The organism is Palleronia pontilimi (genome assembly GCF_016412875.1).
GTDB classification, from domain to species: Bacteria; Pseudomonadota; Alphaproteobacteria; order Rhodobacterales; family Rhodobacteraceae; genus Palleronia; species Palleronia pontilimi.
The window spans coordinates 501,528-554,563 of the sequence record NZ_JAEKPD010000001.1 but is presented as its reverse complement, the minus strand read 5'-3'; the positions used below and the strand labels follow the sequence as shown (position 1 = coordinate 554,563).

The window sequence follows — 53,036 nt, the reverse complement described above, 5'->3', positions numbered from 1 at the left end:
GGTCTCGAACGGCTCGAGATTGATCTCTTGCGGGACCAGTCCGATCAGCTTGCGCGCCTCGCGATAGGCGTCGACGGTGTCGTGGCCACCCACCGTGACCCGCCCCGAACTTGCCGTGGCGATGCCGCAGATGATCGAGATCAGCGTGGTCTTGCCCGCGCCGTTGGGCCCCAGAAGCGCCAGCACCTCGCCTTCGTCGATGTCGAGCGACACGGACTTGAGCGCCTCGAAGCCGCCGTCGTAGGTCTTGTTGACGTCCTTGACGGACACGATGGCGGACATGGGATGCTCCCTTGATTTCCCGGTGTCATCTAGCGTCGGCGGTCACCGCGTCCAAGGGATGGGCGCGCACAGCGGGGGCTGCAGGGGCGCACGGAACTGGTGCAGGGGCGCACGGTATGGCAGATGCGGGGGCATGGAGACACGCGCGCTGATTATCGGGGGCGGCCCGGCCGGGCTGATGGCGGCGGACGCGCTGTGCCAGGCGGACCACGCGCCGCTGGTGGTGGACGCCATGCCGACGCTGGGGCGCAAGTTCCTGATGGCCGGGAAGTCCGGCCTGAACCTGACCCGCTTCGGCGACAGGGATTTCGGCGCGGCCTATGGTGCGGGCGCGGGACCGGTCCCCGGACTTGTCGATGCGTTCGGACCCGCCGAAGTCGCCGCCTGGGCCGAGGATCTGGGCATCGCTTTATTCACCGGGTCGACCGGTCGGGTGTTTCCCAAGGGCATGAAGGCGTCGCCGCTGCTGCGCGCTTGGATCCGGTCGCTCGAAGCGCGGGGCGCGCAGTTCCGCACGCGCTGGCGCTGGACGGGGCTGCAGGACGGCTTTCGCTTCGACACGCCCGACGGCCCGTGCATCCTGACACCCGAGATCTGCATCCTGGCGCTGGGCGGCGCGTCGTGGCGGCGGCTGGGATCGGACGGCGCCTGGGTCCCATGGCTGCGCGAGGCGGGCGTGACCGTCCGGGACTTCGCCCCGGCCAATGCGGGGCTGCGGGTGGCGTGGTCCGACCACATGGACCGCGTGCTGGGCCATCCGGTGAAGGGCACCGCGTTGACCGCGGGCGGACAGACGCACCGGGGGGAATTCGTCATATCGCAGCGGGGGTTGGAAGGCGGCGGCATCTACGTCGTCAGCCGGGCGGTGCGCGAGGGCGCGGAGCTGCACCTGGACCTGATGCCCGATTGGGACCTCAGCAAGATCGGGCAACGGCTGAAGAAGGCCAAGGGATCGCTGCCCAACCGGCTGCGCAAGGGCTTGGGACTGGATCCCGCGCGCACGGCCCTTCTGATGGAGTTCGGCCAGCCCCTGCCCGACGATCTTGCGCCCCTGATCAAGCATCTGCCGGTGCGCCACGACGGTCTGCGCCCGCTGGACGAAGCCATTTCGAGCGCCGGGGGCATCGCCTGGGACGCGCTGGACGATCGCCTGCAACTGCGCGCCCTGCCCGGCACCTTCGCCTGCGGCGAGATGCTGGATTGGGAAGCGCCCACGGGCGGCTACTTGCTGACGGCCTGCCTGGCCACCGGGCGCCATGCGGGCCGGGCGGCCGCGCGGCGACTGGGCGGCTAGCGGCGCACCGGCGCGCCGTGTTGCGCAAGGGGCGGGGGCATCACCCGACGGAAATTAGACGATTTTCCCCGCCCGGCTCACGCGCTATCTCTGGGCGCATGAAGGAACACGACCCCGACCGGATGCGCGCCCGCTTTGTGCCGCCGCTGCAAGCCGAACTGGCCGCGCTGCTCGATGCGTCGGACCGCAGCCGCGAATCTCGGGCCCCCGTCACGCTGGACCAGCAAGGCGTGGGCCGCCTGTCGCGCATGGACGCCTTGCAGAACCAGGCGATGGCGGCCGGGACCGATGCACGCCGCGCCCAGCGCGCCCGGGCGATCCGGGGCGCGCTGCTTCGGCTCGAGGCAGGCGAATTCGGCCATTGCGACGCCTGCGGCGACCCGATCCCGATGAAGCGGCTGGACCTCGATCCCTGCGTGATCTGCTGCGTCGGGTGCGCGCGCTGATGCGGCAAAGCTTCGAAGACATCTACGCCCGCGCCATCGAACGGGGCGGCCTGGAACGCGATCCGGCGCAGGAAGGCGTGCTGGGGGAATTCACCCGCATCGCGAAAGGCCTGTCCGCGCAGACGCCCGCGAAACGCGGCTGGTTCTCGCGCGGGAAAGAGCCCGAGGCGCTGGAGGGGCTGTATCTGTGGGGCGGCGTCGGCCGCGGCAAGTCCATGCTGATGGACCTGTTCTTCGACAACATCGACATCGAGGGCAAGCGCCGCGTCCACTTTCACGCCTTCATGCAGGACGTCCACCGCGGCATCGCCGAGGCGCGCAAGACCGGCGTGGACGACGCGATCAAGCCGGTCGCCGACGATATCGCGGACGGTCTGCGGCTTTTGTGTTTCGACGAGATCCAGATCGGCGACATCACCGACGCGATGATCGTGGGCCGCCTGTTCGAGCGGCTGTTCGCGGGCGGCGTGACCATCGTGGCGACGTCGAACCGGGTGCCGGACGATCTGTACAAGGACGGGCTGAACCGCAAGCTGTTCCTGCCTTTCATCGCGTTGCTGAAAGACCGGATGCGGGTGGTCGAGCTGGCGTCGCCACGCGACTGGCGGCAGGACCGGATCGCCGGGTCGGACCTGTATTTTCATCCCGCGAACGCCGAGGCGCGCGCGGCCATGGATGCGCTGTGGGAGCGGCTGTCGGGCGGCGACGGCGCGCCGCTGGAGCTGGAGGTTTCGGGTCATGGCGTCACCCTGCCCCGCTACAGCGCCGGGGTCGGGCGCGCGGGTTTCTGGGAGCTCTGCGGCAAGGCGCTGGGGGCCGCCGATTACCTGGCCATCGCCGAGCACGTGCGCGTGCTGATGCTGGAAGACATCCCCCGGCTCGGGTCCGAGAACTACAACGAGGCCAAGCGCTTCGTCACCCTGATCGACGCGCTTTACGAGGCGAAGACGCGGCTGATCGCGTCGGCCGCGGACTTGCCCGAGCGGCTTTACATCGAGGGCAGCGGATCGTTCGAATTCGAGCGCACGGCGTCGCGGCTGCGCGAGATGCAAAGCGCGGACTGGGCCGCCTAGGGCGGCAAGCTCGCTCCCGTTTACGACGGTTGCGCGGAGGTATTTCAGGACCAGTGATGCAGGGGCCGGACGCCCCGGGGGCAGGGTCGGTGTCCGGTTGCGCCGGGCGCCGATTTAGCCGTGATCGCGAAGGACCCGCCCGGCCAGATAGAGCGAGCCGCAGATCAGGATGCGGGCGTGGGGCGTATCGGCCGCGATCTTGCGCACGGCGTCCAGAACGGTGTCGCTGGTCGACGCTTTCAGGCCCACCGCTTCGGCCACCGCCGCGGTGCGCGCGGCGGGCAGCGTGTTCGGCTCGCCCTCGATCGACACCGCGAACAGGCTTTCGGCCCGGCCCGCCAATGGCGCCAGGTAGCCCGCGATATCCTTGGTGTTCAGCATCCCGCAGACCATGTGGGTGGGCCGCGCGGGCATCTGGGCCAGCGTAACCGCGACCGCCTGGCCCGCCGCGGGGTTGTGGCCGCCGTCGAGCAGGATCTCGGCATGGGGGGCGGCGTCGATGCAGGGTCCGCTGCGCAGCCGCTGCATCCGTGCGGGCCAGTGGGCGTCGCGGATCGCCGCGGCGCAGGCGCCGGGGGCTGCGCCCAGCGCCCGCAGCGCGGCGATGGCGGTTCCCGCGTTGTCGATCTGGTGCGGCCCGGCAAGCCCGGGCTTCGGCAGGTCCAGCAGGCCGTTGTCGTCCTGGAAGATCATGCCGTCGCGTTCGGGGGCCGCGTGCCAGTGCTGCCCGTGCACCTGGCAGGGCACGCTAAGCCGGGCCGCGCGCGCTTCGATCACGTCGAGCGCCGCTTCCTTCTGCCGCGCAACGATGGCGGGCACGCCGGGCTTCAGGATGCCCGCCTTTTCGCCCGCGATCAGGGCAAGCGTGTCGCCCAAGTAGGATTGGTGATCCAGGTCAACGGGGGTGATGATCGTCAGCGCGGGCCGCGCGATCACGTTGGTCGCATCCAGCCTGCCGCCCAGCCCCACTTCCAGCAGCGTGTAGTCGGCGGGGGTGCGCGCGAAGGCGAGGAATGCGGCGCAGGTCGTGATCTCGAAGAAGGTGATGGGCGCGCCCGCGTTGGCGTCTTCGCATTCGTCCAGAAGCGCGGTCAGCGCGGGCTCGGAAATCAGGTCGCCCGCCAGGCGGATCCGTTCGTGGAAGCGCGCCAGGTGCGGCGAGGTATAAGCGTGGACCGCGTGGCCCCCCGCTTCCAGCCCGGCCCGGATCATCGCCTGGGTCGAGCCCTTGCCGTTGGTCCCGGCGATATGGATGACGGGCGGCAGATTGTCCTGCGGGTTGCCCAGCGCGTCCAGCAGTCGCCACATCCGGTCCAGCGTCAGGTCGATGACCTTGGGATGCAGCGCCATCAGCCGGTCGAGCACGGCGTCGGAGCCGCCGGTTGGGGACGGCGCGTGGTCGGCGCGGGGCGGGCTCAGCTTGTCGCCTGCGTCTGGCGTTCGGGCTGGGGCAGTCCTTCGGGCATGGGGCCGTCGCCGGGCGCGGGCAGGTCGCCCTGCACCGCCGCGGGCATGTGGCGCAGCATCCGCAGGATCGAGATCAGCTCGTCGCGCATCTTGCGGCGGTCGGTGACGCGGTCGAGCATGCCGTGGTCCAGCAGGTACTCGGCGCGCTGGAAGCCTTCGGGCAGCTTTTCGCGGATCGTCTGCTCGATGACGCGCGGGCCCGCGAAGCAGATCAGCGCGCCTGGCTCGGCGATCTGGATATCGCCCAGCATGGCATAGGACGCGGTGACGCCGCCCGTGGTGGGGTTGGTGAGCACGACGATATAGGGCAGGCCTTCGTCGCGCAGCATGTCGACGGCGACGGTGGTGCGCGGCATCTGCATGAGCGACAGGATGCCTTCCTGCATCCGCGCGCCGCCGGCCGCCGCGAACAGCACCAACGGACGCTGCAGGTCGATCGCGCGCTCGGCGGCGGCCAGGATCGCGTTGCCCACATACATGCCCATGGAGCCCGCCATGAAGTTGAAGTCCTGCGCGGCGGCGACGATGGGGACCAGCCCGATCTCGCCCTCGGCCACCAGCATGGCTTCACGCTCGCCGGTTTCACGCTGGGCCTGTTTCAGCCGGTCGGGGTATTTCTTCTGGTCGCGGAAATGCAGCGGATCCTGGGGCGGCGCGGGCACCGACACATCCTTGAACGCGCCGCCGTCGAAGAGCGTGCGAAACCGCTCGCGCGGCGACAGGTACATGTGGTGGTCGCAATTGGTGCAGACGTTCAGATTGTCCGTCAGCTCGCGGTGGAACAGCATCGTGCCGCATTCGTCGCACTTGGTCCACAGGTTCTCGGGCACCTCACGGCGCGAGAAGAGCGAGTTGATCTTCGGGCGGACGTAGTTGGAAATCCAGTTCACGTGTCGGGCTCCGTCTGGGGTCCGGGTCGGGACGCTCGGCCTTGCCCCTCAGATAGAACGGCCCACGCCGAATGGCAATCAGCGGCGGAAAACCCAGCGCAGACAGGCCCAGACCGCGATGATCAGCGCAAGGTCGGCCATCAGAAGCGGGCCGGTGATCGTCACTTCGCTGGCGGTATAGGGCGTCGTGTAGAGGGCAAGCCCGGTGATCGTGTCCTTGGTCGAGATCAGCAGGATCGCCACGACATTGTTGGCGAAATGCAGCCCCCAGGCCGCCCCGATGGACCCGGTGGCGACGGTCAGATCGGCGGCGATCAGGCCGAAGAACGCGGTCGAGCCGACCACGGCCCAGGCATTCGAGCCCATGGTGCCGGGATCGTAATGCAGGATGCCGAACAAGAAGGCGGGCACCAGCATGTGCACCAGCGGCGACGCGAACCGGGCGGCAAGCTGCTGCATCAGGTAGCCGCGGAACAGCACTTCTTCCGCGCCGGTCTGGATCACCACGGCCAGCAGCGACAAGGGCAGCAGCGCCAGCCACATGCCCAGCGACAGGTTCTGCACGCCGTCGAAATTCACCGACCAGATCGCCAGCGTCAGCCCGTAGATCACGGCGGCGATGCCCACCGAGATCGCGAAATGGCGCACCACCACCGGCGCCGATCCGAACAGCGTCCCGGCGCGGCGCTTCTGCAACAGCCTTGCCGCGACGATGGGCGCCACGAACATGCCCGCGAAGGTTGACAGCAACAGCAACGTGCCACGTGGGTTGGTCGGATCGCTCAACTCGGCCAGCATCCGCGCGGCGGGATCGAAGCCCATCGCCGCCACCAGGACGCCGAAGGTCGCTCCGATCCAGAGCGCCATGACGGCGACACAGACCACCAGGCCCAGCAGCAACCGCCACAGCTGCGGCCGCGCCCGTGCAGGGGCCACGAAGGCGTCGAAAGAGGGGGATTGCGCCATCGGCGGACAGGTCCTTGATCAAGGTCGCGACAACCTAGCGATGCCGGGCAGGCAGCGCAATTGCGGGGATCGGCACGGTTGATCGAGGGCGCATGTCCCTTGTGAAAAGACGTCCCGCGCCCTATGCCACCCCCAAGAAAATCACGCCAAGGGGTCCCGCCATGCTGAAGGGCAAATTCGACAAGTCCAACCTTCCCAGCCGCCATGTGACCGAAGGGCCCGCGCGCGCGCCGCACCGGTCCTATTACTACGCGATGGGGCTGACGCAGGAAGACATCGAACAGCCCTTCGTCGGCGTCGCCACCTGCTGGAACGAAGCCGCGCCCTGCAACATCGCGCTGAACTGGCAGGCCCAGACCGTGAAGCTTGGCGTGAAGGCGGCGGGCGGCACCCCGCGCGAATTCACCACCATCACCGTCACCGACGGCATCGCCATGGGGCATGAAGGCATGCGGTCGTCGCTGGCCAGCCGCGAGGCCATCGCCGACACGGTCGAGCTGACCATGCGCGGCCACGGCTACGACGCGCTGGTGGGGCTGGCGGGCTGCGACAAGTCGCTGCCGGGCATGATGATGGCGATGATCCGGCTGAACGTGCCATCGGTCTTCATGTATGGCGGCTCGATCTTGCCGGGCAAGGTGCCCGCCGGGGCCGACGTGCCGGAAGACTTCGCCACCCGCGACCTGACCGTGCAGGATATGTTCGAAGCCGTCGGTCGCTACCAATCGGGCGAGATGACGGACGCCCAGCTTGCCGTGCTGGAACGGGTGGCCTGCCCGTCGGCGGGGGCCTGCGGCGGCCAGTTCACCGCCAACACCATGGCCTGCGTGTCCGAGGCGATCGGCCTCGCGCTGTTCAACAGCTCCGGCATGCCCGCGCCCTTCGAGAGCCGCGGACAGTATGGCGAGGCGTCCGGCCATGCCGTGATGAGCCTGATCGAGCGCAACATCCGCGCCCGCGACATCGTCACGCGCAAGTCGCTGGAAAACGCCGCGCGGGTGGTGGCCTGCACCGGCGGGTCGACCAATGCGGGTCTGCACATGCCCGCCATGGCGCACGAGGCCGGGATCGATTTCGACCTGTTCGACGTCTGCGACATCTTCCGCGAAACGCCCTATTTCGTGGATCTCAAGCCCGGCGGGCAATACGTGGCCAAGGATCTCTACGACGCGGGCGGCATCCCCGTGGTGATGAAGGAACTGCGCAAGGCGGGCCTGATCCACGAGGATTGCATGACCGCCTCGGGCCGCTCCATCGGCGAGGAAATCGACCTGGTCGAGCGTGAAGCCGAAGGCAAGGTGATCTACGCCATCGACACGCCCATCACCAAGACCGGCGGCGTCGTGGGCCTGAAGGGCAACCTGGCCCCCGAAGGCGCCATCGTGAAGGTCGCGGGCATGTCTGAGGCCGAGCAGGTCTTCACCGGCCCCGCCCGCGTCTTCGAAAACGAGGAAGAGGCCTTCGAGGCCGTGAAGGCGCGTACCTACAAGGAAGGCGAGGTGCTGGTCATCCGCAACGAAGGCCCCGCGGGCGGCCCCGGCATGCGCGAGATGCTGGCCACCACCGCCGCCTTGTCGGGCCAAGGCATGGGCAAGAAGGTCGCGCTGATCACCGATGGCCGCTTTTCCGGCGCGACGCGGGGCTTCTGCGTGGGCCATGTGGGGCCCGAAGCCGCCCATGGCGGCCCCATCGCGTTGCTGAAGGACGGTGACGTCATCACCATCGACGCCGTGAAGGGCGAGATCAGCGTCGATCTGGACGACGACACGCTGGCCGCCCGCAAGGCCGAGTGGTCCGGCCCGCGCGACACCATCTATGCCTCGGGCGCGCTGTGGAAATACGCACAGCTCGTCGGCGATACGCGGCGCGGCGCCGTAACGCATCCGGGCGGCAAGGCCGAAAAGCATATCTACATGGATCTGTGATAGGGCTTGTTCCGACATGCTGGGAATGAGCCGATGAAACTGACCGGGGGGCTGGACGAACTGGCCCACAGACGCGCGCTGAAGCGCTGGTCGCGGATCGCGGACGCCGCGCCGTCGCTCGACGCGTTCTCGCTGCGGGTGCTGCGCGGACAGGCGCGATTGCTGCGCGACCGGCTTGACCGGGTGATCGCCGCCGCCGATACGGTCGAGATGGACGAGCCCCCGCGCCTGCCCTGGCCCGGCGGCGATTGGGCGTGGCGTCCCGCTCTGTGGAAGACGGCGCAGCGCCCGGCCGCGCTGGTCGCCCCCGACAGCGGTGCCGCGCTGGGTCAGGATCTGAAGCTGTTCCACGATTGCGCGGCGCCCACGATCACGCTGCGCCAGCACGCCCCGGCCCGCCAGGCGCCCCATGTCGCGCTGGATATCCTGGATTTCGACGGCTCGTTCCTGAGCCTCGTGCTCGACCTGCCCGACGACGCGGTCGCCACGCTTGCCCGGCGGCACATCCTGCGCGTGGCCCTGCTGACGCGCGCGGAAAGGCCGGTCGAGATCCTTGCCCGCCTGAACCTGCGCCAAGGGCCCAACACCGTGCAGATGGTGGTCGAGGCCGAGCGCAGCGGCGAGACGACGACGCTGGAATTCGACCTGGCCTATAGCGATGCAACCGACAAGCAGGTGGACGGGGCCTGGATCGACCTGATCTTCGACCGCCCGGCCATGAACCGGATCGAGCTTTGCGACCTGGTCGTCAGCCGCGGCACCCGCCACGAGATGTGAAGGATGCCATGAAGGACACCCACGCCTCCGCAATCCGGCACGGCATCGTCGACAAGGGCCTGAAGGACGGCATCTGGTCGGTCTGCGTGACCACGCCCGGGCGGCCCGACCTGGTCGCCAGTCATCGGGGCACGGCGTTGCCCGACCTGACCTGGACGCAGAACGCGGACGGCTGGCAAGCGGAGATCCCCGTGCCGGTGGCGATGCTGGGTGAAGGCGTGCAGACGCTGGTGCTGACCACGGCGGATGACGGCACCCCAGTGGCCAGCATCTCGGTCGCGGCGGGCACGGCCCTGTCGCAGGATATGGCCGCCGAAGTGGCGCTGCTGCGCGCCGAGCTGGACCTGCTAAAACGCGCGTTCCGCACCCACTGCGCCGACAGCGAATCCTGACGCCGCGTCCGGCGTGACAGACCGGGCGCGGCGCTTCAGAGTGGCCCGGTTCACCGTCGAAGGAAGTGTCCCATGTCCGCCTACCCCAAATTGCTGGCCCCGCTCGATCTGGGCTTCACGACGCTGAAGAACCGGGTGTTGATGGGATCCATGCATACCGGGCTGGAAGAGACCGGCGACTGGAACCGCGTGGCCGAATTCTACGCCACCCGCGCGCGCGGCGGCGTGGCGCTGATGGTCACGGGCGGCATGTCCCCCAACCGCGAGGGCGGCGTGTTTCCCGGCGCGGCGGGCCTGTTCTCGGACCAGGACATCGCCAACCACAGAAGCGTCACTGACCGGGTCCACGACGCGGACGGCAAGATCGCGATGCAGATCCTGCATGCGGGCCGCTATGCCTACAGCCCCGAATGCGTGGCGCCGTCGGCGATCAAGTCCCCGATCTCGCCCTTCCCGCCGCGCGAGCTGGACGAGGAGGGCATCGAAAAGCAGATCGCCGATATCGTGACGGCGGCCACCCGCGCCCAGCAGGCAGGCTATGACGGGGTCGAGGTGATGGGCAGCGAAGGCTATTTCATCAACCAGTTCCTGGTCACCCACACCAACAAGCGCACCGACCGCTGGGGCGGCAGCCTGGACAACCGCCAGCGCCTGCCCGTCGAGATCGTGCGCCGGGTGCGCGAAGCGGTGGGCGACGATTTCATCGTGATCTACCGGCTGTCGATGATCGACCTGATCCCCGACGGGCAGACCTGGGACGAGGTCGTGACGCTGGCCCGCAAGATCGAGGCCGCGGGCGCCACGATCATCAACACCGGCATCGGCTGGCACGAGGCGCGCGTGCCCACCATCGCCACGTCGGTGCCGCGCCGCGCCTTCACCTGGGTCACGAAGAAGCTGATGGGCGAGGTGCAGGTCCCGATCATCACGTCGAACCGCATCAACATGCCGGACGTGGCGGAAAGCGTGCTGGCCGATGGCTGCGCCGACATGGTGTCGATGGCGCGACCGTTCCTGGCCGATCCGGATTTCGTGGCCAAGGCCGCGGCGGATCGCGCCCATGCCATCACGCCCTGCATCGCCTGCAACCAGGCCTGCCTCGACCACACATTCGGCGGCAAGCTGTCGTCCTGCCTGCTGAACCCCCGCGCCTGTCACGAGACCGAGCTGGTCGTCGAACGGGCCGACCAGCCCAAGCGCGTCGCCATCGTCGGCGCGGGCCCCGCCGGGCTGGCGACCGCGCTGACCTGCCGCGAGCGTGGCCACGACGTGACGCTGTTCGACCGGGCCGACCGCATCGGCGGGCAGCTGAACATGGCCAAGGTGATCCCCGGCAAGGAAGAATTCATCGGCATGGTCGACTATTACACCCGCGCGGTGGACGAGGCGGGCGTGACCGTGAAACTGGGCACGAACGTCACCGCCGACATGCTCGAGGACTTCGACGAGGTGGTGGTCGCCACCGGCGTCGCGCCGCGTGACCCCGGGATCCGCGGACAGGACCACCCCAGCGTTCTGGGCTATATCGACGTTCTGCGGAACGGGGCGGCGGTCGGCGACAAGGTCGTGGTGATCGGCGCGGGCGGCATCGGGTTCGACACGTCCGAGTTCCTGGTGACCCAGGACAGCCCAACCGAACACCTGCAGGAATGGCTGGAAGAATGGGGCATCGAGGATCCCGAGGACGCCCGCGGCGGGCTGGACCCCGAAGGCCCGCAACCCGGCAAGCCCGCCCGGCAAGTCTGGCTGTTGCAGCGCAAGGCCGAACGCCCCGGCAAGCGGCTGGGCAAGACGACCGGCTGGATCCACCGCGCGGGTCTGCAGATGCGCGACGTGAAGATGATCGGCGGCGTCAGCTACGACCGGATCGACGACGATGGCCTGCACGTCACCATCGACGACAAATCGCAGGTGCTGAAGGTGGACAACGTGATCCTGTGCGCGGGCCAGGTGCCGCTGCGCGAGCTCGCGGACGCGCTTGCGGCGAAGGGCATGCCCTGCCACGTCATCGGTGGCGCCGACGTGGCCGCCGAGCTGGACGCCAAGCGCGCCATCGACCAAGGCACGCGATTGGCGGCGACCCTGTAAACAAAGGTGCCGTTATCGCTATCTTCGCGTTTCGCGTGTGGACACGATCACCCTATCACCCCGGTATTGTCCGACGCCGACCCCATTCCTGCCCGATTGTTCCGGCAGATTGTTTCCGACACGAAACGCCGTGAACCGTGAACGATGTGAGGCCGAATGGACAGACTGACCGAAATGGAAGCTTTCGCCACCGTGGTGGATCAAGGCGGCTTCACGGACGCGGCCAAGAAGATGGGGATTTCGAAATCCGCCGTCTCGAAGCATGTCTCGTCGCTGGAAGCCCGCCTTGGCGCGCGGCTTCTGAACCGCACCACGCGCCGCGTCAGCCCGACCGAAATCGGCCTGGCCTATTACGACCGCGCCCGCCGTGTGCTGAACGACGCGGGCGAGGCCGATTCGCTGGTCACGTCCATGCAATCCGCGCCCTCGGGGCTGCTCAGGATCAGCGTCGCCACCGATTTCGGCGTCAATCATCTGAGCCCGATCCTGGGCGGGTTCCTGACCGAGTTTCCCGACATCACCGTGAACATGGTGCTGAACAACCGCTACGTTGAGCTGATTTCCGAAGGCTTCGACATGGCCGTGCGCATCGGCGAGCTGGAAGACAGCACGCTGCGCGCCCGCAAGCTGACCGAGACCAGCAAGCGGATGATCGCGGCGCCCGCCTATTTCGAGAAATACGGCCGACCCCAGAAGATCGACGATCTGAACGAGCACAAGCTGCTGCACTATACCAGCCAATCCAACGGCGCGGTGTGGAAGCTGACCGCGCCTTCGGGCGAGCGTCGGCAGGTGCGCACCGCCGGGTGGCTGTCCGTCAATGACGGGCAATCCTTGCTGAACGCGGCGATCTCGGGGCTTGGCATCGCCTACCTGCCGTCGTTCCTTTACGCCGACGCCAAGGCCGCGGGCCTGGTGGAAGAGGCGATTCCGGATCTTCCGCACGAAACCCAGGGCATCTATGCGGTCTATCCGCCGGGCCGATTCACCCAGCCCAAGGTGCGCGCCTTCATCGACTTCCTGGTGGAAAGCTTCGCCGAGAAGGGCCCGGACACGTGGTAGCCGCCTAGTTGGTGACGACGAGTTCCACGCGGCGGTTCGCCAGTCGGCCCGCCGCCGTGTCGTTGTTGCCGAGCGGCGCCAGGTATCCCACGCCTTGCGCGGCCACTTGCGCGGGCGGCACCCCGTAGCGATCCAGAAGAACCTGGCGCACCGCTTGCGCCCGCGCGCGCGACAGCGCGATGTTGGCGTCCAGGCTGCCTTCGATATCCGTATGGCCCACGATGGCAAAGGTGCGCGACGGGTTGTCGGCCAAGTAGGCCGCCACGTCGCCCAAGGTCGTCGCGTCGCCATCCTGTAATTGCGACGATCCGCTGGCGAAGAGCAGGTCGTCCAGCACCACGCGGCCGGTCTGGTCCAGGCGGTCCGACAGGGGCCCGGGCGCGACCGCCGTCGACTTTGTCGAGGTCACGACATTCGGGGCCGCTGCGTCCGTCGGCGCGACCTCGGTCATCTGCACCCAGGCCGCGTCGCGCGCCCGGCTGATCATCAGCGACATCGCGGCGCCATCGGGCCCGCGCGCCAGGATGTATCGGAAATTGCCCAGGTCCACATACATGCCCGGCGCGGGCAGCGTGTTCGACGCGAAGCGGAAATCATAGCCGCCACAGGCCGAATCGGCGCAGGTGAAGTCGATGGTCCAACCTTCTTCCCGGAGTTGCCCGGCCAGCGCGTCCGCGATCTGCGCGGGGGTGCTCAGCTGGCCGCGCAGCTTCCACGCGGTCCGGCTGACGCGACCATCGACCTGATCGAGCGGCACCCGTTCCCCGTCGAACGCGCCCACGGGCAGACCGATCGTCGTGGCACCGTCGTCCTGGCGCATGGATTGCACCGCCTTGCCGGGCAGCGCGATCGACAGCGCCAGTGCGGGCTGGGCCAACAGGCCCACAACCAGAAGGGGAAGCGCCCGGATCATCTGGCCTGCGCGTGGTAGTCGTCGTTCGGTTTCATCTCGGTCGCGCTTGCCACCCTGTTGGTCATGTTGAAGAACGCCGCGACGGACGCGATGTCCCATATGTCCCGGTCCGAGAACCCAACGTCGCGCAGGGCTTTTCGATCCGCCTCGGACATTGTGTGGCAAGATTCTGTCAACTTTGTGGCGAACTCCAACATGGCGGTTTGCCGCGCATCCAGGTCGGCCACGCGCCAGTTCATCACCATCTGCTCGCCCAGCTCGGGCTTGCCCGACAGTTGCCGCACCGCCGCGCCGTGGGCGACAAGGCAGTAATAGCACTTGTTCACCGACGACACCGCGACCGCGATCATCTCGCGTTCGAGCTTGGTCAGGCCCGACGCGCCCAGCATCAGATCGTTGTAGAGCCCGGTGAACGCGTTCAGCTTGTCGATATCGAAGGCATAGGCGCGCAGCACGTTGGGCACCATGCCCAGCTTTTCGCGGCAGATGTCGAAATATTTCTGCGTCTCGGGCGGCAGCGGATCGACCATGGGCAGGTCGAGCGCTGTGGGTTGGTCATCGATCATCTGGGCCTCATGGTCGGATCCGGTAGTGATAGCAGTCTTCGCCCCGCAGACCCAAATCACGGTAAAGCGCGTTCGCCGGAGCGTTCGCGCGCGTGACCAGCAGCGCCAGCGTGTCCGCGCCCTGCCCGGCCGCCCAGGCCGCGACATGGGCCATCATCGCCCGCCCCGCGCCCTGCCGCCGGTGGGCCTTGGCGACTTCCAGCGCATGGAGCATCGCGACGCGCCCGTGAACCGCGACGAAGGCGGTGCAGCAGGCCGTGCCATCGTGGCTGAGATGAAGCGTGGTCTTCGGCGACTGCGCGCGTTCCATGACCGCCAACCGCGCCGCGCCGATTCCGCCCGCGCGCCAGATTTCTTCCTGCGCCTCGGTCGGGGGCCAGGCGGTGTCGACTGGGCCGTCCGGTGCGGGCAGATCCGCGACGGGACCCGCGTAAAGCACGGTGGGATCGAGCGTCAGGTAGGCGCGGTCGCCCAGCCGCCGGTCCAGGTCGTCCTGACCGGCGAAAACCGCGAACAGCGCCTGTCGCCCGGCATCGTCCATCGCCCGCTCGGCATCGTCGATGTCGCGCTCGCCCACCGCCCCGGCGGTCGAGGCCGCTTCAACCCGCTTGCCGCCCCCGGCCCCGTCCCGCAGAATCCACGGCCCCAGCCGCCGCACCGACGCGGGCGGCCAGGTGGCGGCCAGCAGCGCGTCGATCTGGGCACGAATCACTCGACCGCCTCGGGGAAATGTTCCCGCAGCTTCGCCATGGCGCCGTCGAGCGCATCCGGGTCGCTGCCGCGCACCACGATGTTCACGCCGAATTGCCCGTTCTGGACGAAGGGATAGGATCCGACGCTGAGTTCGGGATGGGCTTGGGCCACGTCGCTCAGCGGCTGGGCGATGTCGCCTTCGCCGCGCTCGACCCGCAGCGTCCGGCTTTGCATCGGCGCGCCGCCGGTCAGGCGTGGCAGCAGCCCTTCCACCATCGCTTCGAAGATCTGCGGCACACCGGCCATGACGTGGATGTTGTCCAGCGTGAAGCCCGGCGCAGCCGAAACCGGGTTTTCGATCAGCACCGCGCCGTCGGGAATGCGCGCCATGCGCAGCCGCGCGTCGTTCAGGTCCGATCCCTGCCGGTCGTAATGCGCCTGCAGGATCGCGCGCGCATCGTCGCGCACGTCGATCTTGGCACCCTTGGCCGCCGCGATGCAATCGGCGGTGATGTCGTCATGGGTCGGCCCGATTCCGCCCGAGGTAAAGACGTGGTCGTAGCTGTCCGAAAGCGCCCGCGCCGCCGCTTCGATCGCGGCGGCATCGTCGGCCACCACGCGCACTTCGCGCAGGTCGATCCCCCGCTCGGTCAGCTTGCCCGCCAGGTGGTGCATGTTGCTGTCGCGCGTGCGGCCGGACAGGATTTCGTCACCGATGACCAGCATCGCGGCGGTGGGATTTGGCATGGGGGTGTCCTTGGCTAAAGCGCCCATCAGTTGTAGGCCCGCACCATGCGCTTTCAAACCCCCCTGGTCCGCGCCCACCTGGTGCGCCGCTGGAACCGCTTCCTGTCCGAAGCCACGCTCGAGGACGGCACGCTGGTGCGCGCCCATTGTCCCAACCCCGGCACGATGATGGGGCTGAACGCGCCCGGCACGCCGATCTGGCTGGAGCCCAACGACGACCCCAAGCGCAAGCTGAACTACGGCTGGCGGCTGGTGGAACTGGGCGGCGGCGACTGGTCCGGGATCGACACCGCCGTGCCCAATCGCGTGGTGGGCGAGGCCCTGCGCGACCGCGCCATCCCCGAGCTGGGCGGCTATGACGGCGTGCGGCCCGAGGTGAAATACGGCCGGAAAAGCCGCGTCGACTTCCTGCTGACCCAGCCCGGCCTGCCCGATGCCTATGTCGAGGTGAAGAATGTCCACCTGCGCCGCGATGGAAACCTGGCCGAATTCCCCGATTGCGTCACCGCGCGCGGCGCGCGGCACCTGGACGAGCTTGCGGACATGGTGCGCGCGGGCCATCGCGCGGTGATGCTCTACCTGGTGCAGCGCACCGATTGCGCTGCTTTCGCCTTGGCCCGCGACCTGGACCCGGCCTATGGCGTGGCCTTCGACCGGGCGCGGGCCGCGGGGGTCGAGGCGATCTGCTACGACACCGCCATATCGACGGAAGAGATCACGATCAGAAATCCACTTCCCCTTCGGGCCTGAGCTGGCCTAGCCTTCCCGGACCGCGACGCCTATATCCCGCACCTGCGCATCAAGGAGCCTGCCCCCGTGGACGATACCAACCGTGGCCGCCTGACCAAGGACGGCATCCGCATACACCATCCCGACGATTTCGCGGGCATGGCGAAGGCGGGTGCGCTGGCCGCGCGGATCCTCGACGACATCATCCCGCATGTGCAGCCCGGCGTGACCACCGGCGCGCTGGACAAGCTGATCGAGGATTGGGTGACCGAGGCGGGCGCCACATCGGCCACCATCGGCTACAAGGGCTACCAGCACGCCAGCTGCATCAGCGTGAACCACGTGGTCTGTCACGGCATTCCCGGCGACAAGCTGCTGAAGGAAGGCGATATCCTGAACATCGACGTGACGGTGATCGTCGACGGCTGGTTCGGCGACACGTCGCGGATGTACGTGGCGGGCAAGCTCAGCCGCAAGTCCGAGCGCCTGCTGCAGGTCACCCACGACGCCCTGATGAAGGGGATCGAGGCCGCGAAACCCGGCAACACCTTCGGCGATATCGGCCACGCGATCCAGAGCTTCGTGGAAGCCGAGCGCATGTCCGTGGTGCGCGACTTCTGCGGCCACGGGCTGGGCCGGGTGTTCCACGCGCCGCCCAACGTGCTGCATTACGGCCGTCCCGGAACGGGCCCCGAGCTGGAAGAGGGCATGTTCTTCACCATCGAGCCGATGGTGAACCTGGGCCGCCCGGAAACCAAGGTGCTGGCCGACGACTGGACGGCCGTGACGCGCGACAAGACGCTGTCGGCGCAATACGAGCACTCGATCGGCATCACCGCCGACGGGGCGCAGATCTTCACGCCGTCGCCCGCCGGCAAGTTTCACCCCACATATGAATGAAAGCGTCGATCACCGCACGGTGATCTGGACACTCTCGGCATCGAATTTCGTGATCGGCATGGGCGCGTTCGTCCTGATCGGGCTGGTCACGCCCATCGCCGACGACCTGTCGCTGACGCCGTCGCGCGTGGGCGCGACGATGACGACCTATGCCATCGCCTACGCGATCCTGTCGCCGCTGCTCGTCTCGCTGACCGGCGCGTTGGGGCGCCGCCGGGTGCTGACACTGGCGATGACGATGTTCGCGCTGGGCTCGCTGGCTTCTGCCACCGCGCCGAACGAACTGTTCCTGCATGTCAGCCGGGTGATCGCGGCGGCGGGCGCAGGCATGTTCACGCCGGTCACGGCCTCGGTCGCGTCGGCGCTGGCCCCGCCCGACAAGCGCGGCAAGGCGTTGGCCGACGTCATCATCGGACTGACCGTGGCGCAGGTGTTGGGCGTGCCCGTGGGTAGCTTCATCGGGTACACTTTCGGCTGGCGCATGGGCTTTTTCATCGTGGTTCTGCTGGCGCTGCCCTGCCTGTGGCTGATCTGGACCCGCGTACCCAAGGGTCTGGAGGTCGCGCCCGCATCGCTGCGCCAGTTGGGCCGGACGCTGCTGAACGGCCCGGTGGTGCTGGCGGTCCTGTTCACCGCCAGTTTCCTGGGCGCGATCTACGTCCTTTATACCTATCTTGCGCCCTTGCTTGAGCAGACCATGGGCTTCAGCCGCAACGGCGTGACGGCGGCCTTGGTGGTGTTCGGGATCGGCGCGGTGCTGGGCAATGTGCTTGGCGGGCGCATGTCGGACCGGCTGGGCCCGGTGCGGACCTTGGTGATCCTTTGCGCGGCGCAAGCGGTCATCACGCCCGCGTTTTCCTTTCTGCCCCTGCCCGCCGTGGCGGTCTTCGTCCTGCTGGGGATCTGGTCGGTCTTCGGCTGGTCGTTCATGGCGGGCCAGCAGGTGCGGATCATCGGCCTGGATCCCGATGCGGCCAGCGTGATCCTGTCGCTGAACGCGGCGGCGATCTACGTGGGCGCGGCCGTCGGCTCGGCCATCGGTGCGTGGGTGCTGGGGGCGTTCGGTATCGGCGCGCTGGGCTTCGCCACCGGGATCGGAGCGCTGGTGGCGCTGGGCCACGTCCTGCTGTCGCGCTGGATCAGCGGTCGTTAGGGCCTTTCGGCCACGTGAGCGCCAGCAAGGTCGTACCTGCCAGCGGTGTCACCGCGTCGCCGATGAAGACGGGTCCGCCGGGGCGGCCCGCAGTGGGCGCGGTCCTTGTGTCGGGCGCAAGCGAGATGGGCGTGGCGGTCGTGGTGCTCATGTCCCAAGCCTAGCACAGGCTGGACCCGATCGCAGGGATATTTGGAAAAAGGTGAAGATGGGAGGTTGTGCAGTGCGGCCCGGTTCGGGACGGCTCAGTCCGTGTCGGGACGGCTTCTGCGCGCGAAGGTAAGCAGGCTGTCGCCGTATCGCCGCTGGTCCAGTTGGACAAGCTGGGGCGGCAGGACGGGGGCGTCGCGCTCTTCCCAGACGATCAGCGCATCCGGTGCGATCCATCCCAGGTCCAGCGCCGCGCGCATGGATCGTTCGCCCAGGCCCCGGCCGTAGGGCGGGTCCAGGAACACGAGGTCGAACGCGCCGGGGGCGTCGCCCAGCCGGGTGGCATCGCGGGGCAGGATGGCGGCATGGCAGCCCAGAAGCTTCAGGTTCGCCCGCAGGATCGCCTGCGCCTTGCGCCCGCTTTCGACGAAGGTGGCCGACGCCGCGCCGCGCGACAGCGCCTCGAGCCCCAGCGCGCCGGTACCCGCGAACAGATCCAGCACCCGCGTGCCCGTCACCGGATCGCCGAAACGCCCCCCCATCAGCACGTTGAACAGGCTTTCGCGCACCCGGTCGGTAGTGGGGCGTAGATGTGCCGCAGGATCGCCCTTGCCCACGGGCGTCAGGGCACGGCCGCGATGGGTGCCGCCGATGATCCTCACGCGGTCAGCAGGGTCTTGAGATCGGTGTCGGCATCGCCCACCAGCTTGGACGGCGGGGATTTCCCGGCCTCGATCAGCCGCTTGCCGATCATGTAGGCGCGCGCGTCGTTCATCGCGTCGACGGCCAGCAGCGTATCGCCGCCGTAATACCAATGCGACACCTCGCCGTCGGACCTGCCCGGCCGCACGACGATCCGGTCGTAGCCGACATTCAGGCCCGCGATCTGCAATTTCACGTCGTACTGATCGGACCAGAACCAGGGCTTGGGCACGTAAGGGGTGTCGGCCCCGAGCATGTTGCGCGCCACGGCTTCGCCCATGTCGATGGCGTTGCCCACCGATTCGATGCGCAAGCGCTGGCCGCGGTGCTCGAGCGCTGCGCAATCGCCCGCGGCCCAGACATGCGGGTCGGACGTCCGGCCGAACCTGTCCACGGCGATGCCGCTTTCGGTCCTCAGCCCGGCCGTCTCGGCCAATGCGGCGCGCGGCAGCAAGCCGATCCCCACGATGGCCATGTCGCAGGCGAGTCGGCTGCCATCCTTCAGCTCGGCCCCCGTCACCGCGCCGTTTCCAACCAGCCGTTCCAGGGCGACCGCTTCGCGGATGTCGACGCCGTGGTGCCGGTGCAATGCGCGGAAGTAGTCCGCCGTTTCGCTGGCCGCGACCCGGCCCAGGATGCGCGGCGCGGCTTCCAGAAGCGTGACCTTCACGCCCAGCTTGCGGGCCACCGCCGCGGCTTCGAGCCCGATATAGCCGCCGCCGATGACCAGCAGCCGCTCGGCCGCCCTGAGCGGCGCCGCCATCTGGTCGACATCGGCCAAGGTCCGCACGGTGAAGACGCCGTCTAGGTCGCCGCCGATCTCGGGCGGCAGCGCGCGGGGGGACAGCCCCGTGCAGAGCGCAAGCTGGTCGTAATGCAGCCGGGTGTCGCCGACCTGCAGCGTCCGGGCCGACAGGTCGATATCCGACGCGGCCGTGCCCAGCATCAGGGCTACGTCGTTATCCGCGTAGAACGACGCCGGACGCAGGAACAGCCGCTCGCGCGCGATATCGCCAAGCAGGTAGCCCTTTGACAGCGGCGGGCGCTGGTAGGGCAGTTCGGGCTCGGCACCCACAAGCGTGATGTCGCCGTCGAACCCGTCGCTGCGCAATGTGCCGATCAGGACGCTTGCGGCCTGTCCGGCACCGATGACGACGATATGGGGCATCTGGCACTTCCGGGATGCTGGGAAAGAACACGCGGGACCCTATATCCCGGCGCAAGGCGAACGCAATCAACACCAGGACAAGGTCAGACCCATGAGCATTTCCGAAGGCGACACGATCCCCGATGCAACCCTTGTCCGGATGGGCGACGACGGCCCCGAGCAGGTGGCGATGGCCGAGCTGACGAAAGGCCGCAAGGTCGTGATCTTCGGTCTGCCCGGCGCCTTCACCGGCACCTGCACCACCGCGCATGTTCCCAGCTTCATGCGGGTCCGCGACCAGTTGTCCGACAAGGGCATCGACGATGTGATCTGCGTGGCGGTGAACGATCCGTTCGTGATGAAGGCGTGGTCCGACGCGACCGGCGCCGACGTGGCGGGCATCAAGATGCTAGGCGATCCCGGCGCCGAATTCACCAAGGGCGTCGGCATGGATTTCACCGCGCCGCCGGTAGGCTTCTACGACCGCTCGCAGCGCTACGCGATGGTGGTCGAGGACGGCAAGGTCACGCTCCTGCACGCCGAGGAAAACCCGGGCGTCTGCGAAACCTCGGGCGGCGAAGCGATACTCGCGGCGCTCTGACGCGGCTCAGGTCAGGCCCTCTTCGGCGCGCACCCGCCCTTCGTGGCTGCGGTCGGTGTCGCCATGGTCCGGCGCGTCGTCGTCGCCCTTTTCGATGACGATGGTGCGCGTCGGGAAGGGGATCGGCACGCCCGCGTCGTCCAGCGCCTCTTTCACGCGGCGCTTCATGTCGGCCTGGTAGGCGAAGTAGTCGGCCGCGTTGACCCAGACGCGCACCAGGAAATCCACCGAGCTGGCGTTGAGGTTGTTGACCTGGATGAACGGCTCGGGATCCGATAGGCTGCGTTCGTCGGCCATGATCGTGTCGCGGATAACCCGCTCGGCATCGGCGAGGTTCGCGCCGTAGCCCACGCCGAATTCCCATTCCGCCCGGCGCTTGTCGTAGCCCGAGTAGTTGACGATGGTGTTCCCCCAGACTTCCGAATTGGGGATGATGATCTGCACGTTGCCCACGCTGGCCAGTTCCGTGAAGTTCAGCGAGATGTCCTTGACCGTGCCCATCTGGCCGTTCACCTCGACGAAATCGCCGTTCTTGATGGGCCGGAAGAAGATGATCATCACGCCCGCGGCCACGTTCGACAAGGTGCCCTGCAACGCCAGGCCGATGGCAAGGCCCGCGGCACCGACGACGGCGACGACGCTGGTGGTCTGCACGCCGAAGGTGTTGAGGATGAACAGGCACGCGAAGCCGATGATGACGTAGCGCAGGATGTTGCCCAGGAAGTTGAACAGCGTCTCGTCGAGATGCGAGTTGCGCTGCCCCACGCCGCGCACCCGGCGCCCCGCCCATCCCGCGACGGCGAAGCCGATGATCAGGATCACGATCGCGGCCAGGACGTCGCCCAGGATCGCGATCAGGAATTCCAGCGACAGAAGGTCGCCCAGCGACGTGTCGTTCATCAGCGGCGTGTTCAGGATCGTGTCGATCATTTGAAAAGGTCGTCCATCTTGTTGGCAAGGTCGATATCGAGCGGGGTGAGACCACCCGCGTCATGAGTTGTCAACGTGACGGTTACTTTATTGTAAACGTTCGACCATTCGGGGTGATGGTTGGCCTTTTCGGCGAGAATGGCGGCGCGCGTCATCCAGCCGAACGCATCCACGAAGGTCTTGAACTGGAAGGTCTTGGTGATACGGTCGCCATCCCCGCCCAGCTCCCAGCGGTTGTCGATCAGCGGCTTGAGCGCCTGGTCGCGCTCGGCGTCGGTCAATTTCTCGGTCATTCGGAGTCTCCTTGGGCTTTGCGGAACGGTCCGTAACTGGTCAGCACCTCGATTTCCTCGTCCACGGCGGCGCGCTCGGCGGTCAGGTAGTCCTGTACCGCGCGGCTGAAGCCTTCGTCGGCGATCCAGTGCAGCGAGTGGGTCGGCACCGGCAAGTAGCCGCGCGCCAGCTTGTGTTCGCCCTGCGCGCCGGCCTCGACCCGGGTCAGGCCGTGCGCCAGCGCCCAGTCGATGGCCTGGTAGTAGCACAGCTCGAAATGCAGGGCGTTGTGATCCTCGGTGCAGCCCCAGTAGCGGCCATAAAGCGTGTCGCGCCCGATCATGTTCAGCGCGCCCGCCACGGGGCGGCCGTCGCGCAGCGCCAGGATCAGCAGGATGTCGTCGCGCAGCGTTTCCTGCGCGCGGTCGAAGAAGTCGCGGGTCAGGTAGGGCGTGCCCCACTTGCGCGCGCCGGTGTCCTGATAGAAGCGCCAGAACGCGTCCCAGTGTTCGGGCCGGATCGCATCGCCGGTCAGGTGCACGATCTCGCCGCCGAAGGCCTGCGCGGTGGCCCGTTCCTTGCGGATGTTCTTGCGCTTGCGCGACGACAGCGCGGCCAGGAACCCGTCGAAATCCCCGTAATCTTCGTCAAGCCAGTGATATTGTTGCCCGATGCGGTGCAGCAGCCCCATGTCTTCGCCCGCCTCGGCCTCGGACCCGGTGCAGAAGGTGATGTGGAGCGACGACAGCTGGTTGTCGGTGGCGATCCGGAGCGCGCCCTGCAGCAGCGCGGCCCGTCCCGCATCCTCGAACCCCGGCCGGACCAGCAGCCGCCGCCCCGTGGCCGGCGTGAACGGCACGGCGATCTGCAGCTTCGGGTAATAGCGCCCGCCCGCCCGCTCGAAGGCGTGGGCCCAGTTGTGATCGAAGATGTATTCGCCCTGGCTGTGGCCCTTCGCATAAAGCGGCGCGCAGGCGATCAGGTCGCCCCCCTGCCGCGCGGCCAGGTATTGCGGCTGCCAGCCCGTCCCCGGCCCCACCGAGCCGGATTCGTCCAGGGCCAGCAGGAAGCGGTGGGTGGTGAACGGGTCGATGGGACGGCCTTGGGCCGCTTCGGGGCAGGCACAGGCATCCCAGTCCGAAGGGTCGATTTCGGACAGGCTGGCATGGGCGCGCAGCTCGAAGGTCTCGTTGGTCATTGGGTCTGCACTTGGCGCGCGGACCCTGAACTTCAAGCGGGGGTGAAGCCCTCGAAGGTGATATTTTCGGCCACGCGCAGGGCGGCGTCGGCTTCGGCCTGGGACCGGATCGTCCAGCACAGGACGTGGGCGCCTGCCGATTTCAGCGCGCGGACCCGCGTGTTCTGCAGGTCGGTGTGGTTGTGGCTCAGAAAGTTGGCGCCCGAGCGTTCGAACATCTCGAGCCGCGCCAGCGACCGCCGGGTCGCGTCCGGCAAGTCGGACGGATAGTCGTCCGCACTGCCCGAGGTGATGCCGCGCGGCACGTCCCGAAGCCAGTCGAGCGCGGCGATATAGGCGGGATTGAACGACATCACCGCCACCAGGACCCCGGCATCCCGCAGAACATGACCCACCGCCTGGTCCAGCGCGGGCCCGTCGCCACGCCCGGTCTGGTCCTTGATCTCGACCAGGACAGGCACCCGCCCCGCGACGTGATCCAGCACGTCGCGCAGGGGCAGGATCCTGTCGTCGCTTCCCGCCAGCGCGATGGATCGCAGATCCCGGGCGGTGCGGGCATTGACCGGGCCGGTCGCGGCCGTCACCCGGTCGAGCGTGGCGTCGTGAAACACCACCGGGACGCCATCGGCGCTGATCTGCACGTCCAGCTCGATGCCGTAGCCCCCGGCGATGGCCGCGTCGAAGGCCGAAAGGCTGTTCTCGATCACGCCTCCGGCGCGGTCGTGCAGGCCGCGATGGGCCAGCGGACGGCGCAGGAAAGCGTCGGGCAGCCTCATCGGATCTGGAAGATGCCTTCGATCTCGACCGTGACGCCCAGCGGCAGGGACGCCGCGCTGACCGCCGACCGCGCGTGGCGCCCCGCCTCGCCCAGCGCGTCGACCAGGAAATCCGACGCGCCGTTGATGACCTTCGGCTGGTCGGTGAAATCCGCGGTCGAGCTCACGAATCCGGTCAGCTTCACGACCCGGACCAACCGGTCCAGATCGCCGCCGCAAGCCGCCTTCAGCTGCGCCAGAAGTCCGATGGCGCAGGTCCTGGCGGCCTTTGCGCCGTCTTCGATCGAGACTCCGTCGCCCAGCTTGCCGGTCAGCAGCGCGCCGTCTTTCTGGCTGATCTGGCCCGAAATGTGGACCAGGTCGCCCACGACGACGAAAGGCACGTAGTTGGCGGCGGGCGCGGGGGCGTCGGGAAGGGTTACGCCAAGCTCGGCCAGGCGCTTTTCGAAATTGCTCATAAGGGGGGGATCCTTTCGCGGCGCGTCAGCTTTCGCGGAACGCCTTGTTGAAATAGTCGGCCAGGGGTTTCACCAGGTAAGCAATGGGCGTGCGGTCCTCGGTGCGCAGGAAGGCTTCGACCGGCATGCCGGGGATCAGCACCAGGTTCGGCGGCAGGCGGTCGATTTCACCCGGCTTCAGCGCGATTTCCGCCCGGTAGAAATCGGTGCGGCTGGCTTCGTCCTGGAAGCTGTCGGCCGAGATCTGGATCACCTCGCCCGTCAGCTCGGGCGTGGTGCGGGCATCGAACGTGGTGAAGCGCAACAGCACTTCCTGCCCGACATCGACCTGGTCCACGTGGATGGGCTCGACCTGCGCCGCGATGATCAGGGGGCGATCCTGCGGCACGATGTAGAGCACCGGTTCGGCCGACCGGATCACGGCGCGTTCGGCGAAGACGGTCAGCCCGTACACGATGCCCGCGACGGGCGCCGTGATGCGCGCGCGGGCCAGCTGCTCGGTCAGGCTGTTCAGCTCTTCGCGGGTCTCGACCTCTTGCACGCCCAGATCGCGCAGCTCGGTGATCGCTTCCTCGCGACGCTGGACGCGCATGGTGAGCATCTGCACCTCAAGCTCAGAAATCCGCTCGGCGGCTTCCGCGGCCGCGGCTTCGAGCTCGCCGACCTGGCCCTGCAGGCGGGCCGCCTCGCGGCGGAGCGACAGCACCCGGCTGGCCTGCGCCAGCCCCTGGTCCAGCAGGCTTTGCTGATCGGCCAGTTCTTCTTCGATCAGCTCGACCTGGGTCGTCAGCGCGGCCTGCTGCGAGGTGATGCCATCGACCTGCCGCGCGACCTGCAGGCCGCGCCCGTCGATCTGCGCCTGGAATTGATCGAAGGTGTCGCGGCGCGCCAGGAACAGCCTGCGCTGGCCTTCCATCAGGCGCGCGGCCTCGGGCGACTCCTTGGCGGCGACCAGGACTTCGGGAAAGGTGATGTCGTCGGCCTGGTCACGCTCGGCTTCCAGCCGGGCGGTGCGCGCCAGGATCTCGAAAAGCTGGTTGCGCACGGTGCCCAGGCGGTTGTTCAGAAGCACGGTGTCCAGCAGGATCAGGGTATCGCCGACTTCGACCCGGTCGCCTTCGTCCACCAGGATGTCGGTCACGACGCCGCCATCGGGGTGCTGGACGACCTGCCGGTTTCGCTCGACCTCGATCCGGCCGGACGCGATGATCGCGCCCGAAATCTCGGTCATCATCGCCCAGCCTCCGAAGCCCGCGACAAGGGCGACCAGCGTGACGATCCCCAACGCAAGCGGACCCTTCGCGCTCCAGCTTCGGAACGCAGTTTCCGTATCGCTGCCCGGGGCGCGCGTCGGCAGCTTCGCGGGATCGATCTTCGAGAGGGGTTGCGCATTGCTCATGTCACGCCCCCCTGCCCTGCCGCTTGTCGGATCTCGTTGTGGTTCTTCACCATTTCCCGCAAGACCTCGTCCTTAGGCCCAAAAGCACGGCGCGTGCCATTTTCGAGTACCAGCAACCGTTCGCAATTCTGGATCGCCGATGGACGATGCGCCATGATGATGACCGCCCCACCCTGCTGTTTCATCGCCGCCATCGCCGCGTTCATCGCGGCCGATCCTTCGTTATCGAGGTTCGAATTCGGCTCGTCCAGCACCAGTAGGACCGGCGCGCCGAACATGGCACGCGCCAGCCCCACACGCTGGATCTGGCCGCCCGACAACTTGCCGCCCGAGCCGCTCACATGGGTGTCGTATCCGTCGGGCAGCTTCAGGATCATGTCGTGGACCGCGGCCTTCTTCGCGGCCGTCACGATATCCGCATCGTCCGCATCGTCGCGCATGCGGGCGATATTCTGGGCGATGGTGCCGTCGAACAGCTGCACCCTTTGCGGCAAATAGCCGATATGCTGGCCCAGCACGTCGGGCTCGAACTGGTCGAGCGCTGCGCCGTCCAGCCGGATCTTGCCGCCCGCGGCGCGCCAGACACCGACGATGGCCCGCGCGAGGGTCGACTTGCCCGACCCCGAGGGGCCGATGATACCCACGGATTCGCCCGGATTCACGTCGAATGACACCATTCGGATCGACGCCTGGGTCTGTCCCGGCGGGATGATCGTGACCTGATCGACCGTCAGCCGCGCGGCGGGCCGGGGCAAGGCCGTGCGCGGCGGCTCTTCGGGGATGAGGCTGAGCAGCTGCGTCAGGCTGCGCCAGCCCTGTTGCGCCCGCTGCCAGATCTGCCACTGGCCCAGCGCGACATCGACCGGCGCCAGGGCACGGCCCAGCAGGATCGAGCCCGCGATCATGCCGCCGGGGGTCATCTGTCCCTGCAGCACGAGATAGGCCCCGAGCCCAAGCATCCCCGATTGCAGGAACAGCCTGAACGTGCGGGTCAGGGTAGTGAAGCGCCCGCCCATGTCGCTGGCGTTGATGGTTTCGACCAGCGAACGGTCGCGCAAAGTCTGCCAGCGCCCGAAGGTCGATTGCTGCATTCCGAGCGAGCGCACCATCTCGGCCTCTTGCCGGATCTGCTCGGACATCCGCTCGGCCCGGACCGACGCCGCGTTGGCCTGCTTGACGGGCTGGCTGGTCAGTTTCTGGTTGAGCACCGCGACGCCGATCAGCGCCAGCGCGCCGAAGATCGCGAGCAGACCCAGCCAGGGATGCAGGATCCAGATCACGGCCAGGAAGATGGGCGTCCACGGAATGTCGAAAAAGGCGCTTAAAAGGGGCGACGACAGCAGCCGCTGGACGGATTCGAGGTCGCGCAGATTATTCGTTTCGGCATCCGCATCCGGTGCGACGGCGGCCTTGCGCACCATCGCGGCGAAGACCCGGCGGTCGAGCGTGGCCTGGAACCGTGCGCCCACGCGCGCCAGGATGCGCCCGCGCGCGTAATCGAGCAGACCCATCATCAGGAACAGGAAAGCCAGAAGCACGGTCAGCGCGACCAGCGTCGCTTCCGAGCGCGAGCCCAGGACGCGGTCATAGACCTGCAGCATGTAAAGCGGGCCTGCCAGCATCAGCAGGTTGACGAAAAGGCTGAATATCCCCGCGGCCCAGAACAGCCCCCGGCTGTCACGATTGACCGCGCGCAGCTCGGCCTGTCCCCGGCTCAGATCGACGGTTGGTTTCAAAATCGGCCCCTCAATCAGCGCGCGTTTAGACCGCCGCCCATAATCTTGTTCTGTTTAGGCGTGATTAAGCACTACATTGCTAATGTCGCAATAACGGGGGGGGGAAACATGCGCATTTTATTGGGATCGTCGGCAATCATGCTCCTGGTTCCCGCGATAGCGCTTGCTGGGGCCTTCGACGGGTTGTGGCGGTCGAACCCGACGGCCGAATGCGTTTACGTGGACGGGGACGCGGGGGCCCTGAAGATCGAGGACGACGTATTGTTCGGCGCGGAAAGCCGGTGCCGGATGACACAGCCCGTCAACGTGCGGGACATGGACGCGGTTCTTTACGACATGGCCTGCGATGGCGAAGGGTCCAGCTGGACCGATCGCGCCATGTTCCTGTCGGCCGCCGATGGCGGGCTTTACCTGATCTGGAACGGCTACGCCTTCAAGTACGAGCAATGCGCGGAAGATGCCGCCCTTGGCACCGTGGCCACGGCGGGCGAGCTTGGGATCTCGGACGACCTGGGGGTGTCGGGCGATGCCGCGCCGACCGAGCCCGCAGAGGATGCGGCGGAAAACTAGCGCCCCTTCAGAAGCTGCGTGAAGTTCAGCGCCGCGGTCTGGTCGCCCAGCCGGGCGCGATAGACCGGGATCGATTCCGCCACGCGCATGGCGTAATTCCGGGTCTCGTCGAAGGGGATCATCTCGATCCAGTCGATCACGTCCACGTCGCGGTCGCGCGGATCGCCGTTGGCCTTGATCCATTGCGCGGGCCGACCCGGGCCGGCGTTGTAGCCGGACGACACCAGGACCGGGTTGTCGCCGAAGCGGTCGATCAGACCGGCCAGGTACGCGGTGCCGAGGGTCGCGTTGTAGCTAGGATCGGAAAACAGGCGCTGCGCCGAATAGGGCAGGTTCAACGCACCCGCGACTTCGCGCGCCGTGCCGGGCATCAGCTGCATAAGACCACGCGCGCCGACACCGCTTGAGACACCGGGATCGAATTCGGATTCGCGGCGCGCGATGGACAGGGCAAGGGCGGCTTCGACCGGGTTGTTCTGCACGCCCACCTCGACCACCGGGTAATAGGAACGCGGCAGCGTCAGACCCTTGCGCGCCGCCTGCTTGGCGATCAGCAGGGCGATATGCGGCTCGCCCAAATCGAGCACGAGCTGCGTCAGCGTCCCGATCGACGGACGATCGAGGCTGTCCGCCAGGTGAACGAAAAAACGCTCGGAAAGGTCGCGTTGGCCGGCGGCCTGCAAAAGCAGCGCGGCTTCCAGCACCGAGCTGCCCCGGAACGGGGCTTCGTGGAAGGGCGGGAAGCTTTCGCGCCCGGCCAGCGACGGGTCGAGCGGCAGGCCAAGCGCTTCGGCCGCAAGCAGACCGTAGAAGCTGGTCTGGTAGCGCGCCCCGAAGGCATAGGCCTTGCGCGCGTAGTCGTCGTGGCCCAGCGCCGCGTGCGCACGGCCCAGCCAATAGCCCGCGCGGCCCAGCGAGATCGGCGTCTCGACGGAGGAGGTGAACTTGCGGAAATGCGCCAGCGCCTGCTCGGGCTGGTCCAGGAAGCGCAGCGCCAAAAAGCCCGACAGCCATTCCAGGTCGGAATAGTCGTAGCCGGTATCGGGGCTCAGCCAATGGGTCGACGCCATGGCGTAGGCGCGCTCGTGATCCCCCGCCTGCATCGCGCGCCGCACAAGGTCGCGTCGCTCGCGCGCCCAGGCGGACGGGCGGCCCAGCGCTTCGGCCGAGACGCTTTGGCGCAGCAGGATATCGGCCGCGTCGTCGCGGCGCTTGCCCTTGATCGCGCGGCGGAACTGCTCGTGCGCGATGCCGGGATCGTCCCGCAGTTCTTTCGGCAGATCCTTGGGCACGCTGCCCGCGCGCGCGGCGCGGCGGGCCTTGATCCGCTCTTGCAACTCGCCGGGCAACCCGCGCCGCATGGCCCGGCTCAGAGCCTGGTCGGACTCGTCCCAGTACATCTGCTCGGCGCGGGTGGCGTTCAGCGCGACCAGGTCTTCGGGGAACAGCGCCAGTAGCGTATCCTCGGCCGCGGGGGTCAGCGACCGCTCGACCCATGCCAGCGCGGCAAGGGCGTGGGCGTCGCCGTCGCGCCCGAGCTTGCGATAGGCCCGAACCAGCGCGACCGTGCCTTGCCCGCTGGTGGGTGTCTCGGCGCCGAAGAAATCCACCACGTCCTGCGCCCGCTCATCCGACGTGAAGGCGGTCGGCAAATCGGCTTCCATCCGGCGGCGCAAAAGATCCAGGCCGGGCCATTCGGGATTGCGGCGCAGGAAGTCCAGCGCATCGTCGAAGCGTCCCTGTCCTTCGCGCAGCCGAAGCCACGCGATGATGTCGCGCGCGACCGGCCCCGATCGCTCGGCCGCGTCGAGCGCGCCCAGGAAACTGCCCTGTTCCAGCGCCCCGAAGGCGGCCGCGATCCCGGTGCTCGGGTCGCCATGAATCGGCGCAAGCTCGTCCGCGCGCAGCGGTTGGGCGAGAATCAGCGCAAGAAGGAAAAGTCTCGATCGCATCCGTTTCGGATACTGCACCTTGGTTAACGAACCAATACACGAACTTGGCAACGTCGGGGCGGGACTATAGGGTCCGCGCGCGGGCGCCGCCCGCCATGCCACCCCCGCTTCAGGAGCCACCGGATGTTCAAGGGATCTTTCGTCGCCATGGTCACGCCGTTCAAGGACGGCACGCTGGACCTCGACGCCCTGAAACACCTGGTCGAGTGGCATGTCGAGCAGGGCACCCACGGCCTTGTTCCCGTCGGCACGACCGGCGAGACCCCGACGCTCAGCCACGACGAGCACGAGCTGGCCGTCGCCACGGTCGTCGAAGCCTCGGCCGGGCGCCTGCCGGTGATCGCGGGTTGCGGGTCCAACAACACCGCAGAAGGGATCGGGCTGATCCAGCACGCCGCCGCGGCCGGCGCCGATGCCGCCCTGGTGGTCACGCCCTATTACAACAAGCCCACGCAGGAAGGGCTGTACCAGCATTTCAAGGCCATGCACGACGCGGCCGATCTGCCGATCATCATCTACAACATCCCGGGCCGCTCGGTCGTGGACATGCGCGTGGACACCATGGCGCGGCTGGCCGAATTGCCGCGCATCGTGGGGGTGAAGGACAGCACGGGCGACATCGTGCGCGTGAGCGAGCAGCGCGCGGCCTGCGGCACCGATTTCTGCCAGCTGTCGGGCGAAGACGCGTCGGCGCTGGGCTTCAACGTCCATGGCGGCGTCGGCGCGATCAGCGTCACCGCCAACGTGGCGCCCAAGCTCTGCGCCGAGTTCCAGAACGCCATGTTGGCGGGCGAATGGGCCCGCGCGCTCGAGCTTCAGGACGACCTTCTGCCGCTGCACAAGGCGGTGTTCACCGAGCCGGGCCTGGTCGCCGCGAAATACGGGCTGTCGCTGCTGGGCAAGTGCCGCGCCGACGTGCGGCTGCCGCTGGTGGGTCTGTCGGAGGGCACGAAGCTGCTGATGAAGACCCAGATGGAGCGGCTGGGCCTGATCGGCTGACACGGGCGCGCGCCGGTCAATCGTCAGGGCGGTTCAACCCGCCCCGCGCCACCCTGAGCGCGTCGACCAGGATCGCGGCCGTAAGGCCGAACAGCAGAAATCCGTTGGCCGCTGCGAAGCCGCCAAGCAGTCGCCATTCGTAGGGCAGTGCCAGGTCGCTCAGACCGAGCGTCGTGAACGCCACGAGCGAGAAGAAGATCGCGGATTCGAGGTCCGGGAAGATCCCCAGCGTCCGGAACGACACGCCCCAGGACCAGACGGCGAAGGTCATCAGCGCGATGGTCCACAAGACGCTGATCGTGAACAGCGCCAGCCCCGCCGCCGGGGTCTGCGGTTTGCGCAGCCACCGCATGCGGCGCATCACGAAGCCGTCGGCGAACCACAGCAGGATGGCCCCGAGCAGGACCGTCCACAGGATCAGGCCCGTACCGATGGCAAGCTGCACGATCATGGCGATCTGTGTCGTCGCTCGGTCCGCGAAGATCAAGCCCGGTGGACTTGGGGGTCGCGATTTCCTATCTGGTGACTCATGGTCAAGCCCAAGGACAATCCGAACTACAAGGTGATCGCCGAGAATCGGCGCGCGCGCTACGATTACGCGATCGAGGACGACCTGGAATGCGGGATCGTGCTCGACGGGTCCGAGGTGAAATCCTTGCGCAAGAACTCGGCCAATATCGCCGAAAGCTATGCGGCGGTCGAAGACGGCGAGCTGTGGCTCGTGAATTCCTATATCGCGCCCTACAACCCGGCGATGTTCGGCCACGAAGACCGCCGCCGCCGCAAGCTGCTGGTCAACCGGCGCGAGCTGGCGCGGCTCTGGTCCGACACCCAGCGCAAGGGCATGACGCTGGTGCCGCTGGTGCTCTATTTCAACCATCGCGGCATCGCCAAGCTGAAGATCGGAATCGCCAAGGGCAAGAAGGCGCCCGACAAGCGGGACACCGCCGCCAAGCGCGACTGGCAGCGTCAGAAAGCACGTCTGTTGAAAGAGAACGGCTGACACCATGGGCGCGCTGGCGGTCATCCTGCTGGCAGGAGCGATCGGCGGTCTTTCCGTCTGCATCATCGGGCGCAAGCTGCGTTTGGGGCTGTTGGCGGGCGCGGTCCTGGGCGCGACCGGGGGCGGGTTGGCGGCGCAGATCGCCAGCGCGCTGGCACCGCGCTTCGCTGTGGCCGGCGACCAGGCCATGCACGCCACGAGCACGGAAATCGTGTGGGCCATTCTGGGCGGCGGTGCCTTCGCACTGCTGATTGCCGTCTTGCGCAATCTCATGGCACGTTAGGACACCGCCCATTGCGCCCCGCTGCGCGCTTCTTTAGCTAGGGCGCGTCCAGACCCGCAGCCCGGAAGAGGCCCCATGCGCGACGATCCGAAAACCCTGGTTTCCACCGATTGGCTGCAAGACCACCTGGCCAATCCCGACCTGCGCGTGATCGACGCCAGCTGGTACATGCCCGACGCCGGGCGCGACGCCCGCGCCGAATACGAAGCGGCCCATATTCCGGGCGCGCGGTTCTTCGATCTGGACGAGATCGCGGACCAACGGTCCGAGCTGCCACACATGGCGCCCCCGGTCGAGAAATTCGTCAGCCGCATGCGGGCGATGGGGATCGGCGACGGGCACCAGGCCGTAGTCTATGACGGTGCGGGGCTGTTTTCGGCGGCGCGGGTCTGGTGGCTGTTCAAGCTGATGGGCAAGACGGACATCGCCGTGCTGGACGGCGGCTTTCCGAAATGGCGCGCAGAGGGCCGCGAGATCGAGGATCTGGCCCCGGTCATCCGCGACCGCCACATGACCGCGACCCTGCAGAACCACCTGGTGCGCGACGTGACGCAAGTGGCGTCGGCCGCGAAGCTGGCCGCACCGCAGATCGTCGACGCCCGCGACACCGCGCGGTTCCGGGGCGAGGCGCCCGAGCCGCGCGAAGGTCTGCGCGCGGGCCACATCCCCGGCTCGAAGAACCTGCCTTTCGGCGCGGTGCTGAACGAGGACGGCACCATGAAGGACGCCGATGGGCTGCGGGCGGCCTTCGCCGATGCCGGGGTCGATCTGGACCGTCCCATCATCACCACATGCGGATCCGGCGTGACGGCGGCGATCCTGGCCCTGGGACTTGCGCGGATCGGCCATGACGACTGGTCGGTTTACGATGGTTCGTGGTCCGAATGGGGCGCCTATGACGGGCTTCCCGTCGCGACCGGCGACGGCTGACGGCGCTGCAATCCCCACCTGACCCCAATGATTACGGGCGCCCCCATTGCTGGGAGCGCCCGTTTTTCTTGGCGCGTTCAATAGAAGGCCCCCGACGCGGGGAGGCGCGCCGGGGGCCAGCATCACGATTGGGCCTCAGGGAGGAGGATCAGCCCTTCGCGAATTCAGGATAGGCTTCCATGCCAAGCTCGGACTGGTCGAGGCCATTGACCTCGGCCTCTTCGCTGACACGGATGCCGACGACCGCCTTCAGGATCAGCCAGACGACCAGGCTGACGACGAAGACGAAGATACCGATCGAGGCGAAGCCGATGATCTGGGTGATGAAGCTGGTGCCGTCGGTGTAGAACGGAACCGCCAGCGTGCCCCAGAAGCCCGCGATCAGGTGGACCGGGATGGCACCGACCACGTCGTCGATCTTCATCTTGTCCAGCATGGGCACGGTGAAGACCACGATCACGCCACCGATGGCACCGATCCAGAGCGCACCGAACAGCGTCGGGTCGAGCGGACCCGCGGTGATCGAGACAAGCCCGGCCAGCGCGCCGTTCAGCACCATCGTCAGGTCGACCTTGCCGTAGGTCAGCTGCGTCAGGATCAACGCGGCCACCGCACCGGCCGACGCGGCCATGTTGGTGTTGGCGAAGATCCGGCCCACGTCGGTGATGTCACCCACGGTGCCCGCGGCCAGTTGGCTGCCGCCGTTGAAGCCGAACCAGCCCAGCCACAGGATGAACGTGCCCAGCGTGGCAAGGGCCAGGTTCGAGCCGGGCATCGGGTGGATGCGACCGTCCTTGCCGAACTTGCCCAGCCGCGGACCCAGCACGATGGCACCGGCCAGCGCGGCGAAGCCACCCGCGGCATGGACCAGCGTCGAGCCTGCGAAGTCGCTGAAGCCCATTTCCGACAGCCAGCCGCCGCCCCACTGCCAGGACGCCTCGATCGGGTAGATGAAGCCGGTCAGCACGACGACGAAGATCAGGAACGGCCACAGCTTGATGCGCTCGGCGAGGGTGCCCGACACGATCGACGCCGTGGTGGCGCAGAACATCAGCTGGAAGAAGAAGTCCGACGCGACCGACGCGTAATCCAGGGCGGCGGCATCGGCGGCCAGGCCCACGGGTTCAAGCGATGTGGGCGAGAACAGCGTGCCGACATAGCCCGCGACGGTCCAGCCGTCGCCCGGATACATCAGGTTGAAGCCCACGAACCAGTACATGATCGACGCGATGGAAAAGAGCGCGATGTTCTTGGTCAGCTGCGTGGTCACGTTCTTCGAACGCACCAGGCCCGCTTCGAGCATGGCGAAACCGGCCGCCATCCAGAACACCAGGAAGCCGCCCACGAGGAACAGCAGCGTGGTCATGATATAGGGGCCGATCTGGTCGAAGCCGGGGGCCGCGGCCTCGGCGGCCTCGCCCGCCTCCTGGGCGATTGCCGCCATCGGCAAAAGCAGGGCCGCGCCGGTCAGAGAAAGTCGATTGAGTAGTGTCATAGCAGAGGATCCCTTGGTCTGTGCCGCGCTCAGATGGCGTCGTCGTTGGTTTCGCCGGTGCGGACGCGCACGGCGCTTTCCACATCCAGGACGAAGATTTTACCGTCGCCGATCTTGTCGGTCTTGGCGGTGGTGGCGATGGTCTCGACCACCTGGTCGACCATTCCGTTGCTTACGACGATTTCCAGCTTGATCTTTGGAACGAAGTTCACGGCATATTCCGCACCGCGATAGATTTCGGTGTGGCCGGATTGCGATCCGAAGCCTTTTATTTCCGTCACCATCATGCCGCGCACACCGATGGAGGTCAGCGCCTCGCGGACCTCCTCGAGCTTGAACGGCTTGATTGCTGCAATGATCAGTTTCACGTCTCTCGTCCCCTCGTGGCATTTCCTGACACGCCCCTTCACGGGGCTGTGGCAGAACAAGGGAACCCGGTGCGGGTCTCATTCAATGCTGCGGCGCGGGATCAGCCCCCCGAAAACGACGTATCTGCACAATTATTGCACAATTAAGCAGACATGATTAAAAATTGCGCAATACAGAATCCCGGATGACCTTGCATCGCCGTTCCGCAATGCCGACATGCCCGCTATAGTCGCGACCAAAGGCAGGCAGGCAAAGGACCGGTCCATGGCAAGCACCGGCAACGGCAAGCGTCCCCTCGTGGCGCATAAACGTTCCACCCGACGCAGCGCGCAGAAACCCGCGCCGCGCAAGCGGACGCGCGCATCCAAGGCCAGGGCGACGCCCCGCGGGCCGATCGGCTGGATCGCGAGCCTGTTCCGCTGGATCTTCCGCCTGACCTTCCGCCTGTTCGTGCGCGGTGTCGCCGTGGTCGCGCTTCTCGTGGCGCTGGCGACCTTTTATGTCTATTCCACCCTGCCGCCGGCGACCGAGCTTCTGGACGGCCGCGCGCGCGGGTCGGTGACGTTACTCGACCGCGACGGGCAGACCTATGCGTGGCGCGGCGAGCAATTCGGCGGCCAGATCGACGCCCAGACGATTTCGCCGCACCTGAAGAACGCGATCATCGCCACCGAGGATCGCCGCTTCTACAGCCACTTCGGCATCTCGCCCCGCGGCGTCGCCAGCGCCGTGCGCATCAACCTGCGCGAAGGGCGCGGTCCGCTGTCGGGTCACGGCGGCTCGACCATCACCCAGCAGACCGCGAAGCTGCTGTGCTTGGGCGAGCCCTACGATCCGGACAAGTGGGACAGCGAAGCCGACTACGAGCTGGATTGCCGCCGCGGATCGCTGGTCCGCAAGGCCAAGGAAGCGATCTATGCGCTGGCGATGGAAGCGGCCTATTCCAAGGACGAGATCCTGACGATCTATGTGAACCGCGCGTTCTTGGGCGCCGGGTCGCGCGGGTTCGAAGCAGCCGCACAGCGCTATTTCGGCAAGTCCGCCAACGACGTCACCCCAGCCGAGGCCGGGATGCTGGCGGGCCTTCTGGTCGCGCCGACCCGCTATGCGCCCACCAACAACCTTGACCGCAGCCAAGATCGCGCGAACGTCATCATCGGCCTGATGCAGGAACAGGGCTACCTGAGCGCGGAAGAAGCCGCGCGCGCCCGTGCAAACCCGGCCGAGCTGTCCCCGGCCGCCGAAGCCCGCGCGGGCGGGTATTTCGCCGACTGGGTGATGGGCGATGCCCCGGATTTCCTGACCTCGAAAACCACCGAGGACGTGATCCTGCGCACCACCTTCGATCCACGCATCCAGCGGGCCGCGGAAGGCGCCCTGCAATACATCTTCGACAACAAGGTCAGCCCGTCGTCGAAGGCCCAAGCGGCGATCGTCGTGATGAGCGCCGACGGCGCGGTGCGCGCCATGGTGGGCGGTCGCAAGTTCAAGGGCGTCGCGGGCCAGTTCAACCGCGCGACCATGGCCAACCGCCAGCCCGGGTCGGCCTTCAAGCCCTTCGTCTATGCCGCCGCACTGGAAATGGGCTACAGCCCGAACGACATCATCGTCGACGAACCGATGAGCCTGATCATGCCGGGCTCGGGCGACTGGAACCCGCAGAACTACACCCGCGACTTCGCCGGACCGATGACGATTGCGACGGCGCTGAAAGACAGCCGCAACATTCCCGCGATCAAGATCTCGGAAGCGGTGGGCCGCGACAGCGTGCGCAAGGTGGCCAGCGATTTCGGCCTGACGTCGGACCTGGCCTCGGGCCCCGCGCTGGCGCTGGGCGTGTCCGAGACGACGCTGATCAACATGACTGGCGCCTATGCGGGCATCCTGAACGGCGGCACGTCGGTCGAGCCTTACGGCCTGATCGAGTTGCGCCTTCAGGGCACCGACACGCCGCTCATCGGGCAGAACGGTGGCCTGGGCGAACGCGTGATCGGCGAAGGGGCCGCGCGCGAGCTGACCTGGATGATGAGCCGCGTGGTGGAAGAGGGCACCGGCCAGCGCGCGAAGCTGCAGGGCCGCGAGGCCGCGGGCAAGACCGGCACCACCCAGGAAGCGCGCGACGCTTGGTTCCTGGGCTTCACCGCCGATTACGTGGTGGGCGTCTGGATGGGCTACGACGACAACACGCCGCTGACGGGCGTCACGGGCGGCGGGCTGCCTGCCGACATCTGGCGCGAGACGATGGAGCGCATCCACGACGGCATGCCCGCGCGCCCCTTGCCCATGTCGCGGCCCGTGGCGGCGACGCCCGAGCCTGCCCCCCAGACACCGAGCTACGGTGGACGGGTCAGCGACGCGCAAAGCGGGCGTGCCCGCAAGATCGGCCCGGCACCGCAACAGAACGTGGGTGACGTGGCCGAGCAGATCATCAACGACGTTCTGGGCAAGATCTTCGGCAACTGAGCGCGGGTCCGTTTTCCTCAAGGAAAACGTGACGAATTTCTCAAGAAATTCGATACGGAATTCTCACGAATTCCGTCCGCCGCTCATTGGCGGGCCGACATGCATTTCAGCCCGCCGCCCTCGTCATCCTTCGCCCAGGCATCGCTGCGGGTAAGGCCCCGCGCATCGGCGAAGCTGCGGCCGGGCACCGGCGTGTTCCGCGGCGTGTCGATCCCCGATGACAGGCGCGCGCGCAGGAACGACATGGGATGGCGGCGCAGGGTCAGGCGCATGGCGACGTAATCCTCGACCACCTGCTCGCCCTCGCTCATCCGCGGCAGATGCGCCACGGGCTCGACGATGCCTTCGCCGTCCATGTCCCCGGCAAAAAGCGGCAGCGGCGCGGTGCCCTGCAGCGCCTTGGCGGCCCAAATCGCGTCGCGGCGGGTGACGCCAAGGGTCGCGAAGGCGTCCGCCTCGGCCAGCGCGCGCAGGCTGCGCGGCGGCAGCCCCGCACGCCGCCACACGTCTTCGACCTGGGTATAGCCGTTGCCGCGGGCCGCGGTGATCCAGTTGCCGTCATCCTCGCGCAGCGCCTTGATCTGCCGGAAGCCCAGCCGCAGGGCCAGCCCGCCCTTGTCGTCAGGCTCCATCACGTTGTCCCAGAAGCTCGCGTTGATGCAGACCGGGCGCACCTCGACCCCGTGCTCGCGCGCGTCGCGCACGATCTGCGCGGGCGCGTAGAAGCCCATGGGCTGCGCGTTCAACAGCGCGCAGGCGAAGATGCCGGGATGGTGTCGCTTGATCCACGCCGACGCATAGACCAGCAGCGCGAAGCTGGCCGCGTGGCTTTCGGGGAACCCGTAAGAGCCGAAGCCTTCGATCTGGGCGAAACACCGTTCGGCGAAGTCGCGGTCGTAGCCGTTTTCGCGCATCCCCTTCAGGAAGCGATTGCGAAACTCGCTGATATTGCCCAGCTTCTTGAACGTGGCCAGCGCGCGGCGCAAGCGATCCGCCTCGTCCGGGGTGAAGCCCGCGCCGATGATGGCGATCTGCATCGCCTGTTCCTGGAACAGCGGCACGCCCAGCGTCTTGCCCAGCACCCGGCCCAGCGCGTCCGAGGGAAACGTCACTTCCTCCTCGCCCTGGCGCCGCCGCAGATAGGGGTGAAGCATGTCGCCTTGGATCGGCCCCGGCCGGATGATCGCCACCTCGATCACCAGGTCGTAGAAGGTGCGCGGCCGCATCCGGGGCAGGAAGTTCATCTGCGCGCGGCTTTCCACCTGGAACACGCCCAGGCTGTCGGCCTTGCATAGCATGTCGTAGGTCTCGGGATCCTCGCTGGGCAGCGTCGCAAGCGTGTAATCGGTGCGGTGGTGCTGGCGGATCAGGTCGAACGCCTTGCGCACGCAGCTGAGCATCCCCAGCGCCAGCACGTCGACCTTCAGGATGCCCAGCGTGTCGATGTCGTCCTTGTCCCAGCAGATGACCGTGCGATCCTCCATGGTGGCGTTTTCCACCGGCACCAGTTCATCGAGCCGCCCTTCGGTGATGACGAAGCCGCCCACGTGCTGGCTGAGGTGCCGGGGGAAGCCGATGATCTGGAAGATCAGCTCCATGGTCAGGCGCAACCGCTTGTCCGCGGCGTCCAGCCCGATTTCCGCCATGCGGTGCGCTTCCAGCCCGTTGGTGCCGAAGAAGCCCCAAAGCTGCGACGACAGCGCGGCCAGCGTGTCGTCGGTCAGGCCCATGGCGCGCCCCACCTCGCGGATGGCGCGCTTGGCGCGGTAGTGGATGACCGTGGCGCAAAGGCCGGCGCGGTGGCGGCCGTAGCGGTCGTAGATGTGCTGGATGACCTCTTCGCGGCGCTCGTGCTCGAAATCCACGTCGATATCGGGCGGCTCGTCGCGCGCCTCGGAGACGAACCGCTCGAACACCATGGTGCCGATCTCGGGCGACACGCTGGTGACACCCAGGCAGTAGCACACCACCGAGTTGGCGGCCGACCCGCGCCCCTGGCACAGGATGCCGCGCGACCGGGCGAAGGCGACGATGTCGTTGACGGTCAGGAAATAGGGCTCGTATCCCAGCTTGGCGATCAGCGTCAGCTCGTGTTCCAGAAGCTTGCACACATGGTCGGGCGCGCCTGCGGGATAGCGCCATTTCAGCCCGTCATGGGCCAGCCGCCGCAGCCTGTCGGAGGCCGATTCGCCGTCCGCCACCTCGGACGGATATTCGTAGCGCAGCTCGTCCAGCGAGAAGGTGCAGCGTTCGGCCAGCGCCCCTGCACGGTCGAGCGCATCCGCGTGCGGGCCCAGGATGCGCGCCATGTCGTCCGCGCTACGCAGGCGCTGTTCCGCGTTCGCCATGGCCGAGCGGCCCAGCTGGTCCACCGGGCATTTCTCGCGGATCGCGGTCAGCACGTCGGCCAAGCGGCGGCGTGATCCGTGGTGCATCATGGGCCGGGCGGTGGCGACCGTGTCCACGCCCAGCCGTGCGGCGATCCGCGCCACCCGGTCGAAGCGGGCGCGGTCCTGCCCGTCGTAGCGGGGGCCGAGCGCCAGGCTGACCTGGCCCGGAAACGCCGCGACCAACCGCGCGGCCTGCGCGTCCCAGTCGCGCGGGCCCCCGGGATGGACCAGAAGCTCGGACCCCTGCCCCCAGTCCAGCAGGTCCGAAAGGCGGATCTGGCACGACCCCTTCTCGACCCGGCGCCGCCCCAGCGTGACCAGTCGGCACAGCCGCCCCCAGGCGGCGCGGTCGCGGGGCAGAACGGTGACCGCGAAGCCCTGGTCGGTGACGATCCGCGCGGCGGGGATCAGGCGCGGCACGGTGCGGATATCGGCGCCGGGGGGGTTGGGCAGATGCGGCGGCGCGGGCGGTCCGATCAGACCGACCTCGTCCCGCAGCTTGACCAGGCGGCGCAGCTCGCGCGCGCGGGTATGGGCGCGCACGATGCCCGCCACGCTGTTCTCGTCGGCGATGGCGATGGCGGGAAGGCCCAACAGCCCCGCGCGCTCGACGTATTCCTCGGGGTGGGACGCCCCGGTGAGGAACGTGAAGTTCGAGGTTGCGGACAACTCGACAAAGGGGTTCGGGCGACTCATGCCGCCAGTATGTTCTACTTATGTTCTTTTGGGGAGTCCCGCGGACCCCGCGCACGGAGTTTTTGAAAACTCCGGTCCGTTTTCCTCGAGGAAAACGCCCGCGCCCGTGTCAGCCGCCATCCCCCGGCACGCAAGGACCGCCCGTGAAGCAGTCGGCGACCCGCGCGACCTGCTCGGCGGACGGGTCGGCGAACAGCCATTGCGGGCAGGGATCGAGGTCGAGCACCAGCCCGTCCCCGGCGTGACGCAGGAAGGCCATGACGCGGCTGCCGGGCGCCATCGCGCTGCCGCACCACGCATCGGCGACGCAGCTGACCTGCAACACGATGTTGCGCGAGATGTAATTGGCGAAACCGTCCTGCCCCAGCACGCGCCCGTTGATGCGGGCGGGGATCGACGTCTCGAGGGCGCGCGTGCCGTTGAAGGGCGGCGCCGACGCGTCGAATTCCAGGGCTCCCAGGATCACCGAATACACATCTTCGGATTGCTCGGCCGCCAGGTAGGATCGCGCGAGATCCGGTTTCAGGCAGGACAACGCGCTGGCGGGTGGTGCTGCCAAGGCCGCACAGGCGGCGATCGCGACGGCGACCCGGGTCAAATCTTGTCCCGGAACGTGGCGAACACGGTTTCATAGACGGCGCGCTTGAACGGCACGATCTGCGCGATCAGCGTGTCCACCTCGACCCAGTTCCAGGCGCTGAACTCGGGGTGCTTCGTGTCGATCCGCACGTCGTCGTCGACCCCGTGGAACCGCAGCAGGAACCATTTCTGTTTCTGGCCGCGATACTTGCCGCCCCAGATCTTGCCCAGAAGCTCGTCCGGCAGATCGTAGGTCACCCAATCTTCCGTCTCGCCCTCGACGCTGACGAGATCGGGCGACACGCCGATTTCCTCGTGCAGTTCGCGCAAGGCGGCGTCGCGCGGGCTTTCGCCCTTGTCGATCCCGCCCTGGGGCATCTGCCAGGCGCCGCTTTCATGGTCGATGCGCTGGCCCGCGAAGACGTGGCCGTCGGCATTCACCAACACCACGCCCGCGCAGGGCCGGTAGGGCAGGTCTTCGGCCCGGACGTGGCCCATTACTCGCCGTCGGTCTGCAGCGCCGACAGGCCCTTCAGGATGTCGATGGCGTAGGCCAGCTGGTAATCCTCGTCGCGCAGCTTGGCGGCTTCTTCCGCCGACTCCTGCTCTTCGCGGATGATGCGCTGCTCGTCATCGCTGACCGAATCGTTGCTGATCGCGCCGCGCAGATCCGCTTCCGAGCGGCGGGGACGGCCGTCATCCTCGTCCTCTTCCGCGACCTCGTCGGGCAGGACCGTGGGCTGCTGCACCACGATGTCGGGCGACACGCCCAGCGCCTGGATCGAGCGGCCCGACGGCGTGTAGTAGCGCGCCGTGGTCAGACGCATGGCGCCGTCGCCGCGCAGGGGCATGACGGTCTGGACCGATCCCTTGCCGAAGCTCTTGGTGCCCACGACGATGGCGCGGCGGTGATCCTGCAACGCGCCCGCGACGATTTCCGACGCCGAGGCCGAGCCGCCGTTGATCAGCACGACCATCGGCTTGCCCTCGGCCAGGTCGCCGTCGGTGGCGTTGAAGCGGTCGCTGTCGGCGATGTCGCGGCCACGGGTGGACACGATCTCGCCCTCGTTGAGAAACGCGTCGCTGACCTGGATCGCCTGGTTCAGCAGGCCGCCGGGGTTGTTGCGCAGATCGAGCACGAAGCCGTTGACGTTGTCGATGCCGCCCGCGGCCTCGACCTGCTCGTTGAAGTTTTCCAAGAGCTTCGGATAGGTCTGGTCGCTGAAGGTGATGATCCGCAGTACGACGGTCTCGCCCTCGATGCGCGAGCGCACGGCGGTCAGCTCGATCGTGTCGCGAATGATCGACACCTCGAAGGGCTCGTCCACGCCCTCGCGCACGACCGTCACCACGATTTCCGATCCGACGGGACCGCGCATCATGTCGACCGCGTCGTCCAGCGTCAGGCCCAAAAGCGATTCGCCGTCGACCTCGGTGATGAAATCGCCCGCCATCATGCCCGCCTTGTCGGCCGGTGTGCCGTCCATGGGCGACACGACCTTCACGAAGCCCTCTTCCTGGGTCACCTCGATCCCGAGACCGCCGAATTCACCGCGGGTCTGGGTCCGCATCTTGGCGGCGTCGTCGGGCGACAGGAAACTGGAATGGGGATCGAGCGAAGTCAGCATCCCGTCGATGGCGGCTTCGATCAGGTCGGCCTCGTCCACCTCGGTGACATATTGCGAGCGGATCCGCTCGAAGATGTCGCCGAACAGGTCAAGCTGTTCGTAAACACTGGCCTTGTTGGCGCTTTCCTGCGCCAGCAGCGGCCCTGCGATCTGGGTGGTCAGCAGCACACCGGCAAGCGTGCCCCCCACCGCGGCCATAACGAACTTCCTCATGTGCCTCGTCCTTATTCTTGCGCTGCGGCGAACCAGATCGCCGGATCCACGGGGGCATTGCCCTCTCTCAGTTCCACATAAAGCGTCTCGCGGCCGGTTTGACCAGCGTCACTGCCGCCGCGGCTTTCAATTCCGCTTGAATTCGCCGTGTCGTCCACCGGCATCAGGCCCAGCGGATCGTCCGCGCCGACGATTTCCCCGGTGCGAGCATAGACGACCCCGAGCCCGGCCAGAACCATCAGGTAACCCGGACCCGGCTCAAGGATCATCACATTCCCGTAGTCCAGAAGCGGGCCGACATAGCGCACCGTGGCGGGCCAGGGTGCGACCACAAGCGCCCCCGGATCCGTTTCGATCAGCCAGCCGGGACGGCGGATATCGGCGGCGTCCGGCCTGTCGAAGCCGAGCGCTAGGTTCCCTGCGACAGGAAGGTCCAGCGCCCCCTTGGCGGATGCGAAATCGGTCTGCACGCCCGTCTCGCCCTTGGGCAATCGCGCCGCGAAGGCATAAAGCGTGTCCACCGAGCGCGCGAGTTCGGACATGCGGTCTTCATCCTCGGCCAGTCGGTCGGGCAGATCCACGCGGTCCGAGACGGATTCGGACAGCTGCGCGCGCGCCTTCTGGATGCCCTGCAATGCCTGGGCCAGGTCCGCGCGCGCGGTGGACTGCAGCGCCCGCAGTCGGGCAAGTTCGGACAGGTCGGCACGCAGAGCCTGCACGCGCGACAGCACCGCCGGGGTGACGTCGCGGATCAGCATTCCGGCGCGGGCCGTGTCGACCGGGCCAGATGGATGCAGCAGGAACAGCGCTTCGGGTGTCGACCCCATAGTCTGCAGCGTACCCAGAAGCTGCGCCAGCTGCGCGCGTTCGGCGTCCAGCCGCGCCGCGATCCGCGCTTCGTCTTCCGCGGCCCGGCGCAGCCCTTCGCGCAAGGCGGCCAGCCCCTCTTCGTAGGCTTGCACGGTGCGGGTCAGGGCGGCCACCCGGTCGCGCGACGATTCGGCCCCGCGCAGACCTTGTGCCGCCTCGTCCAGCGCGCGGGCGGCACGATCGGCCAGGCGGCTGGCATCGGTCTGGGCGTGGGCCGGCACGGACAGCACGCACAGCAGGCAAAGCAGGCGGATCATGGCTTCAGCAGGCTCTGTCCCGTCATTTCATCGGGCTGCGGCAGGTCCATCAGGTCCAGAAGGGTCGGCGCCAGATCGGCAAGCCGCCCGTCCCTGAGCGCGGCACCTTCGGGGCCGCCCACCAAAATCACGGGCACCAGGTTCGTGGTATGCGCCGTGTGCGGGCCGCCGGTCTCGGGGTCGACCATGACTTCGCAATTGCCGTGGTCGGCAGTGACGATCATCGCGCCGCCCGCCTTTTCAAGTGCCTCCAGCACCCGACCCAGCCCCGCATCCACCGCTTCGCAAGCCGCGATGGCGGCGTTCAGGTCGCCGGTATGGCCGACCATATCGGGATTGGCGTAATTGCACACGATCAGGTCGTAGCCCGCCGCGATGGCCTCGACGAAGCGGTCCGTCACTTCGTCAGCCGACATCTCGGGCTGCATGTCGTAGGTGGCGATCTTGGGCGATTTCGGCATGGCGCGATCCTCGCCCGGCTCGGCGTCTTCCTTGCCGCCGTTCAAAAAGAAGGTGACGTGCGGGTATTTCTCGGTCTCGGCCAGCCGGAACTGGCGCAGCCCGTGCTTGGCCACCCATTCGCCCAGCGTGTTGACCAGCTTGCGCTTGGGAAAGACGGTCGAGAACCAGGCGTTGTGCGCGTCGGAATATTCGACCATCCCCAGCTTCGCGGCCAGGTCCGGCCGGTCGCCGACATCGAAACCGTCGAAATCCGGCTTGCCCAGCGCCGCCAGGATCTCGCGCGCCCGGTCGGCGCGGAAGTTGAGGCAGAAAAAGCCGTCCTGCACATTCATGCCCCGATAATCGCCGATGACCGTGGCCGGGATGAACTCGTCGGTCTTGTCGTTGGCGTAGGACTGGTCCACCGCGGCATGCGCCGTGTCGGCGGTGTCGCCCTTGCCGTGGACCATGGCGTTGAAGGCGGTTTCGACCCGCTCCCACCTATTGTCGCGGTCCATGGCGTAATAGCGACCGATGACCGTGCCGATGCGCGCCCGGTCGGGCAGCGCGTCCTGAAGCTGGTCGATGAAGCCCTTGGCCGATTTCGGCGGCACGTCGCGCCCGTCGGTGATGGCGTGAATGACGACCGGCACGCCTGCATCGGCGATGGCGCGGGCGGCGGCGATGATGTGCCGCACGTGGCCGTGGACGCCGCCATCGGACACGACCCCCATCAGGTGCGCGGTGCCCCCCGACCCCTTCAGCGCCGAGACGAACGCCTGCAGAGCGGCCTCTTGCGCGAACGAGCCGTCTTCGATCGCCAGGTCGATTTGGCCAAGGTCCATCGCGACGACCCGGCCCGCGCCGATATTCGTGTGCCCCACTTCCGAATTGCCCATCTGCCCCTTCGGCAAGCCCACGTCGGGGCCGTGGGTGATCAGCCGCGCTTCGGGACCGTGATCGCGGATCCGGTCGAAATTGGGCGTGTCGGCCAAGGCGGGCGCGTTGGCGTCCCGCTCGTCCCGCGCGCCCCAGCCGTCGAGGATGCACAGAACCACGGGTTTGAAAGCGGACATGGGCTGCCTTTCGGTTGGGTCGGAATCGTTCTAGCGGCTTGGCGCGAGCGGTGGAAGATGCGCCTAGTCGCGATGATAGGGCGATCCGGCCAGGATCGACGCGGCGCGGTAGAGCTGCTCGGCCAGCATGACGCGCGCCAGAATGTGCGGCCAGACCATGCGCCCGAGAGACAGGCGGTGATGCGCGGCGCGGCGCAGGTCGGGATGCACGCCGTCGGCACCGCCGATCACGAAACTGACCGAAGACCGGCCTTCGTCGCGCCACCCGGCCAGCAGCTGCGCGAATTCGGGCGATGTGTGGGTCTTGCCGCGCTCGTCCAGCACGCACAGCAGCGTGTCGTCGGGCAGCGCGCGGCGCAGGGCGTCGGCTTCCGCCTCGATCCCCGTGGATTTGCGCGGCTCGACCTCGTGCTCGGACAGGGGGCCCAGCGACAGGGGCCGCCCCGACCGGTCAAACCGCGCGGTGTAGTCGTCGATCAGCGTGCGCTCGGGGCCGGGTCTGATCCGGCCCACCGCGGCAATGTGCAGCTTCACGGAAAAGCTAGTTTCGGGCCGCCATTTCGGACGGCTCCAGCCACATCTTTTCCAGCTGGTAGAAATCGCGGACCTCGGGACGGAATACGTGGACGATCACGTCGCCGGTGTCGATCAACACCCAGTCGCCGCCATCCTTGCCTTCGATCTTCGACAGACGGCCGTGCTGCTGCTTCAGGCGATCCACCAGCTTGTCGCTGATCGACGCGACCTGGCGGGACGACCGGCCCGAACAGATCACCATGAAATCGGCTATCTCGGACTTGCCGCGCAGATCGACCTGCACGATGTCTTCGGCCTTGTCGGATTCGAGTGAGGTGAGGATGACGCCGAGCAGCTCTTGGGGCTCGAGCGCGGTGTGATGGGTCGGCGCAATCATGCGCGGATCCGGGGTGGCCGATCCTTGGGCCACGGTCTGGCTGACAGACAGGACATTGTCCTCCTAGTGTTGGCGCCGTCAGGCCACGGCGCGGGCGTATCCCCAGAATAAGCATCCCTTGCGACGATTCCAACACTTGTGACGGCGACCGGATCGCGTTGATTGGTCATCGCGGCATATTTGCGCTTTAGTATGGCGTGACGGCACGAAGAGCGAACGGAAGACCACATGGCTACGATACTTGGACCGAAGCTTGGATGGCGCGTCTGGTGGAGCGCCGCGAAAGGCGTGTTCATGGAGCTCAACGACAACAACCTGGGCCTGATTTCGGCGGGGGTGGCGTTCTACGGCATGCTCGCCATCTTCCCGACCGTGGCCGCGGTCATCGCGATCTGGGGCTTTTTCGCCGATCCCGTCGAGGTGGCCGAGCAGTTGGACGTGCTGCGCGGCTTCGTTCCGGGCGAGGCCTATACCATCCTCGACAACCAGGTGACCGCGCTGATCAACGCCAATTCCAGCACGCTGGGCTGGGCGACCGTGATTTCGCTGGGGGCCGCGATCTGGTCGTCGCGCGCGGGCGTGGCAGCCCTGATCCGGGGGCTGAACGCCATCTACCGCGAGCGCAACCGCGTGGGCGTCCGGCAGATGGCGGCGGCCTTCGGGGTCACGTTCCTGCTGATCGGCGTGGCGCTGGTCGCGCTGGCCTGCGTGGTGATCCTGCCCATCGTGCTGGCGATCCTGCCGCTGGGGCCGGTGACGACGCTGCTGCTGGCATCGGTGCGCTGGGTGGTGGCGCTGGGTGTCCTGATCGGGGCGCTGGGCGTGATCTATCGCTACGGGCCCAATCGCCGCCGGGCGCGTCCGGGCTGGCTGACGCCGGGCGCGATCGTCGCCGTGATGATCTGGGGCGCGATTTCGTGGGGGTTTTCCTACTACCTGTCCAATTTCGGAAGCTACAACGAAATCTACGGCGCGCTGGGCGCAGTCATCGCACTTCTGATGTGGCTCTATCTCAGCGCCTTTTCGGTGCTTCTGGGCGCGTCGCTGAACGCCGAGCTGGAAATCCGCACCCGCAAGGACAGCACGATCGGCCCCGACCGGCCCCCCGGCGAACGCGAGGCGACCGTCGCCGACGAGATCGTGGAAACCTAGAGCAGCGGCCGTTTCGGCGGCATCGTATCGTCCAGCTGGGCGATCTGTCGAAGCGATTCGCGGTCGCGCAGGCTCAGCATGCCGTCCGACCATGTCAGAAGGTCGCGTTCGCGCAGCTTGGCCAAGGTCTTGTTGGTGTGCACCAGCGACAGGCCCAGCGCATCGGCAAGATCCTGCTGACGGAACGGGAAATTCATCACGCCGTTGTGAACCAGTCCCAACTGGCTGGCGCGATCGTGCACGGTGACCATGGCCCAGGCGATCCGTTCGAGCGCCGATCGCTGGCCGACGGTGGTCAGCGCTTCGCCCAGGAAATGCTCTTCGCTGCAGACCAGCCAGGTCATGTCGAAGGCGCGGGACGGATGCATGCGAAAGAGCTTCCAGATATCGGAACGTCGAAAGACACACAGCGTCATGTCGGTCGATGCGTCAACGGAATAACCGATTTCGGACTGGATCGCCGCTTGCAGGCCTATGAAATCGCCCGGCATTACGAAATTCGTGACCTGCCGCCGCCCGTCTTCCAGCGTCTTGTAACGAAGTCCCATGCCCCGCAGAACCGTGAAGATCTGCGGGCTTTTCGAGCCTTCTACAAGGATCGGTGTGCCAGCCGCAACGTCCAGTTCGCCGGACTTGAACTGGGTCATGAACTGCAGCTCGTCTTCGCTGAGATCGTCGAAACAGGGCAGCATGCGCAGCGGGCAATCTTGGCAGGCGACAGGCATGTTGTTTATTCCAGAGTCTATGTCACAGTTTAATGCACGCGATGTTAAACTAGGGCATTAGACTGCCTTAGCCACCTCAGCTATGCAGCTGCACCTATGGACCCGCTCATGTCCCGAATGCTTGTCATCGAAAAATCGCCCGTCGTCGCCACCGACATCGTCGAGACGGTGTGCGGCGCGTTTCCGCAGCTCGACGCGGTTGCCGTGATGTCGATCGAGGATGCCGAGGCCGCGCTGAGCGACTCGAGCCAGATCAACCTGTGCATCGTGTCCGGGTCGACCACGCACGATCGTCTGACGCGCCTGGCGGCCCTACTGGGCGACCGGCGCGTGCGAACCGTGGTGATGACCGACGATACGGACAAGTCGGACCTGTTCGGGTCCGGGACCATTCACCTGTCCCAGCCTTTCACGTCCGAAATGTTGCTGGATGCGGTGCGCCGTCTCAGTCACGACGCCTGAGCGCACGCGCGGCAGCCAATCCCAGCAGGAACGCCTCGGCCACGCTGGCCGCCGTCATGGTCCGGTTGCCCGACATTGGAGGGGCCGATGCCCGCGTGGGGTCGGCCATGGCCGCCGATTGCTCGCGCGGGATAATGCGCGGGGGAATGCGCGAATAGCCGATGACGACGATCCCGATCAGGATGAAGATACCCCCGATGATCAGGTTGGCATTCAGCGCCCCGTAAGCGTCGGCAAGCCACAACCAACCAGCCGCCCCCAGAAACCCGATACCCACGAGGGCAAACAGGCCCCCGAGCGTGCCGAACACGGATTTCCGGGCGATGGACTTCGCGGTCAGTTGGGCCCGCAGAACGTAATTGGCAAACATGCCGCTCAGCGCCGTGTCAGGAAGCCGACGATCAAGCCGATGAAGGCGGCGATGCCAAGCGCGGTGGCTGGGTTCTGGCGCACGTAGGCTTCGATTTCGTCGACCTTGTCCTCGGCGTGGCCGCGCGCCGCGCGAGCCCTCTGCTCGGCCTCGGAGCGGACCGACTCGGCGCGCCGCTTCGCCTCGTTGGCGTATTCGCGACCCTTCGCCTTGCCCAGCTCGCCGATCGTCTCGGTCAGGCGGCTGATGTCGGCTTTCAGCAGTTCGACCTGTGCCGACAGGTCTTCGGTGCTGGGTGCGGTCTTGGTTTTCGGCGTGTCAGCCATCGGATATCCTTTCAAACATGTCCCACGCGCCCAATGGTCGCAGACCGTAAAAGTTCCAATGCGCCGGGCGCGCTCAGGTCTTTGCGTCGTGGCTGTCGCCATCCTTCGCCAGCGCAGAGGACTTGGTGTCGGCTTTTCGTTCAGCTTCCGTGCGTTCCTTGCTGACGATGGCGAAAACCAGCACGGCGAGGATCGTGATCAGCGCGAGAAGGGAAATGATCCATGTGGGATCCATGGGACGCTCCTGTTCGGGTGTCGACAAGGGGACAACCCGCGCGCGCGGCGCCAGGTTCCGGAACCCGCACCGCAGGCTCGGGGTTGGCCGCGAAACAGGAGCAAGCCATGTCACTGACCGCGCGCGATCTGCTAGATAGCCGGGCCATCACCGATGACGGTGCCTTCCCGGTGCGGGATCTCTTTTACGTGCCTGCCGATTGGCGCCTGCGATACGCCTTGCTCGACGTCGGCGGGTGGCTTGAAAAGCACGAGGTCTTGGTCAGCACCGACCGCCTGGCACCGCCGACGGCGAAGGGCTGGCCGCTGAACATGACCGGCGACGAGCTGAAATCCGCGCCGGTCATCGACACGGTCGATGCGACTTCCAGCGTCTTGCCGCCGCTCGTGGTCGGCCCGTTCGGCACGACCGTCTCGCCGCTGGGGATCGCGGCCCACCTGGGGCTGGTGTCCGACGCGACGCCCGACAACGACCCGCAGGGCAAGGGCGCGGGTGATGGGAACGGCCGGATCTTCCAAATGGACCGGGTGTCCGACCTGCTGGGCCTCGAGGTCTTCACCGACCAGGGTCCGAAGGGCGTCATCGAAGACCTGCGCCTGCGCGACGACATGACCCTGTCCCACGCCATCGTCAGCGACGGCGAGGCCCTTGCGCTCAATCGTCTGCGCCGGGTGGCCGACCAGGGGCACGCGATTTTCAGCTAGCCGCCTTGGCGCGGCGCCTCCTCGCGCACCGCCTCGATCTGGCGGCGGCGTTCGGCGCCCGCGCGCGCCGCGTTGACCAGCGCCCGGAAGATCGCCCGCTGGCGATGGGCGTAGAACAGGTGCTCGGGGTGCCACTGGACGCCCAGCGCGAAGGGCTCTTCCACCCGCTCGACCGCCTGGATCATGCCGCCCTCGTCGCGCGCCGCCACCTGCAAACCGTCACCGAGCTTCGACACGGACTGCGAATGCAGCGCGTTCACCTTCATGGGACGCGTTCCGGTGTGGCGGGCCAGCAGCGTGCCCTCGGCCACCGCGACGTCCTTCTTGGGCAGGATCGTGTAGTGATAGTCGCTGCGATGAAACGTGCCGTAGGCGTCCTGGTCCAGCGTCCCGCCCAGCGTCACGTTGATCATCTGCGAGCCGCGGCAGATCCCCAGGACGGGCTTGCCGTGGTCCAGCGCCGCCTGTACCAGCCCGCGCTCCATCGCGTCGCGGTCGGGGTCGAGACGGGCGGAGGACACCAGCTTGCCGCCATAGAGATCGGGCGAGATGTCGTCGCCGCCACCGATCAGGATGCCGTCCACGTCGTCCACGTCGGCGGGCTGTCCCGCGACCCAGCGGATCCCCTTGCCGCCGGTCAGCCACAGGTTGAAGGCCACCAGCGGGAAGATGCGCCATCCCGACCGGCGCGAGGTCGTGACCCCGATCAGCGGGCGGCTCACAGGAAGGCCCCCGAGCCTTCGATCAGCGGTGCCGACACGTCGCGCCATCCCCCGGGAAGCCCGTGCCCGTCGCGATGGTCCCGCCATGCCGCGCGCAGCTTGGACAGAAGTCCCTTGTCCGCGGCCACCCGCTCGACCCCGCACCAGCGGGACCATTCCTGCGCGACGGACCAGTCCGCATCGTCGATCCGGCAGTCTGGCAGGCGATAGTGATAGGCGGGCCGCGCGCCCTTGTCTTCCATCTGCGGGACCGCGCCGACGACGCGGGCGGCGTCGATGTCCTTCAGGAAGGGCAGCAGGTCGAGCGCGTGATTGCGGCTGGCCGCGTGGGCCAAATAGGCGTCCATCAGGTCGTCCATGCGCCACCCGTCGGCATCCGGTGCCGCGAGCCTGTCCATCAGGGCGGCGTCGTAGGGGTCGATGAAGGGCAGCAGGCGGCGCGACGGGTCGATATCCATGCGCGCGCGCAGCCAGTCTTCCACCAGCGCAAAGGCCTGAAGCGTGGGCAGCACGTCCGCCACCTGCCTGCCCGTCGTCGCGATGTTCAGATGGACGCCGAAGCCCAGCGCGATGCCGTCCTGCGTGCCCCGCGCGCCCGCATCGGCCAGCGCGCGGTTCAGGGTGTCGATCAGCTGGATCTGCGTCGGCAAGATCGGCTCGGTGACGTATTCGACCGGGATGACCGCGCGGCCCAGATCCAGTCCCCGTTGCACGAGCGCGTTCTTCGCCCTGTCCCGCAGGGCGGTGTCCAGCAGGATCTCGAAATCCCCAAGGCGCGTCTTCGTGACGGCCCAGAGGTAGTCGTCCCGCTGCTTCAGCGTTCCGCCCAGAACGCGCGCGATCCGTTCGCCGACCTCGCGCTCGGACAGCCCGCCCAGCTCGACTTCGATGCCGACCCGCCGCGTGCCGCCATCGGTCAGGGTCTGTCGCGGCAGGGTGTCGATGCTGGTGATCATGTATCGGAAAGGGCGCGCGGCCGGGTTTCGTTCCGTCGCTCAGACCATCTCGGCCGGGACACCGGGCAGCGGCATCCCGAAGCGGCGCGCGGGCGACACGTCGTAGGGCAGCAGATAGCCTTCGCGATTCTCGGGTTGCCGGTGCCAGTCCTCGTCCGCCCACGCCCGCACCTGTGCGACCAATGGCGCGTCCGGATCGTAGTGGCGCTTGTAGGCCCAATGGCCCAGCGCCCGTTGCTGAACCTCGGCGGCGAAACCGGGATCGTCGCAGATCAGCCCGGCCTCGGTATCCCAGTGCAGGGATCGGCCGTTCATGTTGGCCGACGACACCAGCGCGCTTTCAGCGTCGAAGACCGCCACCTTGGCATGGACGTAGATGAGCGGCGCGCCCCCGAACTTGTCGCGCTGATCGGCATCCCCGAAATCCGCGCTGCGCGGCTGGACGGGCGATGCGAAGAACACCCGGTCGCCGAACGCCTTGCAGACCAGTTTGACGCACCGGGCCTGCAGGTATTCGCCGAAGC

The 53,036-nt window shown here is 67.4% G+C and carries 58 protein-coding genes (2 of these 58 cut by a window edge); 21 read left to right on the top strand and 37 right to left on the bottom strand.

From position 1 onward, the window contains the following. Window positions 1–282, bottom strand: the beginning of a protein-coding gene (locus ILP92_RS02790) for an ABC transporter ATP-binding protein (RefSeq protein ID WP_198914823.1). It extends 648 nt beyond the left edge of the window; only the first 282 of its 930 coding nucleotides appear in the window; it begins with the start codon at window positions 280–282; its stop codon lies beyond the left edge, outside the window. A gap of 133 nt (window positions 283–415) precedes the next feature. On the opposite strand from ILP92_RS02790, the gene ILP92_RS02785 reads away from it, so the two are divergent. The 3 genes from ILP92_RS02785 to zapE all read left to right on the top strand — a co-directional run bounded on the left by ILP92_RS02785 (window position 416) and on the right by zapE (window position 3,095). Beyond that, complete coding sequence (locus ILP92_RS02785; RefSeq protein ID WP_198914822.1) at window positions 416–1,576, top strand: TIGR03862 family flavoprotein; 1,161 nt, start codon at window positions 416–418, stop codon at window positions 1,574–1,576. 98 nt (window positions 1,577–1,674) lie between these two features. Further along, entirely contained in the window at window positions 1,675–2,022 is a 348-nt protein-coding gene (locus tag ILP92_RS02780) for a TraR/DksA family transcriptional regulator (RefSeq protein ID WP_198914821.1), read from the top strand. Then, window positions 2,022–3,095, top strand: coding sequence for a cell division protein ZapE (gene zapE / locus ILP92_RS02775; protein ID WP_198914820.1), 1,074 nt, complete (start codon window positions 2,022–2,024; stop codon window positions 3,093–3,095). Before ILP92_RS02780 ends, zapE begins: the two co-directional genes overlap by 1 nt. A gap of 114 nt (window positions 3,096–3,209) precedes the next feature. Here the strand turns inward: zapE and ILP92_RS02770 are convergent, their stop codons facing one another. The 3 genes from ILP92_RS02770 to ILP92_RS02760 all read right to left on the bottom strand — a co-directional run bounded on the left by ILP92_RS02770 (window position 3,210) and on the right by ILP92_RS02760 (window position 6,418). Next, complete coding sequence (locus ILP92_RS02770; protein WP_198914878.1) at window positions 3,210–4,445, bottom strand: bifunctional folylpolyglutamate synthase/dihydrofolate synthase; 1,236 nt, start codon at window positions 4,443–4,445, stop codon at window positions 3,210–3,212. A 65-nt stretch (window positions 4,446–4,510) separates the two neighbouring features. Further along, window positions 4,511–5,452, bottom strand: a complete 942-nt coding sequence (gene accD, locus ILP92_RS02765; protein ID WP_198914819.1) for an acetyl-CoA carboxylase, carboxyltransferase subunit beta — start codon at window positions 5,450–5,452, stop codon at window positions 4,511–4,513. A 78-nt stretch (window positions 5,453–5,530) separates the two neighbouring features. Continuing rightward, on the bottom strand, window positions 5,531–6,418 hold the full coding sequence (locus tag ILP92_RS02760) for a CPBP family intramembrane glutamic endopeptidase (RefSeq protein ID WP_198914818.1): 888 nt from the start codon (window positions 6,416–6,418) through the stop codon (window positions 5,531–5,533). A 161-nt stretch (window positions 6,419–6,579) separates the two neighbouring features. Here ILP92_RS02760 and ilvD point away from each other — a divergent pair, with 161 nt between their 5' ends. From ilvD to ILP92_RS02735, 5 genes are all read left to right on the top strand, one after another. Beyond that, the gene (ilvD, locus tag ILP92_RS02755) at window positions 6,580–8,343 is read left to right on the top strand and encodes a dihydroxy-acid dehydratase (protein WP_198914817.1); all 1,764 of its coding nucleotides are present in this window, start codon (window positions 6,580–6,582) and stop codon (window positions 8,341–8,343) included. Window positions 8,344–8,376: 33 nt separating this feature from the next. Next, entirely contained in the window at window positions 8,377–9,120 is a 744-nt protein-coding gene (locus ILP92_RS02750; protein WP_198914816.1) for a DUF6478 family protein, read from the top strand. Window positions 9,121–9,128: 8 nt separating this feature from the next. Further along, window positions 9,129–9,512 (top strand): hypothetical protein, encoded by a 384-nt coding sequence (locus ILP92_RS02745; protein WP_198914815.1) that lies wholly within the window; start codon window positions 9,129–9,131, stop codon window positions 9,510–9,512. 72 nt (window positions 9,513–9,584) lie between these two features. After that, window positions 9,585–11,600 carry an NADPH-dependent 2,4-dienoyl-CoA reductase gene (locus tag ILP92_RS02740; RefSeq protein WP_198914814.1) on the top strand — a complete coding sequence of 672 codons (2,016 nt, stop codon included), beginning with the start codon at window positions 9,585–9,587 and terminating at the stop codon, window positions 11,598–11,600. A gap of 156 nt (window positions 11,601–11,756) precedes the next feature. Further along, window positions 11,757–12,662, top strand: a complete 906-nt coding sequence (locus tag ILP92_RS02735; RefSeq protein WP_198914813.1) for a LysR family transcriptional regulator — start codon at window positions 11,757–11,759, stop codon at window positions 12,660–12,662. A 4-nt stretch (window positions 12,663–12,666) separates the two neighbouring features. Here the strand turns inward: ILP92_RS02735 and ILP92_RS02730 are convergent, their stop codons facing one another. Genes ILP92_RS02730 through ILP92_RS02715 form a run of 4 tightly spaced genes read right to left on the bottom strand, consistent with a single transcriptional unit; the run spans window position 12,667 to window position 15,581 of the window. Continuing rightward, window positions 12,667–13,575 carry an OmpA family protein gene (locus ILP92_RS02730; protein ID WP_198914812.1) on the bottom strand — a complete coding sequence of 303 codons (909 nt, stop codon included), beginning with the start codon at window positions 13,573–13,575 and terminating at the stop codon, window positions 12,667–12,669. Next, window positions 13,572–14,141 (bottom strand): peroxidase-related enzyme, encoded by a 570-nt coding sequence (locus ILP92_RS02725; protein WP_198914811.1) that lies wholly within the window; start codon window positions 14,139–14,141, stop codon window positions 13,572–13,574. The genes ILP92_RS02730 and ILP92_RS02725 overlap by 4 nt, the downstream gene beginning before the upstream one ends. A gap of 7 nt (window positions 14,142–14,148) precedes the next feature. After that, on the bottom strand, window positions 14,149–14,853 hold the full coding sequence (locus tag ILP92_RS02720) for a GNAT family N-acetyltransferase (RefSeq protein ID WP_368667826.1): 705 nt from the start codon (window positions 14,851–14,853) through the stop codon (window positions 14,149–14,151). After that, entirely contained in the window at window positions 14,850–15,581 is a 732-nt protein-coding gene (locus tag ILP92_RS02715; protein ID WP_198914810.1) for a competence/damage-inducible protein A, read from the bottom strand. The genes ILP92_RS02720 and ILP92_RS02715 overlap by 4 nt, the downstream gene beginning before the upstream one ends. Before the next feature lie 45 nt (window positions 15,582–15,626). Between ILP92_RS02715 and sfsA the strand changes: the two genes are divergently transcribed. The 3 genes from sfsA (at window position 15,627) to ILP92_RS02700 (ending at window position 18,363) form a co-directional block, all read left to right on the top strand. Further along, window positions 15,627–16,331 (top strand): DNA/RNA nuclease SfsA, encoded by a 705-nt coding sequence (sfsA, locus tag ILP92_RS02710; RefSeq protein ID WP_198914809.1) that lies wholly within the window; start codon window positions 15,627–15,629, stop codon window positions 16,329–16,331. A 66-nt stretch (window positions 16,332–16,397) separates the two neighbouring features. Beyond that, window positions 16,398–17,210 carry a type I methionyl aminopeptidase gene (map, locus tag ILP92_RS02705; protein WP_198914808.1) on the top strand — a complete coding sequence of 271 codons (813 nt, stop codon included), beginning with the start codon at window positions 16,398–16,400 and terminating at the stop codon, window positions 17,208–17,210. Next, entirely contained in the window at window positions 17,203–18,363 is a 1,161-nt protein-coding gene (locus ILP92_RS02700; RefSeq protein ID WP_198914807.1) for an MFS transporter, read from the top strand. Before map ends, ILP92_RS02700 begins: the two co-directional genes overlap by 8 nt. Here the strand turns inward: ILP92_RS02700 and ILP92_RS02695 are convergent. The 3 genes from ILP92_RS02695 to ILP92_RS02685 all read right to left on the bottom strand — a co-directional run bounded on the left by ILP92_RS02695 (window position 18,350) and on the right by ILP92_RS02685 (window position 20,383). Next, window positions 18,350–18,514 (bottom strand): hypothetical protein, encoded by a 165-nt coding sequence (locus ILP92_RS02695; protein WP_198914806.1) that lies wholly within the window; start codon window positions 18,512–18,514, stop codon window positions 18,350–18,352. The genes ILP92_RS02700 and ILP92_RS02695 overlap by 14 nt on opposite strands. A gap of 94 nt (window positions 18,515–18,608) precedes the next feature. Then, a complete protein-coding gene (gene rsmD, locus ILP92_RS02690; protein ID WP_198914805.1) occupies window positions 18,609–19,175 on the bottom strand; it encodes a 16S rRNA (guanine(966)-N(2))-methyltransferase RsmD in 567 nt (188 codons plus the stop codon). Continuing rightward, complete coding sequence (locus ILP92_RS02685) at window positions 19,172–20,383, bottom strand: NAD(P)/FAD-dependent oxidoreductase (protein ID WP_198914804.1); 1,212 nt, start codon at window positions 20,381–20,383, stop codon at window positions 19,172–19,174. The genes rsmD and ILP92_RS02685 overlap by 4 nt, the downstream gene beginning before the upstream one ends. 91 nt (window positions 20,384–20,474) lie before the next feature. Between ILP92_RS02685 and ILP92_RS02680 the strand changes: the two genes are divergently transcribed. Further along, on the top strand, window positions 20,475–20,963 hold the full coding sequence (locus ILP92_RS02680) for a peroxiredoxin (RefSeq protein ID WP_198914803.1): 489 nt from the start codon (window positions 20,475–20,477) through the stop codon (window positions 20,961–20,963). A gap of 6 nt (window positions 20,964–20,969) precedes the next feature. Here the strand turns inward: ILP92_RS02680 and ILP92_RS02675 are convergent, their stop codons facing one another. Genes ILP92_RS02675 through ILP92_RS02645 form a run of 7 tightly spaced genes read right to left on the bottom strand, consistent with a single transcriptional unit; the run spans window position 20,970 to window position 27,733 of the window. Continuing rightward, window positions 20,970–21,893, bottom strand: coding sequence for a mechanosensitive ion channel family protein (locus ILP92_RS02675; RefSeq protein WP_198914802.1), 924 nt, complete (start codon window positions 21,891–21,893; stop codon window positions 20,970–20,972). After that, window positions 21,890–22,186 carry a 4a-hydroxytetrahydrobiopterin dehydratase gene (locus tag ILP92_RS02670; RefSeq protein WP_198914801.1) on the bottom strand — a complete coding sequence of 99 codons (297 nt, stop codon included), beginning with the start codon at window positions 22,184–22,186 and terminating at the stop codon, window positions 21,890–21,892. Before ILP92_RS02670 ends, ILP92_RS02675 begins: the two co-directional genes overlap by 4 nt. Next, window positions 22,183–23,364: a GNAT family N-acetyltransferase gene (locus ILP92_RS02665; RefSeq protein WP_198914800.1), complete on the bottom strand. Its 1,182-nt coding sequence runs from the start codon at window positions 23,362–23,364 to the stop codon at window positions 22,183–22,185. The genes ILP92_RS02670 and ILP92_RS02665 overlap by 4 nt, the downstream gene beginning before the upstream one ends. Before the next feature lie 32 nt (window positions 23,365–23,396). Continuing rightward, entirely contained in the window at window positions 23,397–24,140 is a 744-nt protein-coding gene (locus ILP92_RS02660) for a glycerophosphodiester phosphodiesterase family protein (RefSeq protein WP_198914799.1), read from the bottom strand. After that, window positions 24,137–24,598: a RidA family protein gene (locus ILP92_RS02655; protein ID WP_198914798.1), complete on the bottom strand. Its 462-nt coding sequence runs from the start codon at window positions 24,596–24,598 to the stop codon at window positions 24,137–24,139. Before ILP92_RS02655 ends, ILP92_RS02660 begins: the two co-directional genes overlap by 4 nt. 25 nt (window positions 24,599–24,623) lie before the next feature. Further along, window positions 24,624–25,997: an HlyD family type I secretion periplasmic adaptor subunit gene (locus ILP92_RS02650; RefSeq protein WP_198914797.1), complete on the bottom strand. Its 1,374-nt coding sequence runs from the start codon at window positions 25,995–25,997 to the stop codon at window positions 24,624–24,626. Next, window positions 25,994–27,733, bottom strand: coding sequence for a type I secretion system permease/ATPase (locus ILP92_RS02645; RefSeq protein ID WP_198914796.1), 1,740 nt, complete (start codon window positions 27,731–27,733; stop codon window positions 25,994–25,996). The genes ILP92_RS02650 and ILP92_RS02645 overlap by 4 nt, the downstream gene beginning before the upstream one ends. Window positions 27,734–27,871: 138 nt before the next feature. On the opposite strand from ILP92_RS02645, the gene ILP92_RS02640 reads away from it, so the two are divergent. After that, complete coding sequence (locus ILP92_RS02640; protein ID WP_198914795.1) at window positions 27,872–28,303, top strand: hypothetical protein; 432 nt, start codon at window positions 27,872–27,874, stop codon at window positions 28,301–28,303. Here ILP92_RS02640 and ILP92_RS02635 read toward each other — a convergent pair. Beyond that, the gene (locus ILP92_RS02635) at window positions 28,300–30,255 is read right to left on the bottom strand and encodes a lytic transglycosylase domain-containing protein (RefSeq protein WP_198914794.1); all 1,956 of its coding nucleotides are present in this window, start codon (window positions 30,253–30,255) and stop codon (window positions 28,300–28,302) included. The two genes, ILP92_RS02640 and ILP92_RS02635, sit on opposite strands and share 4 nt — an antisense overlap. 123 nt (window positions 30,256–30,378) lie before the next feature. On the opposite strand from ILP92_RS02635, the gene dapA reads away from it, so the two are divergent. Then, window positions 30,379–31,254 (top strand): 4-hydroxy-tetrahydrodipicolinate synthase, encoded by an 876-nt coding sequence (gene dapA / locus ILP92_RS02630; RefSeq protein WP_198914793.1) that lies wholly within the window; start codon window positions 30,379–30,381, stop codon window positions 31,252–31,254. A gap of 16 nt (window positions 31,255–31,270) precedes the next feature. On the opposite strand, the gene ILP92_RS02625 is transcribed toward dapA, so the two are convergent. Continuing rightward, complete coding sequence (locus ILP92_RS02625) at window positions 31,271–31,705, bottom strand: ion channel (protein WP_198914792.1); 435 nt, start codon at window positions 31,703–31,705, stop codon at window positions 31,271–31,273. 78 nt (window positions 31,706–31,783) lie between these two features. On the opposite strand from ILP92_RS02625, the gene smpB reads away from it, so the two are divergent. The 3 genes from smpB to sseA all read left to right on the top strand — a co-directional run bounded on the left by smpB (window position 31,784) and on the right by sseA (window position 33,470). Continuing rightward, a complete protein-coding gene (gene smpB, locus ILP92_RS02620; RefSeq protein WP_198914791.1) occupies window positions 31,784–32,257 on the top strand; it encodes an SsrA-binding protein SmpB in 474 nt (157 codons plus the stop codon). Window positions 32,258–32,261: 4 nt separating this feature from the next. Continuing rightward, window positions 32,262–32,540: a hypothetical protein gene (locus tag ILP92_RS02615; RefSeq protein ID WP_198914790.1), complete on the top strand. Its 279-nt coding sequence runs from the start codon at window positions 32,262–32,264 to the stop codon at window positions 32,538–32,540. A 75-nt stretch (window positions 32,541–32,615) separates the two neighbouring features. Continuing rightward, the gene (gene sseA / locus ILP92_RS02610; protein ID WP_198914789.1) at window positions 32,616–33,470 is read left to right on the top strand and encodes a 3-mercaptopyruvate sulfurtransferase; all 855 of its coding nucleotides are present in this window, start codon (window positions 32,616–32,618) and stop codon (window positions 33,468–33,470) included. A gap of 148 nt (window positions 33,471–33,618) precedes the next feature. On the opposite strand, the gene ILP92_RS02605 is transcribed toward sseA, so the two are convergent. Then, window positions 33,619–34,965: an ammonium transporter gene (locus ILP92_RS02605; protein WP_198914788.1), complete on the bottom strand. Its 1,347-nt coding sequence runs from the start codon at window positions 34,963–34,965 to the stop codon at window positions 33,619–33,621. 29 nt (window positions 34,966–34,994) lie between these two features. Further along, the gene (locus ILP92_RS02600; RefSeq protein WP_198914787.1) at window positions 34,995–35,333 is read right to left on the bottom strand and encodes a P-II family nitrogen regulator; all 339 of its coding nucleotides are present in this window, start codon (window positions 35,331–35,333) and stop codon (window positions 34,995–34,997) included. Window positions 35,334–35,598: 265 nt separating this feature from the next. Here ILP92_RS02600 and ILP92_RS02595 point away from each other — a divergent pair, with 265 nt between their 5' ends. Then, window positions 35,599–37,797, top strand: coding sequence for a transglycosylase domain-containing protein (locus ILP92_RS02595; RefSeq protein WP_198914786.1), 2,199 nt, complete (start codon window positions 35,599–35,601; stop codon window positions 37,795–37,797). 83 nt (window positions 37,798–37,880) lie between these two features. Here the strand turns inward: ILP92_RS02595 and ILP92_RS02590 are convergent, their stop codons facing one another. From ILP92_RS02590 to rsfS, 8 genes are all read right to left on the bottom strand, one after another. Then, a complete protein-coding gene (locus ILP92_RS02590; protein ID WP_198914785.1) occupies window positions 37,881–40,883 on the bottom strand; it encodes an error-prone DNA polymerase in 3,003 nt (1,000 codons plus the stop codon). A gap of 109 nt (window positions 40,884–40,992) precedes the next feature. Continuing rightward, a complete protein-coding gene (locus tag ILP92_RS02585) occupies window positions 40,993–41,481 on the bottom strand; it encodes a hypothetical protein (RefSeq protein ID WP_198914784.1) in 489 nt (162 codons plus the stop codon). After that, complete coding sequence (locus ILP92_RS02580) at window positions 41,478–41,960, bottom strand: RNA pyrophosphohydrolase (protein WP_198914783.1); 483 nt, start codon at window positions 41,958–41,960, stop codon at window positions 41,478–41,480. Before ILP92_RS02580 ends, ILP92_RS02585 begins: the two co-directional genes overlap by 4 nt. Then, window positions 41,960–43,303 (bottom strand): S41 family peptidase, encoded by a 1,344-nt coding sequence (locus tag ILP92_RS02575; RefSeq protein ID WP_198914782.1) that lies wholly within the window; start codon window positions 43,301–43,303, stop codon window positions 41,960–41,962. Before ILP92_RS02575 ends, ILP92_RS02580 begins: the two co-directional genes overlap by 1 nt. Before the next feature lie 11 nt (window positions 43,304–43,314). Continuing rightward, window positions 43,315–44,430 carry a murein hydrolase activator EnvC family protein gene (locus ILP92_RS02570; protein WP_198914781.1) on the bottom strand — a complete coding sequence of 372 codons (1,116 nt, stop codon included), beginning with the start codon at window positions 44,428–44,430 and terminating at the stop codon, window positions 43,315–43,317. Beyond that, window positions 44,427–45,947: a 2,3-bisphosphoglycerate-independent phosphoglycerate mutase gene (gene gpmI / locus ILP92_RS02565; protein WP_198914780.1), complete on the bottom strand. Its 1,521-nt coding sequence runs from the start codon at window positions 45,945–45,947 to the stop codon at window positions 44,427–44,429. The genes ILP92_RS02570 and gpmI overlap by 4 nt, the downstream gene beginning before the upstream one ends. A gap of 63 nt (window positions 45,948–46,010) precedes the next feature. Continuing rightward, the gene (gene rlmH, locus ILP92_RS02560; protein ID WP_198914779.1) at window positions 46,011–46,481 is read right to left on the bottom strand and encodes a 23S rRNA (pseudouridine(1915)-N(3))-methyltransferase RlmH; all 471 of its coding nucleotides are present in this window, start codon (window positions 46,479–46,481) and stop codon (window positions 46,011–46,013) included. Window positions 46,482–46,488: 7 nt separating this feature from the next. After that, entirely contained in the window at window positions 46,489–46,860 is a 372-nt protein-coding gene (rsfS, locus tag ILP92_RS02555; protein WP_198914778.1) for a ribosome silencing factor, read from the bottom strand. A 228-nt stretch (window positions 46,861–47,088) separates the two neighbouring features. Between rsfS and ILP92_RS02550 the strand changes: the two genes are divergently transcribed. After that, window positions 47,089–48,012, top strand: coding sequence for a YihY/virulence factor BrkB family protein (locus ILP92_RS02550; protein WP_198914777.1), 924 nt, complete (start codon window positions 47,089–47,091; stop codon window positions 48,010–48,012). Here the strand turns inward: ILP92_RS02550 and ILP92_RS02545 are convergent. Then, complete coding sequence (locus ILP92_RS02545) at window positions 48,009–48,737, bottom strand: Crp/Fnr family transcriptional regulator (RefSeq protein ID WP_198914776.1); 729 nt, start codon at window positions 48,735–48,737, stop codon at window positions 48,009–48,011. The two genes, ILP92_RS02550 and ILP92_RS02545, sit on opposite strands and share 4 nt — an antisense overlap. 108 nt (window positions 48,738–48,845) lie before the next feature. On the opposite strand from ILP92_RS02545, the gene ILP92_RS02540 reads away from it, so the two are divergent. Beyond that, window positions 48,846–49,199, top strand: a complete 354-nt coding sequence (locus ILP92_RS02540) for a hypothetical protein (protein WP_198914775.1) — start codon at window positions 48,846–48,848, stop codon at window positions 49,197–49,199. On the opposite strand, the gene ILP92_RS02535 is transcribed toward ILP92_RS02540, so the two are convergent. From ILP92_RS02535 to ILP92_RS02525, 3 genes are all read right to left on the bottom strand, one after another. After that, window positions 49,183–49,569 (bottom strand): hypothetical protein, encoded by a 387-nt coding sequence (locus tag ILP92_RS02535; protein WP_198914774.1) that lies wholly within the window; start codon window positions 49,567–49,569, stop codon window positions 49,183–49,185. The two genes, ILP92_RS02540 and ILP92_RS02535, sit on opposite strands and share 17 nt — an antisense overlap. Before the next feature lie 5 nt (window positions 49,570–49,574). Next, a complete protein-coding gene (locus ILP92_RS02530) occupies window positions 49,575–49,895 on the bottom strand; it encodes an ElaB/YgaM/YqjD family protein (protein ID WP_198914773.1) in 321 nt (106 codons plus the stop codon). A gap of 73 nt (window positions 49,896–49,968) precedes the next feature. Beyond that, window positions 49,969–50,130 carry a hypothetical protein gene (locus tag ILP92_RS02525; RefSeq protein ID WP_198914772.1) on the bottom strand — a complete coding sequence of 54 codons (162 nt, stop codon included), beginning with the start codon at window positions 50,128–50,130 and terminating at the stop codon, window positions 49,969–49,971. 107 nt (window positions 50,131–50,237) lie between these two features. On the opposite strand from ILP92_RS02525, the gene ILP92_RS02520 reads away from it, so the two are divergent. Beyond that, complete coding sequence (locus tag ILP92_RS02520) at window positions 50,238–50,834, top strand: hypothetical protein (protein ID WP_198914771.1); 597 nt, start codon at window positions 50,238–50,240, stop codon at window positions 50,832–50,834. On the opposite strand, the gene ILP92_RS02515 is transcribed toward ILP92_RS02520, so the two are convergent. The 3 genes in view from ILP92_RS02515 to ILP92_RS02505 are tightly spaced (at most 39 nt apart) and all read right to left on the bottom strand, a layout consistent with a single transcriptional unit that may run on beyond the window. After that, complete coding sequence (locus ILP92_RS02515) at window positions 50,831–51,556, bottom strand: gamma-glutamyl-gamma-aminobutyrate hydrolase family protein (RefSeq protein WP_368667824.1); 726 nt, start codon at window positions 51,554–51,556, stop codon at window positions 50,831–50,833. The genes ILP92_RS02520 and ILP92_RS02515 overlap by 4 nt on opposite strands. Next, window positions 51,553–52,512: an amidoligase family protein gene (locus ILP92_RS02510; protein WP_198914769.1), complete on the bottom strand. Its 960-nt coding sequence runs from the start codon at window positions 52,510–52,512 to the stop codon at window positions 51,553–51,555. Before ILP92_RS02510 ends, ILP92_RS02515 begins: the two co-directional genes overlap by 4 nt. Before the next feature lie 39 nt (window positions 52,513–52,551). Beyond that, on the bottom strand, window positions 52,552–53,036 hold the 3' end of the coding sequence (locus tag ILP92_RS02505; RefSeq protein ID WP_198914768.1) for a phospholipase D-like domain-containing protein. It continues 1,063 nt past the right edge of the window; 485 of the gene's 1,548 nt are visible here — the last part of the coding sequence; its start codon lies beyond the right edge, outside the window; it ends in the stop codon at window positions 52,552–52,554.

What these genes read in the sequence shown, in the direction of transcription:
- ILP92_RS02785 (WP_198914822.1), top strand. Translation starts at nt 416, where the DNA reads ATGGAGACACGCGCGCTGATTATCGGGGGCGGCCCGGCCGGGCTGATG.
- ILP92_RS02780 (WP_198914821.1), top strand. Translation starts at nt 1,675, where the DNA reads ATGAAGGAACACGACCCCGACCGGATGCGCGCCCGCTTTGTGCCGCCG.
- zapE (WP_198914820.1), top strand. Translation starts at nt 2,022, where the DNA reads ATGCGGCAAAGCTTCGAAGACATCTACGCCCGCGCCATCGAACGGGGC.
- ILP92_RS02770 (WP_198914878.1), bottom strand. Translation starts at nt 4,445, where the DNA reads ATGGCGCTGCATCCCAAGGTCATCGACCTGACGCTGGACCGGATGTGG.
- ILP92_RS02760 (WP_198914818.1), bottom strand. Translation starts at nt 6,418, where the DNA reads ATGGCGCAATCCCCCTCTTTCGACGCCTTCGTGGCCCCTGCACGGGCG.
- ilvD (WP_198914817.1), top strand. Translation starts at nt 6,580, where the DNA reads ATGCTGAAGGGCAAATTCGACAAGTCCAACCTTCCCAGCCGCCATGTG.
- ILP92_RS02750 (WP_198914816.1), top strand. Translation starts at nt 8,377, where the DNA reads ATGAAACTGACCGGGGGGCTGGACGAACTGGCCCACAGACGCGCGCTG.
- ILP92_RS02745 (WP_198914815.1), top strand. Translation starts at nt 9,129, where the DNA reads ATGAAGGACACCCACGCCTCCGCAATCCGGCACGGCATCGTCGACAAG.
- ILP92_RS02740 (WP_198914814.1), top strand. Translation starts at nt 9,585, where the DNA reads ATGTCCGCCTACCCCAAATTGCTGGCCCCGCTCGATCTGGGCTTCACG.
- ILP92_RS02735 (WP_198914813.1), top strand. Translation starts at nt 11,757, where the DNA reads ATGGACAGACTGACCGAAATGGAAGCTTTCGCCACCGTGGTGGATCAA.
- ILP92_RS02730 (WP_198914812.1), bottom strand. Translation starts at nt 13,575, where the DNA reads ATGATCCGGGCGCTTCCCCTTCTGGTTGTGGGCCTGTTGGCCCAGCCC.
- ILP92_RS02725 (WP_198914811.1), bottom strand. Translation starts at nt 14,141, where the DNA reads ATGATCGATGACCAACCCACAGCGCTCGACCTGCCCATGGTCGATCCG.
- ILP92_RS02715 (WP_198914810.1), bottom strand. Translation starts at nt 15,581, where the DNA reads ATGCCAAATCCCACCGCCGCGATGCTGGTCATCGGTGACGAAATCCTG.
- sfsA (WP_198914809.1), top strand. Translation starts at nt 15,627, where the DNA reads ATGCGCTTTCAAACCCCCCTGGTCCGCGCCCACCTGGTGCGCCGCTGG.
- ILP92_RS02700 (WP_198914807.1), top strand. Translation starts at nt 17,203, where the DNA reads ATGAATGAAAGCGTCGATCACCGCACGGTGATCTGGACACTCTCGGCA.
- ILP92_RS02695 (WP_198914806.1), bottom strand. Translation starts at nt 18,514, where the DNA reads ATGAGCACCACGACCGCCACGCCCATCTCGCTTGCGCCCGACACAAGG.
- ILP92_RS02685 (WP_198914804.1), bottom strand. Translation starts at nt 20,383, where the DNA reads ATGCCCCATATCGTCGTCATCGGTGCCGGACAGGCCGCAAGCGTCCTG.
- ILP92_RS02680 (WP_198914803.1), top strand. Translation starts at nt 20,475, where the DNA reads ATGAGCATTTCCGAAGGCGACACGATCCCCGATGCAACCCTTGTCCGG.
- ILP92_RS02675 (WP_198914802.1), bottom strand. Translation starts at nt 21,893, where the DNA reads ATGATCGACACGATCCTGAACACGCCGCTGATGAACGACACGTCGCTG.
- ILP92_RS02670 (WP_198914801.1), bottom strand. Translation starts at nt 22,186, where the DNA reads ATGACCGAGAAATTGACCGACGCCGAGCGCGACCAGGCGCTCAAGCCG.
- ILP92_RS02665 (WP_198914800.1), bottom strand. Translation starts at nt 23,364, where the DNA reads ATGACCAACGAGACCTTCGAGCTGCGCGCCCATGCCAGCCTGTCCGAA.
- ILP92_RS02660 (WP_198914799.1), bottom strand. Translation starts at nt 24,140, where the DNA reads ATGAGGCTGCCCGACGCTTTCCTGCGCCGTCCGCTGGCCCATCGCGGC.
- ILP92_RS02655 (WP_198914798.1), bottom strand. Translation starts at nt 24,598, where the DNA reads ATGAGCAATTTCGAAAAGCGCCTGGCCGAGCTTGGCGTAACCCTTCCC.
- ILP92_RS02650 (WP_198914797.1), bottom strand. Translation starts at nt 25,997, where the DNA reads ATGAGCAATGCGCAACCCCTCTCGAAGATCGATCCCGCGAAGCTGCCG.
- ILP92_RS02640 (WP_198914795.1), top strand. Translation starts at nt 27,872, where the DNA reads ATGCTCCTGGTTCCCGCGATAGCGCTTGCTGGGGCCTTCGACGGGTTG.
- ILP92_RS02635 (WP_198914794.1), bottom strand. Translation starts at nt 30,255, where the DNA reads ATGCGATCGAGACTTTTCCTTCTTGCGCTGATTCTCGCCCAACCGCTG.
- dapA (WP_198914793.1), top strand. Translation starts at nt 30,379, where the DNA reads ATGTTCAAGGGATCTTTCGTCGCCATGGTCACGCCGTTCAAGGACGGC.
- ILP92_RS02625 (WP_198914792.1), bottom strand. Translation starts at nt 31,705, where the DNA reads ATGATCGTGCAGCTTGCCATCGGTACGGGCCTGATCCTGTGGACGGTC.
- smpB (WP_198914791.1), top strand. Translation starts at nt 31,784, where the DNA reads ATGGTCAAGCCCAAGGACAATCCGAACTACAAGGTGATCGCCGAGAAT.
- ILP92_RS02615 (WP_198914790.1), top strand. Translation starts at nt 32,262, where the DNA reads ATGGGCGCGCTGGCGGTCATCCTGCTGGCAGGAGCGATCGGCGGTCTT.
- sseA (WP_198914789.1), top strand. Translation starts at nt 32,616, where the DNA reads ATGCGCGACGATCCGAAAACCCTGGTTTCCACCGATTGGCTGCAAGAC.
- ILP92_RS02605 (WP_198914788.1), bottom strand. Translation starts at nt 34,965, where the DNA reads ATGACACTACTCAATCGACTTTCTCTGACCGGCGCGGCCCTGCTTTTG.
- ILP92_RS02595 (WP_198914786.1), top strand. Translation starts at nt 35,599, where the DNA reads ATGGCAAGCACCGGCAACGGCAAGCGTCCCCTCGTGGCGCATAAACGT.
- ILP92_RS02590 (WP_198914785.1), bottom strand. Translation starts at nt 40,883, where the DNA reads ATGAGTCGCCCGAACCCCTTTGTCGAGTTGTCCGCAACCTCGAACTTC.
- ILP92_RS02580 (WP_198914783.1), bottom strand. Translation starts at nt 41,960, where the DNA reads ATGGGCCACGTCCGGGCCGAAGACCTGCCCTACCGGCCCTGCGCGGGC.
- ILP92_RS02575 (WP_198914782.1), bottom strand. Translation starts at nt 43,303, where the DNA reads ATGAGGAAGTTCGTTATGGCCGCGGTGGGGGGCACGCTTGCCGGTGTG.
- ILP92_RS02570 (WP_198914781.1), bottom strand. Translation starts at nt 44,430, where the DNA reads ATGATCCGCCTGCTTTGCCTGCTGTGCGTGCTGTCCGTGCCGGCCCAC.
- gpmI (WP_198914780.1), bottom strand. Translation starts at nt 45,947, where the DNA reads ATGTCCGCTTTCAAACCCGTGGTTCTGTGCATCCTCGACGGCTGGGGC.
- rsfS (WP_198914778.1), bottom strand. Translation starts at nt 46,860, where the DNA reads ATGATTGCGCCGACCCATCACACCGCGCTCGAGCCCCAAGAGCTGCTC.
- ILP92_RS02550 (WP_198914777.1), top strand. Translation starts at nt 47,089, where the DNA reads ATGGCTACGATACTTGGACCGAAGCTTGGATGGCGCGTCTGGTGGAGC.
- ILP92_RS02545 (WP_198914776.1), bottom strand. Translation starts at nt 48,737, where the DNA reads ATGCCTGTCGCCTGCCAAGATTGCCCGCTGCGCATGCTGCCCTGTTTC.
- ILP92_RS02540 (WP_198914775.1), top strand. Translation starts at nt 48,846, where the DNA reads ATGTCCCGAATGCTTGTCATCGAAAAATCGCCCGTCGTCGCCACCGAC.
- ILP92_RS02535 (WP_198914774.1), bottom strand. Translation starts at nt 49,569, where the DNA reads ATGTTTGCCAATTACGTTCTGCGGGCCCAACTGACCGCGAAGTCCATC.
- ILP92_RS02530 (WP_198914773.1), bottom strand. Translation starts at nt 49,895, where the DNA reads ATGGCTGACACGCCGAAAACCAAGACCGCACCCAGCACCGAAGACCTG.
- ILP92_RS02525 (WP_198914772.1), bottom strand. Translation starts at nt 50,130, where the DNA reads ATGGATCCCACATGGATCATTTCCCTTCTCGCGCTGATCACGATCCTC.
- ILP92_RS02520 (WP_198914771.1), top strand. Translation starts at nt 50,238, where the DNA reads ATGTCACTGACCGCGCGCGATCTGCTAGATAGCCGGGCCATCACCGAT.
- ILP92_RS02510 (WP_198914769.1), bottom strand. Translation starts at nt 52,512, where the DNA reads ATGATCACCAGCATCGACACCCTGCCGCGACAGACCCTGACCGATGGC.